51 protein-coding genes and 1 pseudogene are annotated in these 57,381 nt (G+C 70.4%); 30 read left to right on the forward strand and 22 right to left on the reverse strand.

The window, feature by feature from the left end:
- Positions 1-99 precede the first annotated feature (99 nt).
- Genes AB0878_RS44095 through AB0878_RS44115 form a run of 5 tightly spaced genes read right to left on the reverse strand, consistent with a single transcriptional unit; the run spans position 100 to position 5,095 of the window.
- Entirely contained in the window at positions 100-1,482 is a 1,383-nt protein-coding gene (locus AB0878_RS44095) for a GH1 family beta-glucosidase (protein WP_366588312.1), read from the reverse strand.
- A complete protein-coding gene (locus AB0878_RS44100) occupies positions 1,475-2,302 on the reverse strand; it encodes a carbohydrate ABC transporter permease (RefSeq protein WP_366588314.1) in 828 nt (275 codons plus the stop codon). The genes AB0878_RS44095 and AB0878_RS44100 overlap by 8 nt, the downstream gene beginning before the upstream one ends.
- Positions 2,299-3,207: a sugar ABC transporter permease gene (locus AB0878_RS44105; protein ID WP_366588318.1), complete on the reverse strand. Its 909-nt coding sequence runs from the start codon at positions 3,205-3,207 to the stop codon at positions 2,299-2,301. The genes AB0878_RS44100 and AB0878_RS44105 overlap by 4 nt, the downstream gene beginning before the upstream one ends.
- A gap of 8 nt (positions 3,208-3,215) precedes the next feature.
- Entirely contained in the window at positions 3,216-4,487 is a 1,272-nt protein-coding gene (locus AB0878_RS44110) for an extracellular solute-binding protein (RefSeq protein WP_366588320.1), read from the reverse strand.
- Between the two features lie 14 nt (positions 4,488-4,501).
- Positions 4,502-5,095 carry a LuxR C-terminal-related transcriptional regulator gene (locus tag AB0878_RS44115; RefSeq protein ID WP_366588322.1) on the reverse strand — a complete coding sequence of 198 codons (594 nt, stop codon included), beginning with the start codon at positions 5,093-5,095 and terminating at the stop codon, positions 4,502-4,504.
- Between the two features lie 176 nt (positions 5,096-5,271).
- Between AB0878_RS44115 and AB0878_RS44120 the strand changes: the two genes are divergently transcribed.
- Together AB0878_RS44120 and AB0878_RS44125 are read left to right on the forward strand one after the other, a co-directional pair.
- On the forward strand, positions 5,272-6,462 hold the full coding sequence (locus AB0878_RS44120) for a glycoside hydrolase family 3 N-terminal domain-containing protein (RefSeq protein ID WP_366588324.1): 1,191 nt from the start codon (positions 5,272-5,274) through the stop codon (positions 6,460-6,462).
- A gap of 58 nt (positions 6,463-6,520) precedes the next feature.
- A complete protein-coding gene (locus AB0878_RS44125) occupies positions 6,521-7,393 on the forward strand; it encodes an oxidoreductase (protein WP_366588327.1) in 873 nt (290 codons plus the stop codon).
- Positions 7,394-7,396: 3 nt separating this feature from the next.
- Here AB0878_RS44125 and AB0878_RS44130 read toward each other — a convergent pair whose 3' ends face one another.
- From AB0878_RS44130 to AB0878_RS44150, 5 genes are all read right to left on the reverse strand, one after another.
- Positions 7,397-8,290 carry a hypothetical protein gene (locus tag AB0878_RS44130; protein WP_366588330.1) on the reverse strand — a complete coding sequence of 298 codons (894 nt, stop codon included), beginning with the start codon at positions 8,288-8,290 and terminating at the stop codon, positions 7,397-7,399.
- Complete coding sequence (locus tag AB0878_RS44135; protein ID WP_366588333.1) at positions 8,290-10,785, reverse strand: Hsp70 family protein; 2,496 nt, start codon at positions 10,783-10,785, stop codon at positions 8,290-8,292. Before AB0878_RS44135 ends, AB0878_RS44130 begins: the two co-directional genes overlap by 1 nt.
- Positions 10,769-11,308 (reverse strand): hypothetical protein, encoded by a 540-nt coding sequence (locus tag AB0878_RS44140; protein ID WP_366588335.1) that lies wholly within the window; start codon positions 11,306-11,308, stop codon positions 10,769-10,771. Before AB0878_RS44140 ends, AB0878_RS44135 begins: the two co-directional genes overlap by 17 nt.
- The gene (locus AB0878_RS44145; protein WP_366588337.1) at positions 11,305-12,837 is read right to left on the reverse strand and encodes a hypothetical protein; all 1,533 of its coding nucleotides are present in this window, start codon (positions 12,835-12,837) and stop codon (positions 11,305-11,307) included. The genes AB0878_RS44140 and AB0878_RS44145 overlap by 4 nt, the downstream gene beginning before the upstream one ends.
- Before the next feature lie 297 nt (positions 12,838-13,134).
- On the reverse strand, positions 13,135-14,163 hold the full coding sequence (locus tag AB0878_RS44150; RefSeq protein ID WP_366588339.1) for a LacI family DNA-binding transcriptional regulator: 1,029 nt from the start codon (positions 14,161-14,163) through the stop codon (positions 13,135-13,137).
- Between the two features lie 171 nt (positions 14,164-14,334).
- Between AB0878_RS44150 and AB0878_RS44155 the strand changes: the two genes are divergently transcribed.
- The 6 genes from AB0878_RS44155 to AB0878_RS44180 all read left to right on the forward strand — a co-directional run bounded on the left by AB0878_RS44155 (position 14,335) and on the right by AB0878_RS44180 (position 20,995).
- Complete coding sequence (locus tag AB0878_RS44155) at positions 14,335-15,645, forward strand: ABC transporter substrate-binding protein (protein WP_366588341.1); 1,311 nt, start codon at positions 14,335-14,337, stop codon at positions 15,643-15,645.
- Entirely contained in the window at positions 15,642-16,634 is a 993-nt protein-coding gene (locus AB0878_RS44160; protein WP_366588343.1) for a sugar ABC transporter permease, read from the forward strand. The genes AB0878_RS44155 and AB0878_RS44160 overlap by 4 nt, the downstream gene beginning before the upstream one ends.
- Positions 16,631-17,476 (forward strand): carbohydrate ABC transporter permease, encoded by an 846-nt coding sequence (locus tag AB0878_RS44165; RefSeq protein ID WP_366588346.1) that lies wholly within the window; start codon positions 16,631-16,633, stop codon positions 17,474-17,476. Before AB0878_RS44160 ends, AB0878_RS44165 begins: the two co-directional genes overlap by 4 nt.
- A 2-nt stretch (positions 17,477-17,478) precedes the next feature.
- The gene (locus AB0878_RS44170) at positions 17,479-18,870 is read left to right on the forward strand and encodes a GH1 family beta-glucosidase (RefSeq protein WP_366588348.1); all 1,392 of its coding nucleotides are present in this window, start codon (positions 17,479-17,481) and stop codon (positions 18,868-18,870) included.
- A gap of 380 nt (positions 18,871-19,250) precedes the next feature.
- The gene (locus AB0878_RS44175) at positions 19,251-20,600 is read left to right on the forward strand and encodes a ricin-type beta-trefoil lectin domain protein (protein ID WP_366588350.1); all 1,350 of its coding nucleotides are present in this window, start codon (positions 19,251-19,253) and stop codon (positions 20,598-20,600) included.
- 167 nt (positions 20,601-20,767) lie between these two features.
- A complete protein-coding gene (locus AB0878_RS44180) occupies positions 20,768-20,995 on the forward strand; it encodes a hypothetical protein (RefSeq protein ID WP_364172339.1) in 228 nt (75 codons plus the stop codon).
- Here the strand turns inward: AB0878_RS44180 and AB0878_RS44185 are convergent.
- Complete coding sequence (locus tag AB0878_RS44185; protein ID WP_366588353.1) at positions 20,961-21,740, reverse strand: hypothetical protein; 780 nt, start codon at positions 21,738-21,740, stop codon at positions 20,961-20,963. The two genes, AB0878_RS44180 and AB0878_RS44185, sit on opposite strands and share 35 nt — an antisense overlap.
- A gap of 113 nt (positions 21,741-21,853) precedes the next feature.
- Here AB0878_RS44185 and AB0878_RS44190 point away from each other — a divergent pair, with 113 nt between their 5' ends.
- The gene (locus AB0878_RS44190; protein ID WP_366588355.1) at positions 21,854-22,381 is read left to right on the forward strand and encodes a molybdenum cofactor biosysynthesis protein; all 528 of its coding nucleotides are present in this window, start codon (positions 21,854-21,856) and stop codon (positions 22,379-22,381) included.
- A complete protein-coding gene (locus AB0878_RS44195) occupies positions 22,378-22,806 on the forward strand; it encodes a cupin domain-containing protein (RefSeq protein WP_366588357.1) in 429 nt (142 codons plus the stop codon). Before AB0878_RS44190 ends, AB0878_RS44195 begins: the two co-directional genes overlap by 4 nt.
- 160 nt (positions 22,807-22,966) lie before the next feature.
- Here the strand turns inward: AB0878_RS44195 and AB0878_RS44200 are convergent, their stop codons facing one another.
- The 3 genes from AB0878_RS44200 to AB0878_RS44210 form a co-directional block, all read right to left on the reverse strand.
- Entirely contained in the window at positions 22,967-23,194 is a 228-nt protein-coding gene (locus AB0878_RS44200; protein WP_285972495.1) for a hypothetical protein, read from the reverse strand.
- Between the two features lie 163 nt (positions 23,195-23,357).
- Positions 23,358-24,227: an ion transporter gene (locus AB0878_RS44205; protein ID WP_366588359.1), complete on the reverse strand. Its 870-nt coding sequence runs from the start codon at positions 24,225-24,227 to the stop codon at positions 23,358-23,360.
- 78 nt (positions 24,228-24,305) lie between these two features.
- Complete coding sequence (locus AB0878_RS44210; RefSeq protein ID WP_366588362.1) at positions 24,306-24,836, reverse strand: DUF4232 domain-containing protein; 531 nt, start codon at positions 24,834-24,836, stop codon at positions 24,306-24,308.
- Between the two features lie 305 nt (positions 24,837-25,141).
- On the opposite strand from AB0878_RS44210, the gene AB0878_RS44215 reads away from it, so the two are divergent.
- Positions 25,142-25,396 carry a hypothetical protein gene (locus AB0878_RS44215; RefSeq protein ID WP_366588365.1) on the forward strand — a complete coding sequence of 85 codons (255 nt, stop codon included), beginning with the start codon at positions 25,142-25,144 and terminating at the stop codon, positions 25,394-25,396.
- Here AB0878_RS44215 and AB0878_RS44220 read toward each other — a convergent pair.
- Both AB0878_RS44220 and AB0878_RS44225 read right to left on the reverse strand, forming a co-directional pair.
- Positions 25,393-25,953 carry a M15 family metallopeptidase gene (locus AB0878_RS44220; RefSeq protein ID WP_366588367.1) on the reverse strand — a complete coding sequence of 187 codons (561 nt, stop codon included), beginning with the start codon at positions 25,951-25,953 and terminating at the stop codon, positions 25,393-25,395. The two genes, AB0878_RS44215 and AB0878_RS44220, sit on opposite strands and share 4 nt — an antisense overlap.
- A 104-nt stretch (positions 25,954-26,057) precedes the next feature.
- Positions 26,058-27,047, reverse strand: coding sequence for an ArsR family transcriptional regulator (locus AB0878_RS44225; protein ID WP_366588370.1), 990 nt, complete (start codon positions 27,045-27,047; stop codon positions 26,058-26,060).
- 68 nt (positions 27,048-27,115) lie between these two features.
- Here AB0878_RS44225 and AB0878_RS44230 point away from each other — a divergent pair, with 68 nt between their 5' ends.
- The 3 genes from AB0878_RS44230 to AB0878_RS44240 all read left to right on the forward strand — a co-directional run bounded on the left by AB0878_RS44230 (position 27,116) and on the right by AB0878_RS44240 (position 29,747).
- Positions 27,116-28,306, forward strand: coding sequence for an MFS transporter (locus tag AB0878_RS44230; RefSeq protein ID WP_366588372.1), 1,191 nt, complete (start codon positions 27,116-27,118; stop codon positions 28,304-28,306).
- Positions 28,303-28,764 (forward strand): MarR family winged helix-turn-helix transcriptional regulator, encoded by a 462-nt coding sequence (locus tag AB0878_RS44235; RefSeq protein ID WP_366588374.1) that lies wholly within the window; start codon positions 28,303-28,305, stop codon positions 28,762-28,764. The genes AB0878_RS44230 and AB0878_RS44235 overlap by 4 nt, the downstream gene beginning before the upstream one ends.
- 65 nt (positions 28,765-28,829) lie before the next feature.
- Complete coding sequence (locus AB0878_RS44240; RefSeq protein WP_366588376.1) at positions 28,830-29,747, forward strand: hypothetical protein; 918 nt, start codon at positions 28,830-28,832, stop codon at positions 29,745-29,747.
- A gap of 58 nt (positions 29,748-29,805) precedes the next feature.
- Here AB0878_RS44240 and AB0878_RS44245 read toward each other — a convergent pair whose 3' ends face one another.
- From AB0878_RS44245 to AB0878_RS44255, 3 genes are all read right to left on the reverse strand, one after another.
- Positions 29,806-30,603: a family 1 encapsulin nanocompartment shell protein gene (locus AB0878_RS44245; protein ID WP_366588378.1), complete on the reverse strand. Its 798-nt coding sequence runs from the start codon at positions 30,601-30,603 to the stop codon at positions 29,806-29,808.
- Positions 30,600-31,640 (reverse strand): Dyp-type peroxidase, encoded by a 1,041-nt coding sequence (locus AB0878_RS44250; RefSeq protein WP_366588380.1) that lies wholly within the window; start codon positions 31,638-31,640, stop codon positions 30,600-30,602. The genes AB0878_RS44245 and AB0878_RS44250 overlap by 4 nt, the downstream gene beginning before the upstream one ends.
- A gap of 126 nt (positions 31,641-31,766) precedes the next feature.
- Complete coding sequence (locus tag AB0878_RS44255; protein WP_366588382.1) at positions 31,767-32,390, reverse strand: TetR/AcrR family transcriptional regulator; 624 nt, start codon at positions 32,388-32,390, stop codon at positions 31,767-31,769.
- Positions 32,391-32,518: 128 nt separating this feature from the next.
- On the opposite strand from AB0878_RS44255, the gene AB0878_RS44260 reads away from it, so the two are divergent.
- The 11 genes and pseudogenes from AB0878_RS44260 to AB0878_RS44310 all read left to right on the forward strand — a co-directional run bounded on the left by AB0878_RS44260 (position 32,519) and on the right by AB0878_RS44310 (position 48,460).
- Positions 32,519-33,322, forward strand: coding sequence for an SDR family NAD(P)-dependent oxidoreductase (locus AB0878_RS44260; RefSeq protein WP_366588384.1), 804 nt, complete (start codon positions 32,519-32,521; stop codon positions 33,320-33,322).
- Between the two features lie 57 nt (positions 33,323-33,379).
- Entirely contained in the window at positions 33,380-34,501 is a 1,122-nt protein-coding gene (locus AB0878_RS44265) for a DUF5938 domain-containing protein (RefSeq protein ID WP_220244188.1), read from the forward strand.
- Positions 34,502-34,517: 16 nt separating this feature from the next.
- Complete coding sequence (locus AB0878_RS44270) at positions 34,518-36,047, forward strand: long-chain fatty acid--CoA ligase (protein ID WP_366588386.1); 1,530 nt, start codon at positions 34,518-34,520, stop codon at positions 36,045-36,047.
- A gap of 257 nt (positions 36,048-36,304) precedes the next feature.
- Positions 36,305-37,786, forward strand: coding sequence for an LCP family protein (locus tag AB0878_RS44275; RefSeq protein ID WP_366588388.1), 1,482 nt, complete (start codon positions 36,305-36,307; stop codon positions 37,784-37,786).
- Between the two features lie 133 nt (positions 37,787-37,919).
- Complete coding sequence (locus tag AB0878_RS44280; RefSeq protein ID WP_366588390.1) at positions 37,920-38,774, forward strand: class I SAM-dependent methyltransferase; 855 nt, start codon at positions 37,920-37,922, stop codon at positions 38,772-38,774.
- Between the two features lie 236 nt (positions 38,775-39,010).
- Positions 39,011-42,505, forward strand: a complete 3,495-nt coding sequence (gene car / locus AB0878_RS44285; RefSeq protein WP_366588392.1) for a carboxylic acid reductase — start codon at positions 39,011-39,013, stop codon at positions 42,503-42,505.
- Positions 42,506-42,703: 198 nt separating this feature from the next.
- Complete coding sequence (locus AB0878_RS44290) at positions 42,704-43,999, forward strand: epoxide hydrolase family protein (protein WP_366588394.1); 1,296 nt, start codon at positions 42,704-42,706, stop codon at positions 43,997-43,999.
- 14 nt (positions 44,000-44,013) lie between these two features.
- Positions 44,014-44,955 (forward strand): aldo/keto reductase, encoded by a 942-nt coding sequence (locus tag AB0878_RS44295; protein WP_366588396.1) that lies wholly within the window; start codon positions 44,014-44,016, stop codon positions 44,953-44,955.
- A 1-nt stretch (position 44,956) separates the two neighbouring features.
- On the forward strand, positions 44,957-47,605 hold the full coding sequence (locus AB0878_RS44300) for an AAA family ATPase (RefSeq protein ID WP_366588398.1): 2,649 nt from the start codon (positions 44,957-44,959) through the stop codon (positions 47,603-47,605).
- A gap of 78 nt (positions 47,606-47,683) precedes the next feature.
- Positions 47,684-48,172 (forward strand): annotated as a pseudogene (locus tag AB0878_RS44305) (alpha/beta fold hydrolase); the annotation flags it as partial.
- A 66-nt stretch (positions 48,173-48,238) separates the two neighbouring features.
- Positions 48,239-48,460, forward strand: a complete 222-nt coding sequence (locus tag AB0878_RS44310) for a hypothetical protein (RefSeq protein ID WP_366588454.1) — start codon at positions 48,239-48,241, stop codon at positions 48,458-48,460.
- A gap of 68 nt (positions 48,461-48,528) precedes the next feature.
- On the opposite strand, the gene AB0878_RS44315 is transcribed toward AB0878_RS44310, so the two are convergent.
- Entirely contained in the window at positions 48,529-49,716 is a 1,188-nt protein-coding gene (locus tag AB0878_RS44315) for a thioester domain-containing protein (protein WP_366588400.1), read from the reverse strand.
- A gap of 290 nt (positions 49,717-50,006) precedes the next feature.
- Between AB0878_RS44315 and AB0878_RS44320 the strand changes: the two genes are divergently transcribed.
- From AB0878_RS44320 to argG, 5 genes are all read left to right on the forward strand, one after another.
- Entirely contained in the window at positions 50,007-50,531 is a 525-nt protein-coding gene (locus AB0878_RS44320; protein WP_366588402.1) for a PadR family transcriptional regulator, read from the forward strand.
- Positions 50,528-51,208: an ABC transporter ATP-binding protein gene (locus AB0878_RS44325; RefSeq protein WP_366588404.1), complete on the forward strand. Its 681-nt coding sequence runs from the start codon at positions 50,528-50,530 to the stop codon at positions 51,206-51,208. Before AB0878_RS44320 ends, AB0878_RS44325 begins: the two co-directional genes overlap by 4 nt.
- On the forward strand, positions 51,205-53,475 hold the full coding sequence (locus AB0878_RS44330) for an FtsX-like permease family protein (RefSeq protein WP_366588406.1): 2,271 nt from the start codon (positions 51,205-51,207) through the stop codon (positions 53,473-53,475). The genes AB0878_RS44325 and AB0878_RS44330 overlap by 4 nt, the downstream gene beginning before the upstream one ends.
- Before the next feature lie 128 nt (positions 53,476-53,603).
- Positions 53,604-54,371 carry an NPP1 family protein gene (locus AB0878_RS44335; RefSeq protein ID WP_366588408.1) on the forward strand — a complete coding sequence of 256 codons (768 nt, stop codon included), beginning with the start codon at positions 53,604-53,606 and terminating at the stop codon, positions 54,369-54,371.
- Between the two features lie 513 nt (positions 54,372-54,884).
- Entirely contained in the window at positions 54,885-56,333 is a 1,449-nt protein-coding gene (gene argG, locus AB0878_RS44340; protein ID WP_366588410.1) for an argininosuccinate synthase, read from the forward strand.
- Positions 56,334-56,451: 118 nt separating this feature from the next.
- Here the strand turns inward: argG and AB0878_RS44345 are convergent, their stop codons facing one another.
- Together AB0878_RS44345 and AB0878_RS44350 are read right to left on the reverse strand one after the other, a co-directional pair.
- Positions 56,452-56,883: a hypothetical protein gene (locus AB0878_RS44345; RefSeq protein WP_366588412.1), complete on the reverse strand. Its 432-nt coding sequence runs from the start codon at positions 56,881-56,883 to the stop codon at positions 56,452-56,454.
- A gap of 82 nt (positions 56,884-56,965) precedes the next feature.
- Positions 56,966-57,271 (reverse strand): helix-turn-helix transcriptional regulator, encoded by a 306-nt coding sequence (locus tag AB0878_RS44350; protein WP_366588414.1) that lies wholly within the window; start codon positions 57,269-57,271, stop codon positions 56,966-56,968.
- Positions 57,272-57,381 lie beyond the last annotated feature (110 nt).

Here is a 57,381-nt window from a genome sequence, read left to right on the forward strand (position 1 = left end):
CCTCTGCCCCAAACGCATCGGCACCATCGTCCAAGCAGCACTCGTCCTCACCCACCACGAACACCACGGCCGCTACTGAGAAAACCTCATTGGGGCGGGTCAGGCAGGGTCAGGCAGGCGGTTGAGTTTCGCCACCTCGCCCAGGAAGCGGCCCGAGTCCTTGATGGTGCGGACCTGCGTGTCGAAGTCGACGTGGACGACGCCGAAGCGCTGGGTGTAGCCCATGCCCCATTCGAAGTTGTCCAGGAGGGACCACGCCAGGTAGCCGCGGACGTCGGCGCCGCGCGCGAGGGCGTCGTGGACGGCGCGGATGTGGGTGTCGAGGTAGGCGACGCGGGCGGGGTCGTGGACGCGGCCGTCGACGACGGTGTCCTCGAAGGAGGCACCGTTCTCGGCGACGACCAGGGGCAGGCCGCCGGTGTGGGAGTTCAGCCACACCAGCAGATCCGTGAGCGACGACGGCGTCTGCTCCCAGCCGAACGACGTCAGCGGGCCGCGGGCGGGCAGGACGTCCATTCCGCGTAAACCGGGCAGCGGGCAGTTGCTGGTCGCGAGCGGGTCGGCCAGCGGCGCGACGCGGGCGGGGGCGTAGTAGTTCACGCCGAGCCAGTCGATGGCCGCGGCGATGAGGTCGGTGTCACCGTCCTGAATGGACGCGGCGAACCGGCCGCCGTGGTGTTCGACGTCGGCCATCACGTCGGCCGGGTAGCCGCGGCCGAGCACCGGGTCGAGGAAGAAGCGGTTGTGGATGCCGTCGAACTTGCGTACGGCTTCGCGGTGGGCATCCGTGTCCCCGTCGGCCAGTGCGGGCGCGAAGTTCAGCGCCAGCGAGAAGTCCTGGCCGGGGCGGGCCTGTTCCGTCAGCGCCCGCATCGCCAGGCCGTGGCCCAGCAGCAGGTGGTGCGCGGCGACCAGCGCGGTGTCGTAATCCTGGATGCCCGGCGCGTGGACGCCGCTGCCGTAGCCGAGGAACGCGGCGCAGAACGGCTCGTTGATGGTCGTCCACTGGGGCACGCGGTCGCCGAGGTAGTCGTGGACCACGGCGGCGTAGTCGGCGAACCGGTAGGCCGTGTCCCGCGCGGGCCAGCCGCCGGCGTCCTCGATGGCCTGCGGGAGGTCCCAGTGGTAGAGCGTGAGCACCGGCAGGATGTCGCGGCTGAGCAGCTCGTCGACGAGCCGGTCGTAGAACGCGAGGCCCTCGGCGTTGCGGGTGCGGCCGTCGGGCATCACGCGCGGCCACGCCACGGAGAACCGGTACACCGGCAAGCCCAGCTCGGACAGCAGCGCGGCGTCCGTGCCGTAGCGGTGGTAGTGGTCGCACGCGACGGCACCCGTGTCGCCGTTGAGGACCTTGCCCGGCGTCCCGCTGTAGGTGTCCCAGATGGACGGTCCGCGGCCGCCCTCGGTCACCCCGCCTTCGATCTGGTACGACGCGGTCGCCGCGCCCCACCAGAAGCCGGACGGGAACTCGAGCTCAGCCATGGACAGCACCTTTCAGGATCCCCCGCACGATGTAGCGGCCCAGAACCAGGAACAGCGCGATCACCGGCAGCACGCCGAGGGTCGCGCCCGTGAGCATCAGCGCGTAGTCGGTGTAGTACCCGCTGGCCAGCTGCGAGAGCACCACCTGCACGGTCGGCGTCTCGTTGGGGTCGAGCACCACCAGCGGCCAGAAGTAGTCGTTCCACGTGGCCATGAACGTGAGCATCGCCAGCACCGCGGCCTGCGGCCGGATCGCGGGCACCGCCACGTGCCAGAACGTGCGCACCACCGAGGCTCCGTCCACAGTGGCCGCGTCCACGAGCTCGCTGGCCACCGCGCCCTCGCACGCCTGACGAATCCAGAACACGCTGAACGCGCTCACCAGCGCCGGCACGATCACCGCCTCCAGCTTCCCGTACCAGCCGAAGTCGCCGACCACGAGGTACAGCGGGATCACGCCGAGCTGCGCCGGCACCATCGCCGAGCCGACCACGAACAGGAAAAGACTGTTGCGGCCCGGAAACCTCAGTCGCGCGAACGCGAACCCGGCCAAGCTCGCGAGGACCACATTGGACACCATCACCGTCACGGAAACGATCAGCGAGTTGCCGATCGCGAGCCAGAAGTCGACCGTGTCGAACACGCGCCGGATGTTCTCGAACAGGTGCCCGCCCGGCAGCAGCAGCGGCGAGGTCTCCCCGATCGCCGAGTTGTCCCGGGTGGAGATCACGAACGACCAGTACAGCGGGAACAGCGAGGCGCCGACCACGCCGACCAGCACCACGTACACCCACGCGCCCGCGCGCCGCCGCGGCATCACGGCGCGCTCACGAACCGGCGGACCAGCCGGTAGTTGAAGAACGCGAACAGCACGCAGAACACGAACATCACCCACGACAGCGCCGACGCGTAACCCGCGTCGAACTTGCCGAACCCCTTTTCGTACAGGTACATCGTGAGCGTCTGGAACTGCCGGTCGTTGCCGCCCGTGCCGCTGGAGCCCGTCGCGTCGAACAGCTGCGGCTCGGCGAACAGCTGCAGCCCGTTGACCGTCCCCGCCACGGCCGTGAACGCGATGGTCGGCCTGATACCCGGCACCGTCACCGACCAGAACGACCGCCAGCGCGAAGCCCCGTCGAGCGCCGCCGCCTCGTACAGGTCCTGCGGCACGGCCTGCATCGCGGCCAGGTAGATCAGCGAGTTGTAGCCGGTCCAGCGCCACATCACCATCGTCGCGATGGCCAGGTGCGAGGACCACTTGCGGGCCTGGAACGAGATCGGGTCGATCCCGAACCAGCCGAGCACCTCGTTGACCACGCCGTAGTCGCGGCTGTAGAGCTGCGCGAACACCAGCCCCACGGCCACGACCGACACCACGTTGGGCAGCAGCACGCCGGTGCGCCACCACGTCGCCCCGCGCAGCGGCCGGTTCAGCAGCGCCGCGATCCCGAGCGCCAGGAAGAATTCGGGGATCGCGGCGAGCAGGAAGATGCTCGTGGTGTTGAACAGCGCGTTGTAGAACCGGCCGTCGGTGAACAGCTCGGCGTAGTTCGCGAGCCCGAACCCGCCCCGGTCACCGGCGAGCAGGTCCCAGTCGTGCAGGGAGACCCAGGCGGTGTAGACGAGCGGGAACGCGCCGAACACCACGAACACGGCGAAGAACGGGGCGATGAAGAGGAACGGCGAGACCTTGCGGTCCCAACGCGCCGACAGGGAGCCGCGCATGCGGGGCCTTACTTGATGGCCTCGCGGCCGAGCTTCACGGCGTCCGCCCAGGCCGCGTCGACCTTTTCGGACCCGTCCTCGATCCGCCCGAGCGCCCGGCCGAACTCCGGCCGGACGTCGGCGTCGTGCAGGCCGCGGTAGTTGGGACGAAGGGTGTCGGCGGACGCGGCGTAGATCTGGCCGATCGGCGCGCCGGAGAAGTACGGGTCGGTGTGGTTCACGACCTGCGGGTCCTTGTAGACGCTGGGCTCGCTCGGCAGGATGCCGTCGGAGAGGAAGAGCTTCTTCTCCTGCTCGGGCGCCGTGAGCCACTTCGCGAGGTCGTAGGCTTCCTTCGGGTGCTCGCTCTGCTTCGGGATCGAGAGGAACGAGCCGCCCTGGTTGCCGCTGGCGCCGGGGACGGTCGTCACGTCCCACTTACCGGTATTGCCGTCGCCGCCGGCTTCCTTGATCTGCGTGAGCATCCAGGCCGGGCACGCGATCGTGGCGAAGGTGCCCTGCTTGATCGCGACATTCCAGGCCTGCGTGTACGTGGTCGCGCCGGCCGTCTGGCCCTTCTGCGCGAGGGTGCCGGCGAGCATGAAGGCGTTGCGCACGGCGGGGTTCTTGTCCGCGATGTAGGAATCGTCGCGGGATGAGAAGTAGTTCTCCGGCGACTGGTTCAGCATCGCCGTGAAAACGGTTCCAGCCGAGTCGGCGAACTTCACCTTCGGCAGCTTGTCGGTGAAGCGCTGCGACAGCTGGGCGTACGCCTCCCAGGTCGGCATGAGCGCCGCGACGGCCTTGCGGTCGGTCGGCAGGCCGGCCTGCTGGAAGAGGTCGCGGCGGTAGCACATGGCGAGGCTGCCCATGTCGGTGCCGAGGCCGAGCACGTCGCCGTCCTTCGTGCCCTGGGCCCACTTCCACGGCGCCCACTGGTTCTGCAGCTGGTCGGCGCCGTAGTCCGCGAGGTTCACGAACTTGTCCTTCACCCCGAAGTACTTGGGGATCTGCTGCTCCTCGATGGCGACGACGTCGGCCGCGCCGTGGCCCGCCGCGAGCTGCGTGGCGAGCGTCTTGAAGTGCGTGTCGAAGTCGGTGACCCGGCTCTGGATCTCGATGTTCGGATGATCCTTCTCGTACTGGGCGAAGAGCGGGGCGTAACCGAACTCACCGAAGGTGGCCACGGTCAGCTTGATCTTCCCGCCTTCGGCGGCCGAGCCGCCGCTGCAAGCGGTCACCAGCAGGAGGAGCGCGGTCGTCAGGACGGCGACGGCCGGGCGCCGGGTCAGCTTTCGCACGGGGTGAGCTTCCCTCAGATAACACCTGCGCGCAGGGCGTAGGCGACGGCATGCGGTCGGTTGCGCAGCTTCAGCCTATTGGTCATCCCGTAGATGACGTTCTTCACGGTCCGTTCCGAGTAGCAGAGCTTCCCGGCGATCTCCGCGGTGTCCCAGCCCTCGGCCATCAGCCGCAGCACGTCGACCTCGCGCGGCGACAGCGCGGCACCCCCGGCGGTGTGCTGCAGGCTCTCGGCCTGGCCCAGCAGGTCGCGCAGCGAGGTCTCCTTGCCCGACGCGGCGGCGGTGATGCTGCGCACGAGCCGGTCGCCCGCGATGGCCTCGCGCGGCAGCACGGCCACGACGTGGCAGGCGGCCAGTTCCGGCAGCTCTTCGGCGTCGACGTACCCGGCGACGAGGACGATCGCGGCCGGCGTCTCCGAGGCGGCCGCGCGCAGGGCGGCCTTGAGCTCCGGCGTCACGCGGCCGGCGGCGAACACGAGCACCGCCGCTTCCCCGCGCCGCGGGCCGGGCAGCACCTGCACCTCGGGCCGCGCCCGCAGGTGGTCGATGAGCCCCGCGAGCGCGATGGGATCCGAAGCCCACGCCGCCACCCTGACCTGATCCATCGCTGCTACCTCCCTGAAGAAACACTCATCCCGTGTCTGCCAGTCTGGAGACAGCGGCTTCACGAATTCTCTAGCCGCGATGAAGTCATTCTTCACGACGTGAAGTTGGGCTCCCACCAGGGGTTCCACCAGCGTCGCGAGTACACCGGGACCGAACATGTAAGGAATTCATGAAGATGCCCGTACGGAAGCGGCTACCTGCGGCGATCGGCGGCGCCGTGCTGGTCGCCGGCACCCTCGCCGGATGTGCTTCCACCCACACGGTTTCCGGTACCGCGCTGGCCGAACCGGGTGCTCAGCCGAGCACGAGCGCCGCCCCGACGGTGTCGTCGGAGCCGGCACAGCCGCCGTCTTCACGGCCGGCTTCACCGTCTTCATGCGACTCGCTGATCTCTTCACTCGACGTGCGCGCGCGGGTGGCTCAGCTGGTGGTCCCGGGGGTCGACGCCGCGAATCCCGCGGCGGTGACAAAACTTGTCCAGCAGCAGCAGATCGGCGGGTTCTTCGTGGGAGGCAATAAAACCACGCTGTTGCAGAACCACGCGCTCGACGCCGTGCAGCAGGCCGCGAAGATCCCCGTGTCCGTTTCGGTCGACGAAGAGGGCGGGCGCGTGCAGCGCATCGACGACCTCGACGGCTCGATGCCGAGCGCGCGCGAGCTGGCCGCCACGAAGACGCCCGCCGAAGTCCGCGCGCTGGGCGTGCAGCGGGGCAAGCAGCTGCACGCGCGCGGGATCACCGTCGACTACGCGCCCGACGCCGACGTGAGCGACGAACCGGACGACGCGGTGATCGGAGACCGTTCGTACAGCTCGGATCCCGCCAAGGTCCGGCAGTACGCGATGGCGTTCGCCGAAGGCCTGCGCCAGGGCGGTGTGACACCGGTGCTCAAGCACTTCCCCGGCCACGGCCACGGATCCGGCGACTCGCACAAGGGCACGGTCACCACACCGCCGCTCGACCAGCTGCGCAAGGTGGACCTCAAGCCGTACGAGAACATCGCCGACTACGGCGCCGTCGAAGTGATGGTCGGGCACCTCGACGTGCCGGGGCTCACGAACGGTGTGCCCGCGTCCATCTCCCCCGCCGCATATCAGCTGCTGCGCGGCGACTACCACTTCACCGGCCCGATCATCACCGACGACCTCGGCGGCATGAAGGCGATCACCGACCAGTACCCGCTGCCCGACGCCGTGCTGAAGGCGTTGCAGGCGGGCGCCGACGAGGCGTTGTTCTCCTCGGGCAACGGCGACGTCGGCGCGGTGCTCGACCGGCTCGTGAAGGCGGTGTCGAGCGGCGAGCTGCCCGCGGGCCGCGTGGCCGCGTCGGTGAAGCGGGTGCTGAAGTCGAAGCACGCGTGCACCTGATCGCAGTCCACTCCGGACTAGGCTGACGGCCGGATCACCGTCCCGGGAGGAGCACCACATGACGACGGACGCCACGGCGGCCGGCACCCTGCAGCTCGGCGAGCTGACCGTGAACCGGATGGGCTTCGGCGCGATGCGCCTGGCCGGTCCCGGGGTCTGGGGGCCGCCGCAGGACCTCGCCGAGGCGTCGGCGGTGCTGCGCGAGACGCTCGCGCTGGGCATCACGCACATCGACACGTCGGACTACTACGGCCCGCACACCGTCAACGAGCTGATCCGGACCAACCTCGCGCCCTACCCGGACGAGCTGGTGCTGGTGACCAAGGTGGGCGCGCGCCGCAGCGCCGACCGCGGCTGGCCGCCCGCGCTCACGCGCGACGAGCTGATCTCCGCCGTCCACGACAACCTGCGCAACCTGGCCGTCGAGGCGCTCGACGTGGTGAACCTGCGCCTGGGCGACGAAACGGGCGGCTACCCCGTGGACGTGTCGATCGTGGAACCGTTTTCAGTGCTGGCCGAGCTGCGGGAACAGGGTCTGATCCGCCACCTCGGCGTGAGCCACGTGACGGGCGCGCAGCTCGACGTCGCGCGCGAGATCGCGCCGGTGGTGTGCGTGCAGAACGCCTACAACCTCGCGCACCGCGAGAACGACGACCTCGTGGACAAGTGCGCCGCGCTCGGCATCGCGTTCGTCCCGTACTTCCCGCTGGGCGGGTTCAGCCCGCTGCAGTCCTCGGCGCTCGACGCGTGCGCCGCGCGGCTCGGCGCGAAGCCGATGCAGGTCGCGCTGGCGTGGCTGCTGCAGCGCTCGCCCGCGATCGCCGTGATCCCGGGCACGTCGTCGATGGGGCACCTGCGGGAGAACGTCGCGGCCGCCGCGCTCGAGCTGCCGGCCGACGTTGTGGCCGAGCTCGACGCGATCGGCGCCTGAGACCTAGCGCGGCGCCACCTCCAGCGTCACCGTGCGGTTCGCGGCCGCGTCCGTGCCCCCGTGCACGGGCGTGGCCTGGTCGGCGCTGGTGATCGCGAACGTCGTGAGCGGCAGGCCGCTCGCCGTCGCCAGCACGCGCGCCGCCGAAGCCGCGCGGGCCAGCGCGGTCGACGAGCCGCCGGTCGCCGGGCCACCCGGCACGGCGACACCGTGGCCGATCACCGTGACTCGCACGTCCTGTCCCTTGAGGACGGCGCCCCAGCGTTCCAGCGCACGCCGGCCGTCGGCGCTGGGGCTGATCGCGTTGGGGCCGAAGAGCCCTTCGTCGAAGGTGATGGTGACGGCCGAGCCGGTGGTGACCTGCACGCCGTCGCCGCCGAGGTGCGCCGCCAGCGCGGTGAGCTTCTGCTGCCGGCTCTGCTCCGCCTCGGCCGCCTGCGATTGCGACGCGTGCAACCGGTCCAGCTCGGCCTGCACAGCGGGGCTGGTCGTCGCGACGGGTGCGGCCGTCGGCGCCGGCTCCGGAGCGGACCACGGCAGCGTCGCCACGATCACCGCCACCCCGGCCACGACCACCACCGCCGCACCGGCGGCCGCGAGCCGCCGGCCGATCGGGCGCTTGCGCAGCCGCCCCGACCGGATCTTCGCGATCAGCCGCCGTCCGGCCAGCGCGGACGCCGACTCCGGCGCCAGCTCCAGCACCCGGGCCCACGCCGCGTCGGCCTGCTCCAGATCACCGGCCTGCGCGTGGACGCGGGCCAGCAGGTCCAGCCGCGTCACGTCGTCGGTGGCTTCGCGCTGCAACAGATCCGCGGCGGCCGCGTAGTCGCCGAGGCGGGCCAGGTCGGCCGCCTCCGCGAGCGTCAGCTCCTCGGAAAGCCCGCTGAACACGGTCATCACGAACGCTCCTGACGCAGGATGCCGGGCCCGGGCTCACCCCGGGGGTCGGGCGGCAGCAGCGCTCGCAGCCGGCGGTTCACGTCCGTCAGGGCGGGCCAGTTGCGCGTGGCGAGGGCGTGCTCGCCTTCGCGGATGAGCTCTCGGGCACGGGCCGGATCGGTCATCCGGTCCTGTGCCGCGCACAGGGCGCGGAAGATCTCCTCGTCGAGCGAGCCGTCGCGGCGCAGCAGCAGCACCTGGAGGTCCGTGGCGCGGTCGGAGACCCGTTCGGCGGCCGCGGCGTCGCGGCTGTCGCGCGCGGTCTCGTAGCGGCGTTCGATTTCCGCCAGCTCGGTGCGGTCCTCGTCGGAGCCAACGCGGTCGACGAGCTCCCTGCAGTGCTCGATCTGGTCGCGCAGCCGGGCCATCACGTCGGGGATGCGCAGTTCTTCCTCGATGTCGTCGAGCTCCGCCTGGACTTCCCGCATCCGCTGCTCGGCCGCGACCGCCGCGCCCTCGTCGGTCGCGCTCGACGTGACCTCCTCGCGGACCGCCGCGACCGTGCCCCGCTCGTCGAGCCGCATCAGCAGGCCGCGGGCGCGGTCCGACCGTGCGTTCTCGGCCTCGGAGCGCAACTGCTCGTGGCGGGCTTCGAGCTCGTTGAGCTGACGGCGCAGTGCCGGCGCCTCGGGGACCGTGGTTTTGCCCAGTTCGACAACGGCCTCGAACTCCGAGTCGAGCAACGGAACGAAGGCGGTGACCTCGACCAGGCGCGACTCGTCCATCTTGAAGGTCATCTCGATCTCACTGCCGCGCGGCAGGTCGCGGCGGACGTCCTGGGCCTTGATCTCGATCAGCCCGACCTGCTTGTTGCGCTCTCCGCGACGGAACTCCCCTTCGGCGATGGGGATGCGGATGACCGAGGCCGTGTCGGCGCGGTGCACGCCGGCGGTGGTGTAGAACCGCTGCGTGATCTGCGCCGGCAGCGGGCGGTTCTTCATCAGCATCGGGGTGAACGTGCCGTCGGCCTCGGTCAGGCCGACGCTGTTGACCACGGTCTGGCCCTGCATCTCGTTCGTCCAGTGGGTGACCGTGAACCCCGGCGGGTTCACCGGCACCCGCGCGCCCGTGGACTCGATCAGCTCGACCTCGAACCGGTTGGAGACCAGCTCCTTGAGCAGCACGTCGAGGGTGAACGTGCCGTCCGGGGACAGCGCGACCTCCGCGCTGCGGTACTGCGGCTGCCGGTGCGAATCGCTCAGGACCACGCGGAAGCTGCTCCAGTCGGCGCCACCCGGCGTCTCGAACCGGCCGGAGACCGGGACGGACAGCAGGCTCGTGGTCTTCGGGTACGACAAGGTCGCGGAGAACTCACCGCGCTTCGGCACGACCTTGGCGCGCGGCAACGCCACCGTGCCGGCGTAGATCGCGGCCCCGCGAGCCACGACCGTGCTCGGGTCCTGGCTGTGGTCGAGCTCGATGCCGAGGCCGTCGGCCGGATCGGCGAGCAGCTCGCGCAGGCCGGGCGCCAACGTCGGGCCACCCACGAGCAACAGCCGGTCGATGTCCGACGGCCGCAGGTTCGCCTGCGCCAGCGCTTCGCGGCACAGGTGCACCGCGCGCAGGTAGAACGGCGACGCGAGCCGGTCGACGTCCTCCCGCCGCAGGGTGTGCTCGAACGTGTCGAACACCCCGTCGCCGCGGTCCAGCTCCGTCATGATCTGCGCCTCGTCGGTCGACGACAACGCGATCTTGGCCGACTCCGCGGCCGCGCGGAGGATCGCGAAGTTGTTGATCCAGCGCGGGTTCTCGACGGTGAAGCCGGTCAGCCCGAAGGCCTTCGCGGCAGCCGGAGCGAGCAGGCTGCTCACGATGGCGGCGTCGATGTTCTTGCCGCCGAGCCCGAGGTCGCCCGCGTGGTGGAGCACCGACAGCTCGCCGTCGACCGTGCTGACCACGGCCGAGTCGAACGTGCCGCCGCCGAAGTCGAACACCATCCAGTGGGCACCACGGGTCTCGTTCTGGAAGCCGTAGGCGAACGCGGCCGCCGTCGGCTCCTGCACCAGCGGGCACGGCGCCGTGAAGCCGGCGAGCTTCGCCGCCTCACTCGTCGCTTCGGTCTGGTTGAGCGCGAAGGCCGCGGGCACGGTGATCACCGCGGCCGCCGGCGGTTCGCCGAAGCGGCGGGCGGCGTCGCCGCGCAGCGACTTGAGCACCTCGGCCGACAGCTCGACCGGCGTCATCGACACCCCGGCGCGCGCGAAGGTGCGCCGGGCGTCGGCGAAGCCCATCGCCTGCTTGAACTCGACCTGGACGTTGTCCGAGTCGCGTTCCCGGCGGCTCTTCGCCGCCGCACCGACCTGGATCAGGCCGGGCTTGGGCATCCACACGGCCGAGGGCGTGTAGTCGCCCTGCACGTTGTTCTTGACCACCGAGACCTGGCCGCCGTCCAGCACGGCGAGCGCGCTGTTCGTCGTGCCGAGGTCGATGCCGAAATCAATGGTGTCCCGCATCAGCTTCCTCCGCCGTCGTGCCGGGGGCGACCGGGCACCCCACGATGACCTGCCCCATCTGGATCCGCCGCCCCGCCAGGTAGACCGAAGGCCGCACCGTCTCCACCACGCGCTCCGACGTGAGGCCCGGTTCGTCCTGGAACACCAGCGGTTCCAGCGCGAGCCCGGAGTCGAACGGGTCCCCGTCGTGGTCTTGGATCAGCACCCCTGCCGCGTCGAGCGCGTCCTGGCTCGCCGACAGGTACCGCCCGGCCTGTTTCGCCACCCGGTCCTGCGCGCCGGTGAGCTTCTTGCGGGCCCGCCACAACGCCGTCGCCGCAACAGCCAGGTCCGATTCGGACAGCCGGGGCCCCGCCGGTTCTCCGGGTGAGCTCTTCGTGGGCCCTTCCGCGACCGCGAGCAGGGCCGAGACCTGGGCGGCGAGCTCCCGCAGCCGCGCTCGTTCTTCCGCTCCCCACAACGGTTCTTCGATGCGGAACTCCCGGTGGTGCCGGCGCTGGCGCCGGTCTTCGGTGTTCGTCACGCCCTTGTCCTCTCCGTGCGCATGCGTACGGTCCCCACCACGAGCAGCAGCACCGCGGTCACCACGGTGATCCACGCGGGGATCGGCGTGCCGGTCGAATCCACCAGCCACAGCACGAGCCCGGCCACGGCATCGGTCACGAGCAGGGCGGGCAGCCGCCCGCGGGCGACGGATGCGTCGGTAGCCAGGCCGAGCGCCCCGACCAGGCCGGGCACGCCGATGAGGAACACCGGCAGCAACGGCGAGGTCAGCAGCGTGGCGAGCAGGGTGACACCGAAGGCCACGTGCAGCAGCGCCAGGAACACCCGAGGCGCGGAGACGTGGCGCCGTGGTGGTCCGCCGTCCTCCAGCTGTCGCATTTGGACGATCATCCGGCGCGCCTGTTCCCGATCTTCGGAGCGGGGCGCGATCTCGATGATCGTGGTCAGCACGCGGGTCGCGTCGCTGTACCGGCCGCGCTTGATGTGGCCGGTCACGGTGTTCCAGAGCTGCCCGATGTCGACGGGGGCGTTGCCCCGGCCGGCGCCGAGCGCGCCCTGCTGGTTGCGCTTGACGGTGGCGAGCGTGTCCTGGTCCGTGGTGTATCGCGTCGCCAGGGCGAAGACGTCCTTCACCAGCCCGTGGGGTGCTCCGACGGAATCGGCGAGCGCGACGCCGATGTTGTTCAGCGAGACCGCCGCGAGTTCGGTGACACTCGCCGTACGGCGGAAGTCCTTGCGCGGCACCAGGTCTTCGAGCCGGTCGAGGGACGCGGGGAGCTCCGCGAGCGCGCGTTCGGCCGCAGTGCGCGCCTTGCCCTCGTCGAGGAGCTTGCGCAGCTCCTTCAGCAGGCTCTCCAGCCGCGCGTACGTGGGTTCGGCGGCTTCGCTGCGGGCGTCGGCCACGGTGTGCTTGTCGCCGCCGAAGAGCGGCAGGTACCGCACGAGCCGGTGCGGCTCGCTCGACTCGGCCGTGAGGACCACGAGCGGGGCGACGAGCGCGCCGGGAAGGGCGCTGCGTACACCGTCCACAGTGGACTCGTCGAGCCGCGGATCGCCCAGGCTCTCCACGCGGTGGGTGAGGTGACTCCAGAACGCCTCGCTGCTGAGCGTGACGGCCCAGCTGCGCGCGGCCTCGTCCCACAGCGGCGCCGGGTGGTCCTCGGTGTGCTCGGTCTCGGCCTCGAGCGCGGCCGAGTGGGCCGCGACGGCGAGGTCGTGCTTGTGGTGCAGCTGCGGCGGGCACCCGCAGTCCTCGGGCGTGCCCCAGGTCCAGAACAGCTCGTCGACGAACCGGTGCTCGATGTTGCCGAGCGCGTCGAACGCCGCGCGGATCTCCTCCGGCGTCGCGTCGGCGGGCACCCCGGGCGGGCGCGCGCCGCCGACTTCGAGCACGCCGAGCACCCGCAGCCGCTGCTCGCGCACGGCCCGCCGGGACACCGTCGCGTTGAGTCCCGTGACCCGGAACGGGTTGCGCCGGTACAACTGCGGCGTCGCGATCGCCCGCAACCGCCCGGCCGCGGCCCGCCCGCGGCTCTCGTTCGCACCCATGGCGCAGAAGTTAGGCCGGGACCGCCGGGAGGGGTCCCGATCGTCCTGGTGCTGCCACGGCCGCGGACGTGACCCAGGTCACCGAAAGTCGGTGGAATCCCCCGACCGTCAACGCGCATTACCCGGCGTGAGCACCGGAAAGAGCCTGGCCGGTCGCCGCCGGAGGTGGCCGCTCGGGGTGGCCGCTGGTCCTGGCGGCGGTCGTCGTGGCCGGGGTCGCGGAGACTCCGGCGTCGGCCGCCCCCGAACCGACTCTGGCGCCTGGCTCGGCTCCGCCGACTGTTCCCCTGACGGACCTCAGCTCGACTCGCGGACGGTGAGCGACACCGGCAGGATCTGCCGACGCGGCTTGGGTTCCTGCCCGTCGAGCAGATTCATCAGCGTCTGCACCATCGCGTGCACCTGTTCGCGCGGATCCTGGTGCACGGACGTCAGCGGCGGCGTCATCTCGGGCGCCAGCGTGGCGTTGTCGTCGAAGCTGACCACGGCGACGTCGTCCGGGATGGCTCGTCCGGCCGACGAAAGGGTGCGCAGGGCACCGACGGCCATCATGTCGCTGGCCACGAACACGGCGTCGAGGTCGGGGACGCGGTCGAGCAGGGCGGCCATCGCGCGGGCGCCGCCGGCGAGGGTGAAGTCGGCTTCCTCCGCGAGGTCGGCCGGGTCGAGGCCGGCGTCGACGAGGGTTTTGCGCCAGCCCGCGAGCCGGTCGATGGGCGCGCCCTGGTCCTGCGGCCCGGCGATGGTCGCGATGCGGCGGCGCCCGGCCGACACGAGGTGCTGCACGGCGAGCCGCGCGCCGCCTTCGTTGTCGAAGTCGACCACGTGCACACCGCGGCGCAGGTCGGCGGCCTGGCCACCGAAAACGACGGGCACGCGCAGCAGCCGCAACGCCCGGGGCAGCGGATCGGCGCGGTGCGGCGCGAACACGAGCACCCCGTCGACGTGCCCGCCTTCGAGGAAACGCACCGTGCGCGTGAGGTCTTCGCGCGTGTCGCTGAAGATCAGGACCATCTGGCAGCCGACGTCGGCCAGCTCGCGGTAGCCCGCGCGCATCACGGCCGTGCGGTACGGGTCGTCGAGCAGCCGCGCCTCGGGCTCCGACAGCACCACGGCGATCGCACCCGTTCGCCGCGTGACCAGCGACCGCGCGGCCTGGTTCGGCGAGTAACCGAGATCGCGGGCCGCGGCCAAGACCTTCTCTCGTGACCGCGCGCTGACGTAGGTGTCGTCGTTCAACGCCCGCGAAGCGGTGGAGCGCGACACACCGGCGAACGCCGCGACGTCTTCCAGCGTCGGGCGCTCGTCCTCGGACCGAGGCGCCACTGCACCACCCCTCCACTCGTGATCGTCGGACAGCTTAGCTGCACGATTCAGGGAGCGCTCCCGGAAGGGCACGCTCCGATAACCACCCTTGACATGGAACTCCAGCCGACCCAGACTCGTCAACCGTCTGGGAGCGCTCCCAGAAACTGAACCTTCAAGGGGTTGACGACGGTGACAACGTTCCGGAAGGGCCTGGCGACGGCGCTGGGCATCACGATGACGGCGCTCGCCGTGGCGGCGTGCGGTGGCGGCGGTGGCGACAGCAGCGGCGACATCCCGGCGGCGGCCGGGCCCAACGAGCACATCGAGCTCACGCTGGCCACGTTCACGGAGTTCGGCTACGAAGCGCTGATCCCGGAGTACGAGCGGCTGCACCCGAACATCAAGATCACTCACCGCAAGACGGGCCAGGGCGGCCCGTACGCGCAGGACATGATGACCAAGCTCGCGGCGGGCTCCGGTCTCGCCGACGTGCAGGCCGTCGAGGAGGGCCACCTCTCCGACATTCTCAGCAAGTCGTCGAAGTTCTACGACCTCACCCAGATCGGCCCGGCCGACGCGAGCCCGGACCGCTGGCTGTCGTGGAAGTACGAAGCCGGCAAGGACAAGAACGGCAAGCTCATCGGCTACGGCACGGACATCGGGCCCGACGCGATGTGCTACCGCAAGGACCTGCTCCAGCAGGCCGGGCTGCCGACGGACGACGCGTCGGTGAAGGCCATGTTCGCCAGCTGGGACAGCTACTTCGCGGCCGGCGCGCAGTACGCGCAGAAGACCGGCAAGGCGTGGTTCGACTCGGCCGCGCAGAACTTCAACGCCATGGTCAACCAGCTGCCCGTCGGCTACCTCGACAAGAGCGACAAGCTCACCGTCGAGTCCAACCAGGGCATCAAGGACGCGTGGGCGAAGGTGACCGACGCCGTCGGCAAGGGCGAGTCGGCCAAGCTCACCGCGTTCAGCAACGAGTGGAACTCGGGTTTCCGGCAGAGCGCGTTCGCGACGAAGGTCTGTCCCGCGTGGATGCTCGGCGTGGTCAAGGAGCAGGCCGGGCCGGAGAACGCGGGCAAGTGGGCGGTCACCGACGCGTTCCCCGGTGGCGGCGGCAACTGGGGCGGTTCGTACCTGACCGTGCCGACGCAGAGCAAGCACCCGCGTGAGGCCGCGGCGCTGGCCGCGTGGCTGACGGCCCCGGAGCAGCAGCTCAAGGCGTTCCAGGCGAAGGGCACCTTCCCGAGCCAGGTCAAGGCACTGGAGAGCCCCGAGCTGCTGAACCAGACCGACGCCTACTTCGGCGGCGCGAAGATCGGCGAGCTGTTCGTGGCGCAGGCCAAGAAGGTCAAGCAGGCGCAGTACAAGGGCCCGAACGACGGCCAGATCCAGGAGAACGTGACGGCGCCCGCGCTACAGGCCGTGGAACAGGGCAAGTCGCCGGCCGACGGCTGGCAGCAGCTCGTGGACGGCGCGAAGAAGCTCGCGCGGTGACGACCACCGTCACGCGCGAGGGCTCGCAGGCCGGGGTGCGGCGTCCCGCACCCCGGCCGGGGCTGCGCGACCGGCTGTCCCGCTGGGACGTGAAGGCGTCGCCTTACCTTTACGTGGCGCCGTTCTTCATCGTCTTCGGCATCGTGGGGCTGTTCCCCCTGCTCTACACCGCGTACGTGTCGCTGTTCCACTGGGACGCCGGCGACGACAACCCCGATTTCATCGGCCTCGACAACTTCAAGGAGCTCTTCGCCGACGCCCAGTTCTGGCACTCGTTGGAGAACACGGTGAGCATCTTCCTGCTCTCCAGCGTGCCGCAGCTGATCATCGCCGTGCTCCTGGCCGCGTTGCTCTCGACACGGGTGCGCGGCGCGACCGGCTGGCGCGTCGGGATCCTGCTGCCGTACGCGGCGAGCCTGGTGGCGCTCGGGATCATCTTCGCGAACCTGTTCGGCCCCAAGTACGGCCTCGTCAACGGTCTCCTGCAGACGATCGGTCTGTCCCCTGTGGACTGGCAGGCCAACCGGTTCGCGAGCCACGTGGCCATCGCCATCATGGTCAACTGGCGCTGGACCGGCTACAACGCGCTGATCGTGCTGGCCGCGATGCAGGCCATCCCCAAGGAGCTGCACGAGGCGGCGCTGATCGACGGCGCGGGCACCGTGCGGCGGTTCCGGCACGTGACGCTGCCGCTGCTGAAGCCGACGCTGATCTTCGTCACCATCACCTCGACGATCGGCGGGCTGCAGATCTTCACCGAGCCCAAGCTGTTCGACGCCATGCCCGGCTCGAACAACGGCGGCTCGACCCACCAGTTCCAGACCGTGACGCTGTACCTGTACCAGACGGCGTTCGAGAACTTCGACCTCGGTTACGCGTCGGCGATCGCGTGGGTGCTGTTCCTCATCATCGTCGTCATCGCCGGGCTGAACTACCTGCTCACCGGCCGGATCGCCCGCACTCCGAGAAAGGCAGGGCGGAAGGGATGACCACGCTGACCACCCGGGTGAGCCGGCTGGGCAAACCGCGCAAGGCCACCTACTGGGTGCTGGCCGTGTTCGTGCTCGGCTCGCTGTTCCCGTTCTACTGGTCGTTCCTCGTCGCCAGCCGCGGCAACGGCATGCTCACCGAACGCGTGCCGCCGCTGCTGCCGGGCGGGAACTTCTTCGCCAACGCGGCGCGGGTGTTCGACACCGTGCCGTTCTGGAAGGCACTGGCCAACAGCGTGATCGTGTCGGGCACGGTCACGCTCACCACGGTGCTGTTCTCGTCGCTGGCCGGGTTCGCCTTCGCCAAGCTGCGCTTCCGCGGCCGCAACGCGCTGTTCGTGTTCATCGTGGTGACGCTCGCGGTGCCGACGCAGCTGGGCATCATCCCGCTGTTCATCGCGATGTCGAAGCTCGGCTGGGCCGGCGGGCTGCAGGCGGTGATCGTGCCGAACCTGGTGACCGCGTTCGGCGTCTTCTGGATGCGTCAGTACACAGTGGACGCCGTGCCGTACGAGCTGATCGAGGCCGCGCGCGTGGACGGCTGCAGCATGATCCGGATCTTCTGGAACGTGTGCCTGCCGGCCGTGCGCCCGGCGGCGGCGATCCTCGCGATGTTCACGTTCATGATGTCCTGGAACGACTTCCTGTGGCCGCTCGTGGTGCTCGACGTGGGCAACCCGACCGTGCAGGTGGCACTGGAGAAGCTGCAGAGCGGCTACTACGTCGACTACTCGCTCGTGCTCGCCGGCACCACGCTCGCGACGATCCCGATCCTCATCGTCTTCCTCCTGCTCGGCCGCCAGATCGTGGCCGGGATCATGCAAGGTGCCGTGAAAGGGTGACCATGTCCGTCGATTCACAGGCCACCGGAACCGGGCTCACGTTCCCGCCCGGGTTCGTCTGGGGCGCCGCCACGGCGGCGTTCCAGATCGAAGGTTCGACCACTGTGGACGGGCGCGAGCCGTCCGTGTGGGACACCTTCGCCACCCGGCCCGGCGCGATCCGCGGCGGCGACACGGGCGAGCCGGCGGCCGACCACTACCGGCGCGCCGGCGAGGACGTGGAGCTGATGCGCTCGCTGGGCCTCGGCGCGTACCGGTTCTCCCTGGCGTGGCCCCGGATCCGGCCCGGCGGCGTGCCGAACGTGCGGGGGATCGCCTTCTACGACCGGCTGGTCGACTCGCTGCTGGCGGCGGGGATCGAGCCGTGGGCGACGCTGTACCACTGGGATCTGCCGCAACGGCTGGAAGACCTCGGCGGCTGGACCTCCCGCGACACGGCGTACCGCTTCGCCGAGTACGCGGAGACGATCGTGAGCGTGCTCGGCGACCGGGTGGCGAGCTGGTCCACGCTCAACGAACCGTGGTGCGCGGCGATGCTCGGGTACGCGAAGGGCATTCACGCGCCGGGCCGGGTTTCGGCCACTGCCGCGGCCGCCGCGACCCACCACCTGCTGCTCGGCCACGGGCTCGCGATGGACGTGCTGCGCCGCGATGCCCCGCGCGTGCCGGCCGGGATCACGCTCAACCTGTACCCGGTCACGGCGGACTCGGCCGCACCCGAAGACGCTGAAGCGGCGCGGCGGATCGACGGGCAGCAGAACCGGCTGTTCCTCGACCCCGTGCTGCGCGGGGGCTATCCGGCCGACGTGGTGGCGGACCTCGCGCCGTTCGGGTTCGCCGACGTGGTGCGCGAGGGCGACGAGGCCGTGATCGCCGCGCCGGTCGACTGGCTCGGCGTGAACTACTACCGCGGCTACCGCATCGCCGGCGCTCCTCGGCCCGGCAGCTCACCGGCCGGCTCGGAATGGCTCGGTGCGGCCGACGTGCACTTCGTCCCCGACCCGGCGGCGCCGCTCACGGACTCGGGCTGGGAGGTGCAACCGGCCGGGCTCACCGCGTCGCTGCTGCAGGTGCACCGCGACTACCGGCCGGTGCCGCTGTACGTGACGGAGAACGGCGCCTCCTACCCCGACGAGCTGCACAACGGCGAGATCGCCGACACCGATCGCGTCGCGTTCCTCGACGCGCACCTGCGCGCGGCGCACGACGCGCTGGCCCAGGGCGTGGACCTGCGCGGCTACTTCTACTGGTCCCTGCTGGACAACTTCGAGTGGGCCGAGGGGTACGCCAAGCGCTTCGGGCTGGTGCACGTGGATTACGCGACGCAGCGGCGGACGCCGAAGCGCAGCGCGCAGTGGTACTCGGAAGTGATCGCGCGCGGCGCGCTGCACTGAATTGACCCGGCGGGAATGCGTTTCACCCGGAAAGCGCAAAGCCTCATTCACCGGAACAACCAAAGAGACCAATGCGACAAACAGGACGCCCGGTGTTCACCCTTGTGGACACCGGGCGCACCACTGGCCCGGTCTGGTCTGAACCTGTCGGACAGGATGCGGCCATGACCTGCTGTGATCGCTTCGCAACCCGTTGCCAAGGGCTGGGACGACCGGTATAACTTTCTTCACAACACGCACGAAGTGGTTGGCAATTCGGTCCCCCACCGTTTCTCCGGAATTGCCCGCCCGTGCTCGGTCCTGCCGTTTTCGCAGAATTCGGCCGGACGCGGGTAATCGTGCGCGCAATTCTCCCTCCCCGTCCCCCTGGAGTTCACGGAATGCGCATTTCGAAACTCAGAACGCTTGTTGCCGCGGCTCTGCCCGTGCTGGCCGGCGTCGCCATGGCCACCGTCAGTCCGGCCGTGAGCGAGGCCGCCCCGGCGGCCGGCGCGGCTTTCCCCGCCCACTACTCGGCCCCGTACCTGCAGGTCAGCGACGGCGACATCGGTCAGATGGCCGCCGACATGAACGCGACCGGCACGAAGTTCTACACCCTGGCGTTCCTCACGCCCTCCTCCGGCTGCAACCAGCTGTGGGAGGCCAACGGCACGGGCGTGGGCTCGTTCAAGTCGCAGATCAGCTCGCTGCAGGCGGCGGGCGGCAACGTGATCCCGTCGTTCGGCGGCGCCGCCGGCGGTGAGATCGCGCAGACCTGCACGAACACCTCGAGCCTCACGGCGGCCTACGCCAACGTGGTCAACACCTACGGCACGCCCCGTCTGGACTTCGACATCGAAGAAGACACCATCAAGGACACCGCGGCGAACGCGCGCCGCAACTCCGCGCTCGCGGCGCTGCAGCAGCAGAACCCGAGCGTGCAGGTGGACTACACCCTCGCCGTCGACCCGAGCGGCCTCGGCTCCACGCAGATGGACATCCTGCGCGACGCCAAGAACAAGGGCCTCAACGTCAGCGTCGTGAACCTGATGGTGATGGACTTCTACGACGGCCAGCCGGTGCTGGGCGACGCGCTCGCGTCGGCGCGCGCGGCCGCGAGCCAGCTCGCGAGCCTGTACGGCATCTCGACGTCGGCGGCCTACGCCAAGATGGGCCTCACGCCGATCGCCGGCCGCAACGACGACGGCGCGCAGTTCAGCCAGTCGGACGCGCAGCAGCTGGAGACGTTCGCGGCGCAGAACGGCGTGCAGGAGCTGTCGTTCTGGGAGGTCCAGGACTACGACCGGGCGACCGGGTACGCGTACTCGCGGATCTTCAACGCCATCACCGGCGGTGGCGGCACCACTCCGCCGCCGACCGGCGGCAAGCAGATCACGGGCTACGGCGGCAAGTGCGTGGACGTCGCGGGCGCCAACTCCGCCAACGGCACCAAGGTCGACCTCTACACCTGCAACGGCACCAACGCGCAGCAGTGGACCTCCACCGGCGGCACGCTGCAGGCGCTGGGCAAGTGCATGGACGTCGCCTCGGCCGGCACCACCAACGGCGCGAAGGTGCAGCTCTACGACTGCAACGGCACCGCCGCGCAGCAGTGGACGCATTCGGGCAACCAGCTCGTGAACACCGGCTCCGGCAAGTGCCTCGACGCGACCGGGCCCAGCTCGGCCGACGGCACGCAGCTGCAGATCTGGAGCTGCACGGGAGCCGCGAACCAGTCGTGGTCGCTCTGAGTCGGTGATTTTCCGTCTGCCTGACACGGCCGGTGGGGAGCGTTTTCCTTGCTCCCCACCGGTTTTTCTTGTTCCGAAGAACTTCTCGTGTTTTGCCGTCATGGCTCGCCGGGCCGGTCGTCGGATCCACGTCGGGGCCAGCCCACGAGCAGAAGCGAGGCAAAACGATGACCGTTCAGTGCCACGACGCAGTCGAAGAGGTCGGCGTCTGGTTGACCGGCGAGTTTTCGGGACGAGTGCCCGCCACGACGGTGGCGGACGTGGTGCGCGCGACGCGGCGGGACCTCGAAGGCCGCATCGCGACGGAGGAGCTCGGCGAGATGCTGCACCGCATGGCTCGCGCGCGGCTGCAGCGGATGCTCAGTGCGGACGGCCGGATTCCGCGTTCCCGCTGACGGGTTTCTCCTCCAGGTCCGGGGTCGGTGTTCCGCCGAAGAGGTCCAGCAGGCGGTTGTGGCGCGCGGTGTAGCGGGCGCCGAACCGCCGGCGCGACCGGTCGAGCTTGCGCCCGGTGTAGCGGCGCCGGGCCCACGCCGAGTCGGGTTTCGCCAGCCGCAGCGCGCCGACCAGCGCGATCAGCGGCACGACGACGCCCAGCACACCCGTGGCGAGCTTGCCCTTGACCAGGCAGATCAGTGCCGTGACCAGGTGCACGGCGATGCCCAGCAGGTACGACCACATCGCCGACTCCCCGCGCGTCTCGCCGATCGGCGACGCTTCGAGCAGCAACAGGACGCCCAGCGAACCGCCGATGAGCACGGCGTCGATCGACTTGCGGCCGTTTTCGGCCCAGTAGACGTCGTCTAGGTAGAACCAGAGCGCGAACTCGTCGAGCACGAGGGCGGCGCCCACCCCGAACAGCGCGGCCAGGACCTCACGCCACGGCGCGTCGGGTGAGAACCGGAACTCGAGCGCGCCGACGACCAGCACGAGCAGGATGCCCCACACCTGGTGGTGCACGTGGACGCCGCCGATGTGGATGTCGCCGAGCATCCCGCGTTTCGCCTTCGGCTTGCGGTGTTTCGCGCGGATCCGGCGCGTGATGCCGCGGACGACGACGAACGTGACGAGGAACCCGACCACCGCCCACATCGCGGCGGTGCGGCCGGTGTCGACGAAAACGCGGTCGTACCAGTTCACGGCAGTCTCCCCCGTGTTTGGTGGCGGAAGACGCTACCACCGTTTGATCCCGGTTGTCCTTTTCCCTGATGCGCTCGGAGGGCGTGTGATCCTGGCGCGGGTAGGGTCGAGGTGTGGAAAGCACGCCGGTGGAGATCGTTTCGCTGCTGACCTCGCCGGTGCACGCGTTCGAGGGGCGCCCGGCCGACGGCCCGCGGCCCGACCCCGGGCCGGTGTCGCGCTCGTGCGTGGAGGTGCGCGCGGGCTTGGGCTTGGTCGGCGACCGCTACTTCAACCACGCCGCGCACCGCGACGCCGCGGTGACGGTGTTCGACGTGGCGGCGCTCGGACCGTTCGGCCCGGTGGACCCGCTGCTGACCCGCCGCAACATCGTGCTGCGCGGCTTCCGCGTCGACGACCTCGCCGCCACGCGCGCCCGTCCGGGAGCCGTGTTCAGCCTCGACAGCGGCGACGGTCCCGTCCGGTTTCAAGCCCGCCGCCCGGCGAACCCGTGCGCCTGGATGAACGTCGCCGTGGCACCCGGCGCCTTCCGCGGCCTGCGCGGCCGCGGCGGCGTGCGCTGCGTCCCGCTGGACGACGGCGTGCTGCGGGTGGGGCCGGCTCGTCTTGTCGTGATGGAACTTGCTGTGGAGGCCCGATGACCGACCAGTGGCACCAACCGCTGCGCCACATCCGCGGCGGCTCGTTGACCGGCGACACCAACCAGACCACCGGGATGCGCCGGCTCGAGGCCATCTCGGGCAAGACGGTGGGCTCGCAGAAGGTCTGGATGGGCGAAACGCACGTCACGCCCCACACCAACTCCGGCGACCACCACCACGGCGAGGCCGAGACCGCCATCTACGTGCAGTCGGGCCACCCGGTGTTCGTCTTCGCGGACGGCCCCTCGGAGATCCGCCTGGAAACCTCACCGGGCGACTACGTGTTCGTCCCGCCCTACGTGCCGCACCGCGAGGAAAACCCCACGGGCGAGGACGCCGTGGTGATCATCGCACGCAGCAGCCAGGAGGGGATCGTCGTGAACCTGCCCAGCCTGTGGGCCGAGGTGGAGATCCCCGGCGACTGATCCGCCGTCGAGATTCCTGCTGATCCCTGGCTGAGGTGGAGATCCCCGACTGCAAGGGCTGTTCCTCTGCCGCGGTCTCCTGTGATCCCCGGCCGAGGTGAAGATCCCCGCTCGCCAGGGCTGTTCCCCTGCCGAGGTCTCCGGTGATCCCCGGCCGAGGTCAGGACCCCGGCAGCACCCGGCTGCTCAACGGCAACGCCTGCCGTTCCGGCGGCCACCACACCTGCGCGGGCGGCGGCGGCACGTCGTCGTCGGGGAGTTCGAGGGCGTCCAGGCCACGCTGCCACCGGCTCCAGTGCGCGGCGCACAGCCCGCGCCACAGCGAGTCCTCCGAGCACTCCTGCCGTCGGCACGGCTGCACCTGCTGCCCGCTATCCACCACGTTCACGTCTCCAACCCGCGACTCGGCTCCCGACGCTTCCCAGCTTGCCTCGGAAACGATCGGAACACCCCGTGTGCGCGCCAACACAACCCTTGTGCAGCAACGACAACGAAGGACTCCAGCGTACTCCCGCCCGTCCGCCCACCGGGCCCGGGCGTGCAGCACTCGTTCAGCGGTTGACGGCACCGTCGCCGCGGGGATGGCTGAGGTCGTACTCCCGTGCCGCAGTGCGCTGGGGACGGGTGCGGAGCAGGCCTTCGTCCGGGGAGTCGTCCACCTCGTTCAGACCGAGGGAAACCGCGCGGCGGATCTGTTCGCGGTTTTCCCTCACCACGGCGGAGAAGAAGTCGTCGATGCGGGGGTCCAGGAGGACCTCCAGCAGGACGCGGAAGGACGCGTCGACGGCGGCGCGGACGATCTCGTCGTGGAAGGGGAGGCGGCGGAGGCGGCCGAGCTGGGGGTCGGCGGCGAGTTTTTCCGTGATGATGGCCCGGAGTTCCACCTTGTTCTCGCTGAGGGACTTCGCGAGGTTCTCCGGGTAGTTGCCCGTCTCGAGGACCTTGACGACCTCGTCCAGCACGGCGATCGTCACGGGTTTCTTGATGGCGCGGACGATCGGGTCGGAAAGTTTCTCCACCAGGCGGTAGAAGAACTGCTCGCCGACCGCGCGGTCGGCCGCGCGGCCGATGCGGATGAGGAGCAGCAGGCCGGTGATCACGTGGTGCTGCGCGACGAACGGCGGGTACGCGACCGGGATCATCGCGAAGACCTCGTACCAGTTGCGCGTCAGGAAGGCCATGCGCCAGGCGACCTTGCGCCACCGCCAGAGGAAGTGGAGCAGGAAGATGCCGCAGACGACGCAGTCGACGGTGAAGAACCACGCGTCGAGGTCCGCCGGAGGCGGGGGCCCGAGCAGCAGGTAGCCCAGGCCCCCGACGGAGACGACCGCGAGCAGGAACATCACCCAGTCGTCCACGTGCACGTTGCCGGGGAGGATCCCGCTGTTGAGCTCGGCCTCCCGCCGGCCGGTGGTGGTCATGCCATCTCCAGGAGTCGACGCCGCGTGGCCCGATCATGGCACGTCAGCACCCCTCGGGCCGCGCGACGAGCCCCGGCGTCAGGCGGCGACGACCGGTCCCACCGTGACGTTGTGGGCCTCGGCGGACGCGTCCAGCGGCGACTGGTCCCACGGCAGCGTGATCCGCGGGTCACTGGAGTCGCCGCGTGGAGTCGTGGTGCCGGGGGCCGTGATGGTGACGGCGGTGGGCTGGACCTGGTGTTCGGGCGCCTCGATGCCGCTCCAGTGCAGGAGCATGGTGGCCTGCTGCCCGTTCGCGATCGTCACCAGCGGCGCGTCCGACGAGCCGGCCTCGGGGGTGACGGTGACGCCGTCGGCGCCGGTGAAAGAGACCGGCAGCGCGCCCTGGAAGTTGCAGGACTCGCCGGGCTTCGCGGTGAACACGACGTTCGCGTAGCGCTGCCCGGCACCCGGGTCGCCGGCGACGATCGTGGTGTCGACCTGAGCCGCGGTGCAGCGGAAGTCGGTGGGCATGGCCGAGGCCGTACCCGCACCGAGGAACGCGACGGACGCGGCGGCCGCGCCGGCCAGCGCGGTGACGGCGGCGGCCCGGCGAAGAGTGCTGGTCATGGAGTGGCTCCCTCCCTGTCCGCGAGCGGACGATCCGCCGCGGAGCGCGGCCGCCGGTGATTCATTCACCGGTCTGGCCTGCTCACTCGAAATATGCCCACGCCACGGACGGATTACCGCCCGAAGTGGGATTGACCCCACGAAAGCAACCTTGAGTGATCGCAGGCGTCCACCAGGTAGTGAACGTCGCGGGAGGGCGACTGCGCGCCGAAGACCTGACCGAAGTATTACCCCATGCGTAACCTGTTTGACCGGTGACGAATTCGCGTGCCAAGCTCGGTGTCACGAACCGGAGGAGGAAGCGGATGAGGACCATCGGCAAGGGGGTCGCGGCACTGGCCGTGATCGGCGGATCGCTGGCGTTCGAGGCGGTGCCGGCCACGGCGTCGGCCACCGGCACGGGCTTCACCACCCAGAACGGCCGCGTCGTCACCCCACCAGGACCCGGCTTCGGCACCCCGGAACGCGGCGGCGACCCGGTCGCGTGCTTCCTGATCGACACGTTTCGCCGCCGCACCGGCGAAAACCACACCGGCGAAAACCGCACCCGGGAACGCTAACCCGCCGCATTCGGCAACGGCGCCGGGCACGTGCCACCCGGCGTCGTGAGCAGCTCGAAATGCCACAGCTCGTTGGAATACGCCTGGCAGAGGCCGTAGTCGTCGCCGTGGCGGATGAGCCAGTCGTCGGCGTCGGTCGGGCCGATGTCCACGGCCTTGCCGGAAACGTGCGTCGATTTCTCCGGCGTGTTCACGTATTGACGCGCGCTTTCGAGGCTCCCGTACTTCTGGATCCCCTCTTCGAGCAGCCGCTGCTGGTACGCCTTGCTCCGCCAGCCCGAAGTCACCTTGAACTCGATCCCCCGCCCCCGCGCGTCCGTAGCCGCCTGCTGCACTGCCTTCAGCAGCCGAGGATCCAGCTTCGACACGGCCGGGTAGCTCGTGTCGAACGGCGTGAGCTCCTTGCCCGACGGAATCCCGCCCTGCGCCGGATCGGTGTCGGGGTCGGAAGAGCCCGAGGCGACGCCCGTCGGCCACTCCGCCGCCGCCGTCGAACACCCCGCGACGAGCACCGCGGGCAGCAGCAACAGCACGAACTTGGCACGGATTTCAGGCATTCCCACTCCCGGACGACCCCACGACGATCACCCGCACCACGGTGCGACGCGCGTGTCCCCGGACCGTCAGGCGAATGTCCGCGCCGCGTAACAGCTGCGCAGGATCACGTAACAGCGCGCCGGCCGAGCAGCGCCTCGCCGAGCGGGGTCGTCAGGTACAGCACCGAACGCCCGGACCGTTGCCCCGCGACCAGGCCGTTCTCCCGCAGCACGCGCAGGTGCTGCGACACCGCGCTCGGCGATACCCCGAGCGACGACGCCAGGTCCGTGGTCGTCGCCGGCGACCGCAAGGCCTCCAGCAGCTCGGCCCGCGCCCGGCCCAGCAGGCGGACCAGGGCGTCGCCGGCCGGCGCGGCGCCGACCGTCCACAGTGCACCGACGCCGCGCGCCGGATACCGCACGGTGGTCTGCGTGGCGGTGTTGCGCTTGATCAGCACGTCGGGCGAACCGAGCACGACCGGCATCAGCACCAGGCCCCCCGGCCCCCGGTTGACGACCACGTCGCGGCCCGTCCCGGACAGGCGCAACCACCCGGCCGACCAGCTCAGCTCGGGATGCAGATCGGCGAACAGCCGTTCCGCGCCACCGGCGGTCAGCTGCCGCGCCCGGTGGACGACGTCGGCGTCCAGCACGGCCCGGATCCGCGGCCAGAACGGCGCCACCAGCCGTTCGAACGCCACACGCAGCTCGTCCGCGAGCACCCGCAACCCCGCCGCCGGACGCGCCGCGAGCTCCGCGACGACCGGTGGCGGATCGTCTCCGAAAACGCGCGAGATGCTCGCCCGCACCTGCCGCGCCGTGGTGCGCCGGAGCAGGGCGAGATCGTCGTCGATCGTGCTGGCCGCGTTCGCCGGGGCGGGGACGAGGAAGTTCGGCCAGCCCAGCCCCTTGGCGGTCAGCAAGGCCCAGGCCAGCGGCACGTCGAGCGGCTCGCGCGCGAGCTCGTCGGCGACCCACCGCAACCACGGCTGGTTCAGCGGCGCCCGGGTGCGTCCCATGACCTGCAGCAACGCCGCCACGGTCTCCGACAACGGCGACACGGCGAACCGCGTCGCCGCCAGCTCGGCGACGCCCACCTCGACGAGATCCGCCACGTCACCGAGTATGTAGCACTCGGCTAAATCATGTCGCCACCGGCGGCAAAGCCGCCAGGATCCCGGTCGTGACGAAACTGCCGCCGGGGTACCGGAAGCTGTGGTGGGCCAACGGGATCGACAACGTCGGCAACGGCGCCTTCGTCACGGCCATGCCCCTGGTGGCCGTCAGCGTCACGCGTGATCCGCGGCTGGTTTCGCTCGTGGCCGCCGCCGAGTACGTGCCGTGGTTGCTGCTCACGTTGCCCGCGGGTGCCTGGGCCGACCGGCACGACCGCGTCCGGCTCATGACGCGCGCCCAGCTCGCGCAGGCCGCGGTCGCGGGTGCCGTCGCGCTGCTCGTCGCCGGCCACCAGGCGACGGTCGCGCTGCTGGTCGTCACGGCCGTCGCCCTCGGCGCCGGCGACGTCGTGTTCGGCACGGCTGCACAGGCCTTCCTGCCCGACGTCGTCCCGAAACCGTTGCTGCACAAGGCCAACGGTTCCCTCCAGGTCGTGAAGACGGTGGGCGTCCAGTTCGCCGGTCCGCCGCTGGGCAGCGCGTTGTTCGCCGTCGCGGCCGCGCTCCCGTTCGGGCTCGACGCGGTGTCCTTCGCCGCGTCCGCCGCGCTCGTCGCGAAGCTGCCTCGCCGCACGCACCAAGCCACGCGGAAAGCCCCGATCGTCGAAGGCCTTCGTTGGCTCGCGCACCACCGGCTGCTGCGGACGCTCGCGATCCTCCTGGGCGTCAACACCTTCTGCGGCCAGCTCGCCACGGCGACCCTCGTCCTGCTCGCCACCGAAACCCTCCACGTCAGCCCCGGCGGCTACGGCGTGCTGCTCGCGGCCGCGGCCGTCGGGAGCGTCGCCGGTGGCCTGGTCAACGCCCGGGTCGTCGCGAAAATCGGCCCGCACCGCGCCCTCATCACCAGCCTCGCCGCGAACGCCGCGGTCTTCGGCGCCATCGGCCTCAGCCCGAACGCCGTGGTCCTCGGCGGTTTCCTGGCCCTCAACGGTTTCGTCACCACGCTCTGGAACGTCGTCACCGTCAGCCTGCGCCAGGACCTCGTGCCGGCGCCGCTGCTCGGGCGCGTCACCAGCGTCTACAAACTCCTCGGCTGGGGCCTCATCCCGCTCGGCACGCTGACCGGCGGTTTCCTCGCCGCGACCTTCGGGCTGCGCGCCCCCTACCCCGTCGCCGGCGTGGTGCGCGGCCTCGCATTGCTGGCCGCGTTGCCCGCGCTGACGCGAAACCGGCCCCGGTACGATCGCCCCTCATGACAGAACCGCGCTGGCTCGGCGACGGCGAGCAGCGTGCCTGGCGCGCTTTCCTCGAGATGAGCCGGCGCCTCGACCACGCGCTCACCCGCCACCTGCAGGACGAGTTCGGCCTCTCCGGCGCCGACTTCACGATCCTGGTCACCCTGTCGGAAGCCCCGGACGAGCGGATGCGCGCGTACGAGCTCGTCGAGTCCACCGAATGGGAGAAAAGCCGGCTCTCCCACCACCTCAAGCGCATGGAGCGTCGCGGCCTCGTCTGCCGCGAGGCGACGGACAACGCGCGCTCCCCCGAGTTCTGCCTCACGCCCGCGGGGCACCAGGCCATCGTCGACGCCGCCCCCGCCCATGTGGCGCAGGTCCGCAAGCTTTTCTTCGACGTCGTCTCGCCCACCGAAGCCGCCCGCTTCACCGCGACGTGCGAGAAGGTCCTCGACGCCCTCGACGGCACCCCGGGCTAGTACGACCGGGCAATTCACCGGACCGGGTCGGAACCGCCCGCGCCCCCGGCCGTCTCCTGGTCATGATGATCTTGACGATCCGCCGCGCCCTGGTGACCCTCGCGGCCGTGGTGGCCGCGTCCGCCACAGCGACCACCGCCGCCTCGGCCGCCGGTGAGAACGACGTGACCGCCTTCAGCCCCGCCGATCGAGCGGCCGCGCTCGCGTACTGGACGCCCGAGAAGATGAAGGCCGCCGGGGCCGACACGATCGATCGCGTGGAACAGGTGGCGAAGCGCTGGTCCGGGCCGGGGCCGCAGGGCGTCGGACGGCTGTTCTTCACCGAGGTCCCGCCCGGCGAGGCGCCGCAGGACAGCTGGTGCACCGCCACCGCCGTGCCGAGCACGAGCGGCGACGTCCTCGTGACGGCCGGGCACTGCGCGTACGCCGGGCTGAACCGCGAAGACCAGGTGATCCCGATCAAGAACTCCGTGTTCGTCCCCGGCTACGACCAGGGCCGCCGCCCGCACGGGGTGTTCGCGACGCGCGCGCTCGCCTTCCGCCACTCGTACACCACCGGCAGCGAACCCGACGTCGCCATGGTCGTGCTCGACCAGCAGCAGGGGCGGCACGTCGCCCAGGTCGCGGGCACGCAGCGGATTTCCTTCGACCACCAGGGAACCACGCAGGCCGCGATCGTCGGCTACCCCGGTTCGAAGGCGTACTTCGGGGAAGCGCTGATGTGGTGCGACCTGCCCACGCACCAGGACCCGGCCGAGTTCGACCACTGGATGTCCACGTGCGACATGGCCGGCGGTTCCAGCGGCGGCCCGTGGCTCGACGGCTTCAACCGCTGGACCGGCAGCGGCGAGATCTTCTCGGTCACCAGCCGCGGCGAGCTCGACTACGACGAGACCACCGGCGAGTCCAAGACCCTCAGCCTCGAAGGCGCCCCGCTCGGCGCGGACGCGAAGAACCTGTACGAAGCGGCCGAAAAGCTCTGAACCAAGCTTTGGAGCAATCGGGGAAGCCGCCCGGACAAGGCGGCTTCCCCGGTCGAACTCAAGCAGTCAGGCCGACCGCGGCTTCGGCCGTGTTGACCAGGAACGTCAGCGTCTCGCGGAAGTACAGCTGCACGCTGTCGGCGTCGTGGCTCGTGTAGCCGATCGACAGGTCCTGCCCGAAGTGCAGCTCGTAGTCGCCGCCGCGGGTCGTGAGCACACACGCGCCCTCGATCGCCGGCGTCAGGATCAGGTCGCCGTCCACGATCTGCTTCAGGTGCTCCAGCACGGGGTAACCGTGGTCGGCCGCCTCGATCGCGGCGGTGTAGGCGGCGTTGCTCAGCAGCACCGAGTACGGCCCCGCGACGCCGGCCGAACGCAGCTTCGCCAGCGCGTCGCCGATCGCCTTCGGGTACGCGCTCGCCTCACCGGGCAGCGCGACCGGGCTCAGCGAGGACGCGGGCCGGATGCCCGCGATGCCGGCGCCGGCGAAGCCGTCGAACACGATGCGGTCCTCGGCGTACGCGATCGCCTGCGCGGCGTCCTTCACCGGCTGCCAGTCCGGGTCCTTCGCGCCCCACTCCACGGAGTCGACGGCCTCGCGCGAGACCGTGAAGGGCACCTTCAGGTCCACGATCCGCTGCGCCGTGCGAAGCCGCGTGGTCACGCCGGCCAGCGGGCTCTCGACACCCTCGACGTGCCCGGTGCCCACGGCCGAGAGCGTCGCGTCGTCGGCCACGACCACGTCGACCACCTTGCGCGCCGACGCGAACTCGGCGAACGTGCGCCGGGCCTCGTCCTCGAGGTCCGACCAGGCGACGTCGGAGATCGGGGCGAGTTCGCGATGCAGGTTGTTCATGACCGGGGACTCCTTCGCAGGCTGCCGATGCCCAGCGAGGTACCGGGCTTGAGTGACGGGGGCTGGGGCTCGGGCTCGTCCGACGCTTCGCTCGCGACGGTCGGGTCTTCCAGAAACTCCGCCACGGGCACGTAGAACAACGCACCCGTCAGCGGCGTCGAAAAGTCGAGGATGCGGTCGGTGTTGCCCGGCGGCGAGCCGACGAACATGTTCTCCAGCATCGTCTCGATGATCGACGGCGTCTTGGCGTAGCCGATGAAGTACGTGCCGAACTCGCCGTACGCGGGGCGCCCGAAGGGCATGTTGTCGCGCAGGATCTCGAGCTCGTTGCCGTCTTCGTCTTCGATCACGTTGAGCGCGATGTGCGAGTCGGCGGGCTTCTCGTCGTCCGAGAGCTCCACATCGGACAGTTTGCGCCGGCCGATCACCAGCTCCTGCTGCTCGGTGGTGAGCTTGTTCCACGCCGCCATGTCGTGCAGGTATTTCTGCACGACCACGTAGCTGCCGCCGTTGAACGCCTCGTCGTCGTCGACCAGCACGGCCTCGACGGCGCCGCGGCCGGTCGGGTTCTCGGTGCCGTCGACGAACCCGAGCACGTCACGCGCGTCGAAGTAGCGGAAGCCCTGCACCTCGTCGACGACCGTGACCACGCCCTCGAGCCGCGCCATGATCAGCGACTCGAGCTCGAAGCACAGGTCCATGCGCTCGGCCCGCAGGTGGAACAGCAGGTCGGCCTTCGTCGTCACGCTCGTGTGCTTGTCGCCCGCGAACACGGGCAGGTCGTGCAGCTCGGCCGGCTTCGGCGAGCCGTAGATCCGGTCCCACGCCGACGAGCTGATGCCGGCCACGCACGTGAGCCCGCCGTCCAGCGACCGGAACCCGACGGAACGCTGCAGCCCGGCCAGATCGGCCAGCAGATCCCTCGCCGCGGACTCCCCGCCGGGGTTCACGCGGACCACGAGGAAGATCGCCGCGCGCGTGAGCGGGCCGACCACTTCCTGGGGCTCCGGAGGCAACTCAGCCGAGGACGCCGTCACCGAGCACCCCCTGCGCAGCGCGCTTTCTCGACCACTGGCCCTCCTGCCTGCCGACCGAACGTCGGAATCCTAACCTGATGCTGTGGAATCGCCCGGCACACTCACACGGCCGGGCAGCACACGACGTCAGGCCGTGCAGAACAGTTGCTTGACCACCCGCGGCACGGCTTCGCCCAGCTCGGCGGCCGCCGTCTCCCGCCCGGCCAGGTGCCGGAGCAGGAACTGCTGGAAGAGGCCGTCGAACGTGGCATACGCGACCGCCTCGGACACCTGCGGCACGGCGCCGGCCAGCTCGGCGTAGCGCTCGACGACGCGCCAGATCATGGCCTGCCTGCGGTCGTCGATCTCCAGCACGTCGGCGCGGAAGGACTCCTCGAACAGGCTCTGGTTGCGCAGGTCGTACCAGAGGCGGTGCATCACGGCGTCGGTGCGCAGCGTGGCCGCCATGGCCGCGCCGAAGCCGCGTTCGAGCTCCTCGGCGGTGTTCGCCTCAGCCACGACGTCGTCGTAGCGCGTCACGCAGACCTCTTCGAACTTGCGCACCGCGTAGGTGAGCAGCTCGACCTTGTCGGCGAAGTAGTAGTGCAGCACGCCGTGGGAGAAATCGGACTTCTGGGCGATCTCGCGCAGGCTCGTGCGGGCGTAGCCCAGCTCGGCGAGCGCCTGCAGCGCGGATTCCGCCAGCTGCTCGCGCCGCTGGGCGAACTTGTCCACGCCCCGGCGCGAGATGCGCTCCTTTGCCTGCGTCACGCCGGGAGTCTAGCGCGGCCCGGCTCTCGGCGCGGAAATCTCTTGACGACTGTCCAAGAAAATCTTGACGACTGTCCAAAGTTGGCTACGGTGTGACCTACGCCGCATGTCTCAAGGAGGAGATGTCGATGGTTTCGTACGACCTCAGCGGGCGAACCGCGCTGGTGACGGGTGGGGCACAGGGCCTGGGGGCCGGGATGGCCGGGGCGCTCGCGAAGGCCGGGGCCACCGTGGTCATCGCCGACGTGCAGGAGGAACTGGGCCGCGCGACGGCCGACTCCATCAAGCAGACCGGCGCCACGGCCGGGTTCGTCCGCCTGGACGTGACCGACGACGCGGGCTGGGAGCAGCCCGTGAGCGCGGTCGTCGGCGAATACGGCGGCCTCGACGTGCTGGTGAACAACGCCGGCGTGGAGATCACCGGCCTCGTCGCCGACCTCGACCCCGCCCACGTGCGCAAGATGCTCGAGGTCAACGTGCTGGGCACCGCGCTCGGCGTGAAGCACGCGTTCCGCGCGATGCGTCCCGGCGGCGCGGCCGGCAACGGCGGGGCGGTCGTGAACATCTCCTCGGTGGCCGCCACCATCGCGTTCCCCGGGATCGCGGGCTACTCCGCCACGAAGTCGGCCGTCGACCGGCTCACGCGGGTGGCCGCGATGGAGGCCGGGAAGCTCGGTTACGGCGTGCGCGTGAACTGCGTGTACCCGGGCCTCGTGCCCACGCAGATGGGCAACCAGCTGGCCAACGACGTCGTCGACGTGGGGTTGTTCCCGAGCGTCGAGGAAGCGATCGGCGCCGTGGTCTCGCAGACGCCCGCGGGACGGCTCGGCGAGGTGGCCGACATGGCCGACGCCGTGGTGTTCCTCGCCTCCGACGCCGCCCGCTTCATCACCGGCGCGGGGCTGCCGGTCGACGGCGGCATGGGCATGTGACCGGAAATCCGAGCCGACCCCACTGACTTCAGCGACCTCTGCGAAAGGACAACCGTCGTGAGCAAGCCCGTCGTCGTCTACGGCGCTTCCGGCTACACCGGACGCCTGATCTGCGAATACCTGCGCGAGTACAACGTGCCCTTCGTCGCCGCGGGGCGCGACAAGGCGCGGCTTCAGGAGTCGCTCGACCACATCCCCGGCCTCGACACCGTCGACCACGAGGTGGTGGAGGTGGCCCACGAGGTCGGCCCGCTCACCGAGCTGTTCGCGGGCGCGTCGGTGGTGTGCAACACCGTCGGCCCGTTCAGCGAGTACGGCCACGAGGTCGTGCAGGCCTGTCTCGCGTCGGGGGCGCACTACCTCGACACGACCGGTGAGCAGGACTGGCTGATCTCGGCCGAGGAACGCTACGGCGCCGACATGGCGGCCCAAGGGCTGCTGCTGTCGCCGGGCATCGCGCAGATGTACACGACCGGCGAGATCGCCGCGAACATCTGCCTGGAGACGCCGGGCCTGGACACCCTCGACATCCTGGTGTTCTGGAAGGGCTACCCGACCGTCGCGTCGACCCGCACGATCCTCGTCAACGCGGCGCTCTCGTCGGCGTACTACCTGGAGCAGAACGAGTACCAGGAGTGGCCGGCCGACGGTGGGCTGCACGACGTCGTCGTGCCCGGTCACCACGAAACCGGCCTCGCGCTGCCGTGGGGCGGGACCTCGCACCCGGTGTGGTTCAAGCGCGACCCGCGCGTGGCCAACGTGAAGGCCATCGGCGGCGTGTTCGACCGCGCGCTGATGCAGGGCGTGCCGATGATCGTGGCCGCCGTGCTGGAGCAGGTGAAGGACCTGCCGGAGGCGGAGAAGCTGAAGGTGCTGCACGAGCAGGCCGCCGCCGTGCGCGACGAGATGCCGCCGCGGGAGAACCAGCGGCTGAACACGTCGCTGGACTCGGTGCACGCGTCCGGTCCGCTGGGCCGCGCCCACTGCGTGATCCACGGGACCTGCAACTACAAGCAGACGGGCCTGTTGCAGGCGTATGCCGCGTACTCGCTGTTGCAGCAGCCGCCGCGGCGCGCCGGGTTCGCGTCGGCGTGCCAGGCGTTCGGGCACCGGGAGCTGCTCGGGGTGCTGCGGTCGTTCGGGCTCGTGTCCAACCCCGTGCTGACCGTGCACGCGTGAGCCGGGGAGACGAGCGGTGCGGTTGATCGACTACCTCGACAAGGGCGCCTCGCTGGGCGTTTCGGCGCCGTGCTTGACGAAGAACGGCGTCTCACTGAGCTACGGCGAGGTCCAGGAACTGTCCTGGCGGGTCGCGCGGGCGCTGGCGCGCTCGGGCGTGCGGCCGGGCGACAAGGTCGCGATCCTCTCGGGGAACGATCCGGTTTCGTTCGGTTGCGTCTTCGGCATCAGCCGCGCAGGGGCGGTCTGGTGCCCGGTCAACCCGCGCAACGAGGCGGCCGAGAACAGGGAGCTGCTGGACCTGTTCGACTGCACATGCGTGCTGGTGCAGTCTTCGTTCGCACCGCTCGTCTCCCGCATCCTGCCGGACCTGCCGGCCGTGAAAACGGTGGTGTGCCTCGACGGGTCGATTGCCGGCGCGGTGTCGTTGCCGGAATGGCTCGACGGGCTCGAGGCAACCCCGTTCGACGTGCCGCCGCCCGACGACGTGGCCATGCTCGTCGGCACGGGCGGCACCACCGGCCGGCCGAAGGGCGTGGTGCTGACCGGGCACAACGTCGAGACGATGTCGGCGTTGACGCTCATGAGCTACCCGTTCTCGCCGCGGCCCCGGTACCTCGCGCTGGCGCCGCTGACGCACGCGGCGGGCGTGCTGTGCTTCCCGGTGCTGACGCTGGGCGGCGAGATCGTCGTGATGCCGAAACCCGACCTGGGCGAGTTCCTGGCCCTGGTGCAACGCCATCGCATCACGCACACGTTCCTGCCGCCGACGTTGATCTACTTGCTCCTGGACCACCCCGATCTGTCCACAACGGACTTCGGCTCGCTGGAATGCCTGTGGTACGGCGCGGCTCCGATGTCGGCGGCGCGGCTCGAAGAGGCGATCACGCGCATCGGCCCGGTGCTGGGCCAGCTCTTCGGCCAGAGCGAAGCACCCATGATGATCTCGACCCTGGCGCCGGCCGAGCACTTCCACGCCGACGGTTCCCTCGCCCGCGAACGCTTCACCTCGGCGGGCCGGCCCACGCCGCTCACGCGCGTGGCCATCATGTCCGACAACGGATCCCTGCTGCCACCCGGCGCGCGCGGCGAGATCGTGGTGCGCGGGCCGCTCGTGATGCCGGGCTACTACAAGAACTCCGCCGCGACCGAGGACGTCAGCCGCTACGGCTGGCACCACACCGGCGACATCGGCTACCTCGACGACGAGGGGTACCTCCACATCGTCGACCGCGCCAAGGACATGATCATCACGGGCGGGTTCAACGTGTACTCCGCGGAGGTCGAGCAGGCCCTGATGACGCACCCGGCCGTGCAGGACTGCGCCGTGGTGGGCCTGCCGCACGAGAAGTGGGGCGAACAGGTCACCGCGGTCGTCCAGCTCCACAATGGACGGTCGGTTTCCGAGGACGAACTGCGCGCCGTCGTGAAGGAGCTCCTCGGCAGCGTCAAAACCCCGAAGGTCGTGCAGATCTGGCCCGACCTCCCGCGGTCGAAGGTGGGCAAAGTGCTGAAGACGGACGTCAAGGCTCAGTTGCTCCGCTGAGCGGAACCCGTCGGACAATCGCCGCCGCGCCGGACCCAGCGTCCCCGCGGCGGCGATTTCGCGTGTCCGCGTGAGCACTCTGCGCCAACCCCGAATAATCACCGGTACAGACCTTTGTCCGGTCTTGTCCACTGCCGTTACGACATCGAAAACGCCCCCCGGCTGAAGCCGGAAACGGGGCCGCTACCGTTGGCATTTCGAGCACCGGACGGCGTCGGGCCCCGGTATGCCGGAGAACCTGCAGAAGAGGAGCCCTGATGCGTCGCACCAAGGCCTCCGGTCCGCTGCGCGCGGCCCAAGTCGTGGTCGTGATCGTGTCCCTGCTCGTGCTGGGCGGCACCGGTTACGCGTATTCGACCCTGCAGTCGCTCACCGACGGCCTGACCAGGGCCGATGTGATCACCGGCACAGACCAGCCGCCGCTGGGCGAGCAGAACATCCTCATGGTCGGCCTCGACACGCGCACCGACGCGCAGGGCAATCCGCTGCCCGCCGACGTGCTCTCACAGCTGCACGCGGGCGGCGCCGACGACGGTGGCGACACGACCGACACCATGATCGTCATCCACATCCCCGCGGGTGGCGGCCAGGCGACCGCGATCTCCATCCCGCGTGACTCCTACGTGAAGATCGCCGGCGACTACGGCAAGCACAAGATCAACTCCGCGTACACCTACGGCCTCGTCGCGGAGAAGAACAAGCTGGTCGCGCAGGGTGTCTCCGGGGCACAGCTGGAGACGGACTCCGCGCAGGCCGGCGCCAAGACGGCGATCGACACCGTGCAGCAGTTCACCGGCCTCACCATCACGCACTACGCGGCGGTGAACCTCGCGGGCTTCTACTACCTGAGCGAGGCCGTCGGCGGCGTGCCGGTGTGCCTGAGCAAGGCCGTGCACGACTCGTACTCGGGCGCGAACTTCGCGGCCGGCCCGCAGAGCGTCGGCGGGGCGAAGGCGCTGCAGTTCGTGCGTCAGCGCCACGGGCTGCCCAACGGCGACCTCGACCGCATCAAGCGCCAGCAGGTGTTCATGGCGAGCATGGCCAAGACGATCCTGTCGGCCGGCACGCTCGCCGACCCGGGCAAGCTGGACAACCTGATCACGGCCGTGAAGAAGGCCGTGGTGGTCGACTCCGGCTGGGACATCGTCGGCTTCGCGCAGCAGCTGCACGGCATGAGCGCGGGCGCGCTGAAGTTCGTCACCGTGCCGGTCGTGAACATCTCGCTCAAGACGCCGTCGGACGGCGACGCGGTGGAGGTGGACCCGCAGCAGGTGCAGCAGTTCGTGCGCCAGCAGCTGGGCACGCCGGCGACCCCTTCGTCGAACGCGCCCGCCGCGCCGGGTGACTCGAGCCTGAGCCAGTACACCGTGGACGTGCGCAACGCGTCGGACACCAGCGGCCTGGCCGCGAGCGTGGCCGACAAGCTCACCGCCGCCGGGTACACCAAGGGCACGGTGGCCAACGCGACCACGCGAAAGATGTCGATCGTCTTCTACGGCCACAGCCAGAAGACCGAGGCGACGCAGATCGCGAAGACGCTCGGCGGCATCGCCGTGAGCCCCGACTCCTCGCTGGACAAGGACCACTTCCGCGTGTTCCTGGGCAAGGACTACGAGGACTCCAGCGGCTCGTCGAGCACCGGTGGCGCGCCGCAGGTGCACCCGGCGGCGTACGTGAGCCCCGCGCCCGCGCAGACCCCGCCGCCGATCACCGGCGACGGCGTCCCCTGCGTGAACTGAGTCCCTTTCGTCCCGTAAATCGTTTTTGGGCATTCTGGGAATTCGTTTTGATTTCGGGCACTTCGGTAACGCTCACCGGGCGGTTTCGGACTGAGCGAGTGAACCGAAACGACGGCGAAAAGGGTTTCCCGCCATGTCCGAGAGACAGAAACCGGCCAACTTCCGGAACCTGCTGAACCACGTTTCCGTGGCCAACGCGAAACGGGTGGCGGCGAGTGCCGAAGAGCTCGCACAGCGTGTGCTCGCGACCGTCGGCGCCCGCCAGCCGGAGTCGCGGATCTCCGCCGACTCGCAGACGTATTGGCGCCGGCCGAGCGGGGATCGCTGGCAGGCCAACGCACATTGGCGCGACGCGTCCGTGTTCCAGGGCAGCGACCTGTGGTCGCGCCTCGGCCGCGAGCACCTCGACCTGTTCGACGCGGGCGCCCGGATGGCGGGCTTCACCGGCCCGTGGCACCGCGTTCTGGAATGGGGCTGCGGTGGTGGCGCGAACGCGATCCACTTCGCTCCCCGCGCGGAAGAATTCATCGGCGTCGACATCGCGGCGGAAACGTTGCAGGAATGCGAACGCCAAGTGAAAGCCGCTTGTGACACGCCGTTTTTGCCGGTCGCGATCGACGTCGCGAATCCCGAAGAAGCACTCGATGCCGTCGGCGGATCGGTCGACGTCTTCTTCTCCTGCTACGTCTTCGAGCTCATCCCCACCCCGGAGTACGGCGAACGCCTGCTGCGCATCGCCCGGCAGCTGCTGGCTCCCGACGGCCTGGCGATGATCCAGATCAAGTACGACCCCGGTTCGTGGCGCACCGGGCCCCGGCGCCGCGCCTACCGCACGGGGCTGGCCGAGATGACCACGTACGGCATCGACGCGTTCTGGCAGACCGCCACCCGCTGCGGCCTGCAGCCGCTCGCCGTCCACCTCGTCCCGAAGAACGAGCTGGACGAGCGCTACGCGTACTTCTTCCTGCGCAACGGAAGCCCTTCCTGATCCCGTTTGCGAGGTTCAGCCGCGTCAGAGAATCTCGGGGTACGTGTTACTGCTGTTGCCCATTGACCGTTTCCGTACCAGGAGTGATCGAAGCAGCACAACGCGTTCATGATCACCATCACAAGCCACTGCTCGGCCGACCACGATCAGTAAACTTAGGGTACGCAAACAACTAGCCCAAAAGGAGCCGACGGCGCCTCCCGCTGGACGAACGCCGACCCAGGGAGGGCTGAGCATTGGCGACCCCGCCGACCGAGATCACCAGTACCGAGCACCGCGTCGAGGAACTACTGGCCGCTGAGCCGCAGCTGCGGGGCGCCGCCCCCGACACCCGGGTCGACGAGGCGATCCGACGACCGGGGCTGTCGCTGGTCGAGCTGATCGAAACGGTGATGACGGGGTACGCCGAGCGCGCCGCCTTCGCCGAACGGGCCACGGAGGCGGTGACCGACCCGGCGACCGGCCGCACCACCCGCCGGCTGCTGCCGCGGTTCGACACCGTGACCTATCGCGAAGCCTGGCAGCGCGCGGGCGCCGTCGCGGGCGAGTGGGCCCAGCACGCCGAAATCCCTGTGGCCATCGGCGACTTCGTGGCCACGCTCGGCTTCACGAGCACCGAGTACGCGATCATCGACCTCGCCTGCGTCCGCGCCGGCGTGGTGTCGGTGCCGCTGCAGGCCGGCGCGACGGCGGGCACGCTCAAGCCGATCCTCGCCGAGACCGGGCCGAAGCTCCTGGCGTCCAACGTGGACAACCTCGAGACCGCCGTCGACCTCGTGCTCGACAGCGCGACCGTGCGCCGCCTGGTGGTGTTCGACTACCACTCCGACGTCGACGCCGAGCGCGAGAAGTTCGAGGCCGCCCAGGCACGGCTCGCCTCGGCCGACAGCCCGATCGTCATCGAGCCGCTGAGTGCGGTGCTCGAACGCGGCGCCGCCGCGCCGCCGGCGTTGGACGCGGACCCGGATCGCCTGTCGCTGCTCATCTACACCTCGGGCAGCACCGGCACGCCCAAGGGGGCGATGTACACCGACCGGCTCATCGCCAACCTGTGGCACGGGCTCTTCCGCGAACGGCCTTCGTTCCCGTTGGTGGACCTCAACTTCATGCCGCTCAGCCACGTGATGGGCCGCGCCTTGCTGGTGGATATCCTGGCCAAGGGCGGTACGGTCCACTTTGCCGCGAAGAGTGACCTGTCCACGTTGTTCGAGGACATCGCGCTGACGCGCCCCACCCAGACGGTGATGGTGCCGCGCATCTGCGACATGATCTTCCACCACTACCAGAGTGAGCTCGACCGCCGCGCGCTGGGCGCCGGCTACTCGGCCGAGCTGGAAGCCGAGGTCAAGCTCGACCTGCGCACGAGCTTCCTGGGCGGGCGGATGGTGTGGGCCGGCTCCGGTTCCGCGCCGCTGTCGGCCGAGATGCAGGCCTTCATCGAGTCGGTGCTCGGCCTCGAACTGCACGACGGTTACGGATCGACCGAGACCGGCATCGTGCTGTTCGACCACAAGCCGACCCGCCCGGCGGTGCTCGACTACAAGCTCGACGACGTGCCGGAGCTCGGTTACTTCTCCACGGACTCCCCGCACCCGCGCGGGGAACTGCTGGTCAAGGCGACGAGCCTGGTGCCCGGCTACTACAAGCGCCCCGACGCCACGGCGGAGGTGTTCGACGAGGACGGCTACTACCGCACAGGCGACATCATGGTCGAGACCGCCCCGGAAACGCTGTTCTACATCGACCGGCGCAAGAACGTGCTGAAGCTGTCGCAGGGCGAGTTCGTGGCCGTGTCGCGTTTGGAGGCCGAATTCGCGGCCGCGCCGGCGATCCGCCAGATCTACCTCTACGGCAGCAGCGAGCGCGCGTACCTGCTCGCGGTGATCGTGCCGACGGCGGAGGCGCTGGAAGCGTTTGGCGACGAGGAAAAGCTCAAGGTGCAGCTGAGCGAATCGCTGCAGAGCATCGCGAAGAAGTCCGACCTCAACTCGTACGAGATCCCGCGGGACTTCCTCGTGGAGACCGAGCCGTTCAGTCCCGAAAACGGGCTGCTCACCGGAATCCGCAAGCTGTCGCGGCCGAAGCTCAAGGAGCACTACGGCGAGCGGCTCGAACGGCTCTACCGCGAGATCGCCGAGCGCGAGTCGAGCGAGCTGCGCGAACTGCGGCAGGCCGGGCGTTCGCAGCCGGTGTTCGACACGGTCGTGCGGGCGGCGCAGGCGCTGCTCGGCGCGTCTTCGGGCGAGTTGAGGCCTGAGGCACACTTCGTGGAGCTGGGCGGCGACTCACTGTCGGCGCTTACGTTCTCCAACCTGCTGCGGGAGATCTTCGACGTCGAGGTGCCGGTCGGGGTCGTGATCAGCCCGGCGACGGACCTGCGCAAGCTCGCTTCGTACATCGAGGACGCGCGCGCGTCGGGTGCCAAGCGGCCCACCTTCGCCAACGTGCACGGCGCGGGCAGCACCGAGGCCCGCGCCGACGCGCTCACGCTCGACAAGTTCCTCGACGCGGCCACGCTCGAGGGCGCGTCGACGCTGGCGCGCCCCACCGGCACCGTCGGCACGGTGCTGCTGACCGGCGCCAACGGTTACCTCGGCCGGTTCCTGTGCCTGGAGTGGCTGGAACGCCTGGCCGAATCGGGCGGCCGGCTCGTCTGCATCGTCCGCGGCCGCTCCGCCGAAGCGGCGCGCAAGCGGCTCGAGGACGCGTTCGACAGCGGCGACATCAAGCTGCTGCGCCACTTCCGCGACCTGGCCGCCGACCACCTGGAGGTGCTGGCGGGCGACATCGGTGAGCCGGACCTCGGCCTCGACGAGACGACCTGGCGGCGGCTGGCCGACACCGTCGACCTCATCGTGCACCCGGCCGCGCTGGTGAACCACGTGCTGCCCTACGACCAGCTGTTCGGCCCCAACGTGGTGGGCACCGCGGAGCTGATCCGGATGGCGTTGACGGCGCGGATGAAGCCGATCACGTATCTGTCCACAGTGGCCGTGATCTCCGACCAGGCGTCCTCGGCCGACGAGGTGTCGGACATCCGCGAGACGAGCCCCGTGCGCGTGCTCGACGACGGTTACGCCAACGGCTACGCCACCAGCAAGTGGGCCGGTGAGGTGCTGCTGCGCGAGGCCAACGACGCCTTCGGCCTGCCCGTCGCCACGTTCCGCTCCGACATGATCCTCGCGCACAGCCGATACTCCGGCCAGCTCAACGTGCCGGACATGTTCACGCGGCTGCTGCTCAGCCTCATCGTCACGGGCATCGCGCCGGGTTCCTTCTACTCTTCGCCGGCACCCGCCCACTACGACGGCCTGCCCGCCGACTTCACCGCCGAGGCCATCACCACCCTCGGCACCCAGGCGACCGAGGGCTACCGCACCTACAACGTCCTCAACCCCCACGAGGACGGCGTTTCGCTCGACACATATGTCGACTGGCTCGTGGCGGCCGGGTATCCGATCAAGCGCATCGACGACTACGCCGAATGGTTCGCCCGCTTCGAGACGGCCATCCGCGGGTTGCCGGAAAAGCAGAAGCAGCACTCGTTGCTGCCGCTGCTGCACGCGTTCTCCGCTCCGGCCGAACCGGTCGACGGCGCCGGCATCCCGACCGAGCGCTTCCGCTCGGCGGTGCAGGACGCCGGCATCGGCGCGGACAAGGACATCCCGCACGTGACGGCGGAGCTGATCCGGAAGTACGCGGCGGATCTGGCGCAGCTCGGCCTGATCTGAGATTCTCTTGCCCGGCGCCGGGGAGACTCGGTGCCGGGCAAGAACTCCGTAATATCCACCCACGGATAACGCCAGAAAAACAACGGAACTCGCCATCTTTCCTCGGCGGGATGCGGGCGCTGGCCGCGATGATCAAGAACGGCTAGCGTCGGAAACGGCCGTCCGGGCCGCATTCTTTCCCGTCGAGGAGAAACAGTGATGTCCGAGAACACGTCCGAGCATTCGCGGCGTCGGTTCCTCGCCACGTCGGCGGGGGCGCTGGCCGTCGCGGCCAGTGCGTCGACGCTGCTGTCCGCGCCCGCGAACGCGGTGACCACCACCGCTGCGCCCAGCGCCATCCGCCGCTTCCGCATCAACGTGCCGCAACGCGACCTCACCGATCTCCGCAACCGGCTGCACGCCACGCGATGGCCGACACGGGAGACTGTCGCCGACGATTCGCAGGGCTTGCAGCTCCAACGCGTCCAGGATCTCGTGAAGTACTGGACCACCCGTTACGATTGGCGCAAGGTCGAGGCGAAGCTCAATTCACTCCCCCAGTTCATCACGGAAATCGACGGCCTCGACATCCACTTCCTGCACATCCGCTCGAAGCACGAGAACGCGCTGCCCATCGTCATCACCCACGGCTGGCCGGGCTCGGTCCTCGAAATGCTCAAGGTCATCGGGCCTCTCACCGACCCGACGCGCCACGGCGGCAGTGCGGCCGACGCGTTCCACGTCGTCATCCCCTCGATGCCTGGCTACGGTTTCTCGGGCAAGCCGACCGCCACCGGCTGGGGCCCGGCACGGATCGCACGGGCGTGGGATGTCCTGATGAAACGCCTGGGCTACCGCGAGTACGTCTCGCAAGGCGGCGACTGGGGTTCGGTCGTCTCCGACGTGCTCGCGGCGCAGAAGCCCGCCGGGCTGCTCGGCATCCACGTGAACATGCCGGCGACCGTGCCGCCCGAGATCGCGAAGATCCTCACCGACGGTGGCCCCGCGCCGTCGGGTCTGTCCACTGAGGAGCGTGCCGCGTTCGACTCCCTCAACGCCCTCTACACGCGCGGCTCCGGCTACTCCGCGATGATGGTCACGCGCCCGGAGACCGTGGGCTTCGGACTGGCCGACTCGCCCGCGGGCCTCGCCTCGTGGATGTACGACAAGTTCGCCGCCTGGACGTACAGTGCTGATGTGCCCGAGAAGGTGCTCACCCGCGACGAGATGCTCGACGACATCACCCTCTACTGGGTCACCAACACCGCCGTGTCGTCTGCGCAGCTCTACTGGGAGAACAACGCGAACAACTTCAACGCCGTCGACGTCTCGATCCCGGCCGCGATCACCGTGTTCCCCGGCGAGCTCTACCGCGCGCCGCGCAGCTGGGCCGAGCGCGCCTACCACGACCTGCGCTACTACAACCAGGTCGACAACGGCGGCCACTTCGCCGCGTGGGAGCAGCCGGAGCTGTTCTCGAAAGAACTTCGGGCGGCGTTCCGGTTCCTCCGCTGATTACACTCGCGCGGGTGGACACGATCACCGCCCCCGCGCCCCCGGCGTGGTACGGCTGCATGGGTCTCGGCGGCAGCTGGGACCCGGCGCCGTACGCGCCCGCCGACGTCGATGCCGCCGAGGCGGCGATCACCGCCGCGCTGGACATCGGCGTGACCGCCTTCGACCACGCGGACATCTACCGCCACGGCAAGGCGGAGGCCGTGTTCGGGGAGGTGCTCGCGCGCACGCCGGGGCTGCGGGAGCGGATCGTGCTCCAGACCAAGTGCGGGATCCGGCTCGACGGCGGCTTCTACGACCTGCGCGGCGCCGGCATCGTCGCCCGCCTGGAGCAGAGCCTCGAACGGCTGCGCACCGAATACGTCGACGTGCTGCTCCTGCACCGGCCCGACCCGCTGGCGGATCTCGGCGAGGTCGCCGAGGCGTTGCACCGCCTGCGTGAGGACGGGCTGGTCCGGCACTTCGGCGTGTCCAACATGAGCGCCGCGCAGATCGCCGCGTTGCGGTCGCGGGTGGACTTTCCCTTGGTGGCCAACCAGCTGGAGATGAGCCTCGCACGCCGGGATTGGGTCGAGTCGGGTGTGCTCGTGAACACCTCGGCGGCCGCTGCCAACGGCTTTCCCCACGGCACCCTCGAATACTGCGTGGAGCACGGGATCCAGCTCCAGTCCTGGGGTTCCCTGGCTCAGGGTGTCTACACGGGACGCCAGGCCACTCCGGTCGAGGAGGCGACGGCCCAGCTGGTGAAGGAACTGGCTGCCCACCACGACACCACGCCGGAGACCATCGTCCTCTGGTGGCTGATGCGACACCCGGCGCGGATCGCCCCGGTGCTCGGCAGTACCCGGCCCGAACGCATCCGCGCCTGCGGTGACGCGGTGAACCGCGAACCGGCGCTCACGCACGAAGAGTGGTACCGCCTGTGGATCACCGCCCGCGACGAGCCGTTGCCCTGACGTGGCCGAGGAGAGGAGTTCAGTCCTGTTCGGACGGGAGCTGGAGCAGAAACGCCTGGCGGAGCTGGTCGACGGCGTCGGCGAGCGCGGCGGGGCGTTGCTGGTGCGGGGCGAGCCGGGTGTCGGCAAGTCCGCTCTGGTCGCCACCGTCCGCCGGCAGCTCGGCCCCTCGCGCACGACGATCCTGACCGCGACCGGCGCCGAGCCCGAGCAGCACCTCCCCTACGCGGGCCTCAACCAGCTCCTCTACCCCCGCCGCGACGCCACCACCGAGCTGCCCGCCACCCAGCGCACGGCTCTGCGCACCGCCCTCGGCCTCGTCGACGGCGCTGCGCCGGAGAGCTACATGGTCGGCCTCGCCGTGCTCAACCTGCTCAGCGAAGCAGCCGCCGCCACCCCGTTGGTCCTGCTGCTGGACGACGTCCACTGGCTCGACCGCGCGACCCAGGACGTGCTCGCCTTCGTCGCCCGCCGGGTCGAGTCCGAGCCCGTCGTCCTGATCGCGACGGCCCGCGACGACGAACCCACCCGCCTCGACGACCTTCCCTCCCTCACACTGCGCCCCTTGCCGCCGGACGACGCCGAGGAGCTCCTCGACCACGTCGCCCCGGACCTCGCCCCGGACGCCCGCGCGCGGATACTCCGGGAAGCCGCCGGCAACCCCCTCGCGCTCAGCGAACTGCCCGCCGCCCGGACCGACCCGCTGGACCACGCCTTCGCCGCCCGCGTCGCCGAGCTGCCGGAGGCGACGCGCACGAGCCTCCTCGTCGCCGCCCTCAACGACAGCACCTCCCTCGCCGAGACCCTCAAGGCCACCGGCGCCGACGCGCTCGGGCCGGCCGCTGGGCTGGTCGAGGTGGCCGCGACAACCGTCACGTTCCGGCACGCGCTGACCCGCGCCGCCATCGTCCGCTCGGCGACACCCGCCGCTCGTCGCGCCGCGCACCACGCGTTGGCCGCGACGTTGACCGAGCCTGGACGGCGAGCCTGGCACCGGGCGGCGGCGGCGACCGGGACGGACGAGACCGTCGCGGCCGAGCTGGAAGCGGCGGCGGGTGACGCCCGGCGCCGGGGTGGCGTCGCGGCCGCGATCTCGGCACTGGAGGAGGCCGCCCGCCTCAGCGAGACCGACGCGCGGCGCGCCGATCGGCTGCTCCGAGCCGCCGACCTCGCCGTCGAATCCGGCCGGCGTGACGTGGTCGACCGGCTGCTGGCGGAAGCGTCCACAATGGACCTCACCCCGCGGCAACGGGCCCTCGTGACCTGGCTGCCGACCGGGTTCGACGACGGTGTGCGCGAAGGCGCCGCCGGTGCGTCCGAGCTGGCGGCGCTGGCGGGCGCCGTGGCGCGCGACGGCGATCTCGACCTCGCCATGCGGATCTTCTGGAGCACGGCCATGCGGTGCTTCTGGGTCGAACCCGGCGCCGCGGCGCGCGAACGCATCACCGCGATCGCCGGCGAACTCCCCGTCGACCCGGCCGACCCGCGGATGGTGGCGATCGCGGCCTACGTGACGCCGCTGGCGCGCGGGGCCGAGGTGGTGGCGGCGTTGCGGGAGCTGGCGGACCGAACCACCGACCCGACCGTGATCCGGTTCCTCGGCAGCGCGGCGTTGCAGGTGGGGGCGTTCGACCTCGCGGCCCGGTTCTCCCTGGCGGCGCAGCCGGGTCTCCGCGCCGAAGGCCGCCTCGGCCTGCTGAGCCGCGCGCTGGCCGTGCAGGCCTGGAGCCACGCCCGCCTCGGCGATCTGGCGGCCGCGTTGCCCGCGGCGGAAGAGGCCGGCCGGCTGGCCCACGAGACGCGCCAGCCGTACATGGTCGGCCTGGCCCGGGCCGTGCAGGCGGAGATCGCGGCGTTGCGCGGGGACCACTCACTGGCGGAGAAGCTGGCCGCAGAGGCCGAACGTGTGGGCCTCGCGGCGGGCGCCCGGCCCGTGCTCACAACGGTGCAGCTCGCCCGCGGTCTCGCCGCTCTCGGCGCGGGCCGGCACGCCGACGCCGTGGCCGCACTCCTGCGCGTCTTCGACCCGGCCGACCCCGCGTACCAGCTGGCGCTGCGCTGTTACGTCCTGCCGGAGCTGGCCGACGCGGCCGTCCACTGCGATCGCGCCGACGTGGTGCGGTGCCTGATCACCGCGCTCGGCCAAGCCCCGACGACGTCCCCCGCGCTGCACCACGGCCTGCGCTACGCCCGAGCCGTCCTCGCCTCCGATGAAGAAGCCGAGGACCTGTTCCGCGTGGCCCTGCAAGCCGACCTCACGGGCTGGCCGCTCGAACGCGGACGGCTGCAGCTCGCGTTCGGCGAGTGGCTGCGCCGGCGCCGCCGGGCGGCGGAGTCGCGACCGGTGCTGCGGGCGGCGAGGGAAACGTTCGACGCACTCGGCGTCACCGCGTGGAGCGAACGGGCCGCTCGCGAGCTGCGCGCCGCGGGCGAAGCGACGCCGGACCGCGAGCCGGACGCGCTGGGTGACCTCACGGCGCACGAGCTGAACATCGCGCAGCTGGCCGCGGAGGGCCTGACGAACCGGGAGATCGGGCAGCGGCTGTACCTGTCGCACCGGACCGTGAGCACGCACCTGCACCGGATCTTCCCGAAGCTCGGCATCAGCGCCCGCGGCGAGCTGGGTGCTGCGCTGCGCCGCGAGGGATGACGTACATGCACGGCGTCACCTGACGGGCGCGAAGCCACTCCGCCACTGCCCACCGTCGGCCCCGCGAACGGACCGGTCGTGCTCCTGCTGCACGGGTGGCCGTACGACATCCGCAGCTACGTCGACGTCGCGCCCTCGCTGGCGGCTCGGGGTTACCGCGTGATCGTGCCGTACCTGCGCGGCTACGGGACCACGACGTTCCGCTCGGGTCCGACGTTCCGCAATGCCCAGCAGTCCGCTGTCGCCGCCGACGTCATCGCGCTGATGGACGCGCTGGAGATCGCCCGCGCCGTGATCGGCGGCTTCGACTGGGGCTCGCGCACGGCCGGCGCGGTGGCTGCGCTGTGGCCGCGGCGGTGCAAGGCGCCGGTGCTCGTGAGCGGGTACCTCATCACCAACTTGAAGACGCAGAGGCGAAGCTCCAGCAGAGCCCCGCCATCGCCCTGCCCACCATCACCCTCGCGGGCGACTTCGACGGCACCGCCGCCCGCGGCTCGGCCTACCGCAAGCAGTTCACGGGCCCCTACGCCCACCGCGTCCTGCCCGGCATCGGCCACAGCGTCCCGCAGGAAGCGGCTGCGGACTTCACAAAAGCGATCGTGGACGCGGACCACCTCTGAGTACCGTGGCTCCATGGGCCACAAGGGCATCCGCGACGGCGGACCACCGCGCGATCCGGCGTTCCGCCCCGAAGACGTGGTCGGGACGCCGATCCGCAAAGCCGTGATCGAGCTGACCCGCCACGGCTACGTCATCGACACCCCCACTCCCCACGACCGCGCCGCGATCAAGATTCACCGCCGCGTGCGCCTGGTGGCCGAGGAAGGCGTGATCACCGGCGTGGTCGTCGGCTGATCCAGGCAAAACGAAAGCGGGGCCGGTCCACAATGGACCAGCCCCGCTTCTTCGGTCAGCTACAACAATCAGGCGTTGCTACGACGACGGCGCACCAGCACCAGCATCGCGCCGCCGGCCAGGACGAGGGCCGCGCCGATGCCGATGGGCAGGGAGGCGTCCACGCCGGTGTTGGCCAGGGGCGCCGAGCCGCCGGCCGGGGCCGCCGGGGTGGCCGGGGCCGCCGGGGCCGCCGGGGTGGTCGGCGGGGTGACGCCGGCTTCGGCCCAGGTGGCGGTGGCCGAGGTGTCGACCGTGGTCTTCTGCGACTCCGCGACGATCAGCGACTGCGCCGGGTGCTTGGCGTAGTTCTCGCCCACGAACAGGCGGCCGGTGTCGAGGTGGCCAACGGCCTTGAGCGCCAGCTCGGCGGTGCCGGCCTTCGCGTCCTTGGGCACGTCCAGGTACAGCTTGGTGCCGTCCTTGACCTCGCCCTCCGTCACGGCCTTGCCGTCGGCGTCGGTCAGCTTGACGCCGTCGGGCAGCTGCGTGGTGAGGTCGGTGATGTCACCGGTGGTGGCGATGGTGAACGGGCCGATCTTCGTGCCGGCTTCGCCCTTGGCCGAGGCCGGGGTGATGCTCAGCGTCGGCTTCGGCTGCTGGCCGATGCCGACGTTGTCGCTGCCCGTGAGGTAGTCGTACAGGGCGAGCACGTCGGCGCCGTTGTCCGCGTTGCCGTACTGGACGGGCTTGTCGCGGTCGAGCTCCTTGCCGTCGCTGAAGTGCCAGACGGCGGCCTGCGTGGCGGCGATCGCCTCGGCCTGCGAAAGGCCGTCGTGCAGCGTGACGCCCTTCAGCTCGGCCTCGATGCCCTTGAGGTCCTCGGTCGGGAAGCCGTGGTGCAGGACCCAGTTGATCTTCGCGTTGTTCTGGTTGAACGGCGAGTCCGGGTTCGGGTACTTGTCCCACGGCGTCTCGAGCATGTCCTGCTGCTCGTCGATGTTCGTCTCGATCTCGACGCAGTACAGCTTCAGCGTGCTGCCGTCGGAGAGCTTGAGGCCGAACAGGACCGTGTCGTAGTAGTGGTCCTTGCCGTTTTCGTTCAGGTTGACACCGAAACCGTTGGTGAACGCGCCGGGGACGAGGCGCCCGCGGGCCGCGCCGTCTTCAGCCTTCGCGCCGGTGTCCGCGGTGGCGCCCTGAGCGGCCGCCATCAGCGCGACGGCCGCGGCGGCAGCCGCGATCCCGCCTCGCACCAGACCTGACCTGACCTGCATCTGTTCTCCCATCCAAGCCCGAACCAGAAAGTCGGAGCCGCGTGAGAAAACACACCCCGATCACGACGGCCACCAATCAGGTGAGAATCCACCCAGTCAAGCGATGCGGAAGCATACACACAGCTCACATGGCCACTCACGGTGGTCCCCACCACCACGAAGGTCGTCCACCTGGGCGTCACCAAGCCGTTCACGCACCGCCACTGAGCAAATCGGACACACCCCGATCACCTGCGTATACACGCGATGTATATTCTCGATGTATAGCGATCGTCCGAAGGGGACCAGACATGTCAGTGGGGACCACCCTGCTCGCCTTGCTCGAGCCAGGACCGCGGCACGGGTACGACCTGAAACGCGCGTATGACGAACAGTTCGGCCAGGACCGGCCGCTCGCCTACGGGCAGGTCTACGCCACGCTCTCGCGACTGCTCAAGAACGGCCTCGTGGAGGTCGCGGGCGTCGAAGCCGGCGACGGGCCGGAGCGCAAGCGCTACACGATCACCGACGCCGGCATCACCGACGTCGAGCACTGGCTCGCGACGCCGGAGAACCCCGAGCCGTACCTGCAGAACACGCTCTACACCAAGGTCGTGCTCGCGCTGCTGTCCGGACGCAGCGCCACGACCGTGCTCGACGCGCAGCGCGCCAAGCACCTCGACGTGATGCGCGAGCTCACCCGCCGCAAGCGCGACGGCGACCTCGCGACGCAGCTGATCTGCGACCACGCGCTGTTCCACCTCGAAGCCGACCTGCGCTGGCTCGAGCTCACGGCCGCGCGCCTCGACGAGCTGGCGAGCGAGGTGCGGTCATGACGGAACCCCTGCTCGTCGCCGACGGTGTGGAGAAGGCGTTCGGCCCGACGCAGGCGCTGCGCGGCGCCGGCGTGTCCGTCGCGGCCGGCGAGGTGCTCGCGATCATGGGCCCGTCGGGCTCGGGCAAGTCGACGCTGCTGCACTGCCTCGCCGGCATCGTCCGCCCCGACGCCGGCACCATCACCTACGGCGGCCGCGACCTCGTCGCCATGAGCGACCGCGAGCGCAGTGCGTTGCGGCGCACGGAGTTCGGCTTCGTGTTCCAGTTCGGGCAGCTCGTGCCGGAGCTGACGTGCCTGGAGAACGTCGCGCTGCCACTGCGCCTGGCAAAGGTCGGGCGGCGCAAGGCCGAGGGCGTCGCGCGCGAGTGGCTGGAGCGGCTGCAGGTGTCCGACGTCGCGGACAAGCGCCCGGGCGACGTCTCGGGCGGACAGGGCCAGCGCATCGCCGTGGCCCGCGCGCTCGTGACCCGGCCGAAGGTGGTGTTCGCCGACGAGCCGACGGGCGCGCTCGACTCGCTCAACGGCGAGAAGGTCATGCGCATGTTCACCGAGGCCGCGCGGCAGACCAACGCGGCCGTCGTGCTTGTGACGCACGAAGCGCGCGTCGCCGCGTACTCGGACCACGAGATCGTGGTGCGCGACGGGCGCGTGGCGGATCCGGAGTTCGCGCAGTGATCGCGAACCTTCTTCTCGGCCTCCGGCTGGCCGTCGGGGGCGGCCGGATGTCGGGACAGGCGCTGCTGCGCCTCACGATGACGACGGTGGGCATCGGGCTCGTGGTGGCCGTGCTGCTGCCGGCGGCTTCGGTGAGCTCGGTCGTCGGCGCGCGGGAGGACCGCGCGGCCGCGACCGCGGAGATCACGCAGCCGAAGCCGGGCGTCGACCCGCTGTACGTGGTCGAGTGGTCGGCGATCCGGGGCAACCAGTTCGTGGACCTGCGCTCGGTCGCGGCCGGCGGACCGCAGGCGCCGGTGCCGCCCGGGCTGAGCGCGGTGCCGAAACCGGGTGAGCTCATCGTGTCGCCCGAGCTCGCGCGCCTGCTCGCCGGGCCGGACGGCGCCGGACTGCGGGCCCGCCTCCCCGCGGCGCCGGCGGGCACGATCAGCAAGCCCGGGCTCGTCGACGCCGGCGAGATCACGGCCTGGTACGGCACCACGGTCGCCGACGCGAAGGCGAATCCGGACGTGCGGACGGTCTACGGCTTCGGCGGCGGGCAACCGCCGCGGCTGGCCGTGGCGACGTCGCTGCTCGTCGCGGTGCTGCCGGTGGTGATCGCGCTGCTGCTGCCGTTGCTGATCTTCGTGACGACGGCGTCGCGCATGGGGGCGGCGCAGCGCGACCAGCGGCTGGCCGCGCTGCGGCTGCTGGGCGTGGACGCGCGGCAGATCCGCTGGGTCGCGGCCGGGGAGTCGTTGCTGGGCGCGACGATCGGCCTGCTGCTCGGCGTGGCGCTGTTCCTGGCGGTGCGCCCGACGCTCGGGTCGCTCGACCTGTTCGGCTACCGCGTGTTCGGCGAGGACTTCGTGCCGTCGTGGCCGCTCGCGGTGCTGGTGGTCGTGCTCGTGCCGGCGCTGGCCGTCGGCGCGGCACTGTTCGGGCTGCGGCGGACGATCGTGGAGCCGCTCGGCGTCGTGCGCCAGGGCAAGCCCGTGCGACGGCGGATGTGGTGGCGCTGGCTGATCACCGGCGTGGGCGTGCTGCTCGTCGGCACGGCGTACGCGACCGAGCCGGGCCAGGGCAGCGACAGCGTGTTGATCGCGCTCACCGGGGGTTGCGCGTTCCTGCTGGTGGGCGTGACCGTATTGCTGCCGTGGATCGTCGAGGGGATCGCGGGCCGGCTGCGCGGCGGGTCGCCCGCGTGGCAGCTCGCGGTGCGGCGGCTGCAGCTCGACAGCGGCACGCCGAGCCGGGTCGTTTCGGGGCTGGTCGTGGTGGTGGCCGGCAGCATCCTGCTGCAGGTCGTGCTCAACTCCCTGCTCGCGGCGGACGCGGCGGAGGCCAAGGCGGACCACTCGTGGGCGGGCGCGGCGCACGTGAGCGTGAACGCGGACCAGGCGACGGCCGCCGAGGTGCAGCGGCGCGTGTCCGGCCTGGCCGGGCTGCAGGTGGGCACGCTCCGGCAAACGTCCGCCGTCGCCGGTGACCAGTACGCCGCGCTGGAGATCGGGTCGTGCGCCGCGTTGGCCCTGCGGGCCGATCTGCCGTCCTGTGTGGACGGTTCGGTGTTCGCGGTGGGTGACGCGACGGTGCCGACGGGGGCGGTGCGGCTCACCTCGTCCGGTTCGGACGCTGGCGGTCCGATGTGGACTGTCCCGGCCGGGGTGGTGCGGCTGCCGGTGAGCTCGGCCGCGCGCAACCTGGAGGGCATGGTGCTCGTGACCGACGGCGCGCTCGCCGGCGTCCAGGTGCCGGTGCGGGCGCCCACGGTGTACGTCAAGGGCCCCGGGAACACCGCGGCACTGGCCGACCGCGTGGCGGCCACCGTCGCGAACCTGACCTGGCACGTCGAGGTGGACACCGACGAGCCCACGAGCGCGCCGATCGGGGTGCTGGGCACGATCCGGGCGGTGCTGCTCACGGCGTCGCTGTTCGTGCTCGCGGTGGCGGCGCTGAGCCTGCTGATGCTGGCCGTCGAGCAGATCACCGAGCGGCGCCGGGCGTTGGCCGCGCTGGCCGCTTCGGGTGTTCCGCTGGGCGTGCTGGCGCGCAGCTCGTTTGCGCAGACCGCGCTGCCCGTGGTGATCGGGGTGGTGCTGGCGGTTCTCACCGGGACCGGGCTGACGTTGCCGATCCTGCGCGCGGCGGACATCCCGTTGAAGCTCGACGGCGGGCTGATCGCGAGCATGGCGGGCGCGGCCGTCGCGGCGGTGTTCGTCGTGACCGCATGCACGATTCCGCTGCTGCGCCAGGTCACAAAGGTGGAATCTCTGCGCGCGGAGTGAGAGTTCACCGGCTCGAAAGGCCCGCGACCCACCTTCGTCGCGGGCTTTTCGGGTCCAACTCCTTCTCCGCGGGGGCCGGGTACGCCAGCATGATCAACGCCCTGTCCCCATTCGGAAGGTCGACCTTTATGCGAACCTTCAAACGGCTAGGTGCGGTGCTCGGCGCAACCGTGCTGGCGCTGGTGATCCCGGCGGCCGCGGCGTACGCCGATCCCCCGCACAACCTCCCCCAGAACGCCGGCGGCTACGACCAGTCGTTCTCGCCCGCGTACGACTACGACGGCGACGGCTGCTACGCCACCCCCGCCATCGGCCCGGACGGCACCCTCGCCCCCGGCCTCAACACCACCGGCGCGGTCAACGGCAGCTGCCGCGACCAGTCCGACCTCGACAACTCCCAGACCTACTCCCGCTCGAAGTGCAACAACGGCTGGTGCGCAGTGGTCTACGCCAGCTACTTCGAGAAGGACCAGGCCGTCGCCGGCAGCGGCCTCGGCGGCCACCGCCACGACTGGGAGCACGTGATCTCCTGGATCAACCAGGCGAGCAACCAGGTCGAGTTCGTGACCACCACGCAGCACAGCAGCCAGGTCACGTACCCCCGCTCGCAAGTGCGGTTCGACGGCAGCCACCCGAAGGTCGTCTACCACAAGGACGGCCTGGGCACGCACTTCTTCCGCCTGGCCAACAACAACGACGAGCCGCCGGAGAACCACTACCACAACTGGCGCTACCCCCCGCTCGTCGGCTACGACGGCTACCCCTCCACCGCCCTGCGCGACAAGCTGATGTCCGCCGACTTCGGCGCGGCCACCATCAAGATCAACGACGCGCGCTACAACGACCTCCTGGCGGCCTCCCTGCCTGCCGGCATCCCGTTCGACCCGCGAGGCTGACGTCTGCGGCTTCACGTTGACGACGGGTGTCATCCTCTTCGTGGGGATGGCACCCGCCTTCGTTCTCATGGTCGACACCAAACCTCGAATGAGCGGCAGTTCAGACGCGGGAGCCGACGTGTCGGTCCACCCTGATGGAGGTCACCTCCCGGCTCGAGGAATGGCACCCGTCCGAGTTCGGAACACAAGGACTGGCGAGTCGTCGTACGCGGCCGGGTCGTCGTCGTGCCCGCACCCGACCTCGAATGCCTTCTGGCGGTCCCGCAGGCCCGGCACAACCCCGACGGGAGTCGACTTGCCGATCAGTCCACTCGGCGGAGCGCTTACCACCCTGGGCGATCCGCAGACGTGACGTCTGCGAGTTTGTCGTGACCGCGGGTGTCATCCTCTTCATGGGGATGGCACCCGTCTTCGCGTGTCGGGCCTGGTCCGCGCGGCCGGCCGGAGCGATCTGCGTCACGACTTGCCGCCCCGGCTATGCACAGTCATACATCCTGATGCATAATCATACCCATGTCCAAGGTGCTCACTTCCCTTCCCGTCGGCGAGCGGGTCGGCATCGCGTTCTCCGGTGGCCTCGACACGTCCGTTGCGGTGGCGTGGATGCGTGACAAAGGCGCCGTGCCGTGCACCTACACGGCCGACATCGGGCAGTACGACGAGCCCGACATCGAGTCGGTGCCGGGGCGGGCGACGACGTACGGCGCGGAGCTCGGGCGGCTGGTCGACTGCAAGGAGGCGCTGGTCGAGGAGGGGCTCGCGGCGCTGACGTGCGGCGCGTTCCACATCCGCTCCGGCGGCCGCAGCTACTTCAACACCACGCCGCTCGGCCGGGCGGTCACCGGCACGCTGCTGGTGCGCGCGATGCTCGAAGACGACGTCCAGATCTGGGGCGACGGCTCCACCTACAAGGGCAACGACATCGAGCGGTTCTACCGCTACGGCCTGCTGGCCAACCCCGCCCTGCGCATCTACAAGCCGTGGCTCGACGCGGACTTCGTGACGGAGCTCGGCGGCCGCAAGGAGATGTCCGAGTGGCTGGTGGCCCACGGGCTGCCCTACCGCGACAGCACCGAGAAGGCCTACTCGACCGACGCCAACATCTGGGGCGCCACCCACGAGGCCAAGTCGCTGGAGCACCTCGACACCGGCATCGAGATCGTCGAGCCGATCATGGGCGTGCGGTTCTGGGACGCGAGCGTCGAGATCGAGCCGGAAGACGTCACCATCGGCTTCGAGCTGGGCCGTCCGGTGTCGATCAACGGCAAGCAGTTCGCGACGTCCGTCGACCTCGTGCTGGAAGCCAACGCGATCGGCGGCCGGCACGGGCTCGGCATGTCCGACCAGATCGAGAACCGCATCATCGAGGCCAAGAGCCGCGGCATCTACGAGGCGCCGGGCATGGCGCTGCTGCACGCAGCGTACGAGCGGCTCGTCAACGCGGTCCACAACGAGGACACCGTCGCCAGCTACCACAACGAGGGCCGCCGCCTCGGCCGGCTCATGTACGAGGGCCGCTGGCTCGACCCGCAGGCCATGATGCTGCGCGAGTCGCTGCAGCGCTGGGTCGGCACGGCCATCACGGGCGAGGTCACGCTCCGCCTGCGCCGCGGCGAGGACTACTCGATCCTCGACACGTCCGGGCCGGCGTTCAGCTACCACCCGGACAAGCTGTCGATGGAACGCACCGAGGACAGTGCGTTCGGCCCGGTCGACCGCATCGGCCAGCTGACCATGCGCAACCTCGACATCGCCGACTCCCGCGCGAAGCTCGAGCAGTACGCCGGCCTCGGCATGGTCGGCAGCGGCTCCCACCCGGCCCTGATCGGCGCCGCCCAGGCCGCCTCCACCGGCCTCATCGGCGCCATGCCCGAGGGCGGCGCCGAAGCCATCGCCTCCCGCGGCAAGACCGACGACGTCTCGCTCCTGGACAACGCGGCCATGGAGTCGGGCACGGACTGACCCGGCCGACACCTCCGGCACCGCGAACGCGCCCCGACCGCCCACAAGCGGCCGGGGCGCGTTCATGTTCGAGCCGCCACCGGCACGGCGCTTCGCCCACCCAGCGGCCGGCGACCCGTCAAAGCTGCTGCGCCCCGATCACCGACAGCAGTTGCAGCTTCTCGTGGCTTTCCGTGCCCGGCAGGGCCGTGAAGATCAGCAAAGCCTGGTACTGGTCGGGATCCAGCAGGGTCTGGCCGTGGACCTCGATGGCGCCGACCTCCGGGTGCAGCAGCCGCTTCGGCTCGCAGTACGGGCCGAGCACGGGGTGCTCAGCCCACAAAGCCGCGAACTCCGGGCTGCGCGCAGTCAACTCGGCGACCAAAACACCCGCCGGGGAGGAGCGGCCCGTCTCGGCGAACACCTCGGCCAAGCGCGTGACCAGGGTGCGGCTGTGGTGGGGATGATCCTCGACCGGCAACCGCTCACGGGCCGAAGCCGACGTGAACCAGCGGAACACCCGAGCGCGCGAAAGCCCGGTGTACGAAGTCTCGTCACCCAGCAACGCCACCGCGAGCGGCGTCTGGCGCAGGGTCTCCCCAGCACGTTCTCGATCTGCGCCGGCGTGTCCTGCAGACGGTCGAACACACGCATCAGGCCGGCGTTGACGTGGTCGCCGCGGACGGCGCGCGGGGGCGCGCCGTGGCCCGCGAGGCGGAAAGGTGGTCACGTTCCGCCAGCGTGAGGTGCAGGCCGTGCGCGATCGCGGCCAGGATCTGCTCCGACGGCACCGGGCCGCGCTGCTGTTCGATGCGGCTGTAGTAGTCGCTGGAGACGCCGCTCAACGCGGCCACTTCCTCCCGCCGCAGGCCGCTGGTGCGGCGGCGCGGGCCGACGTCCTCGGGCTGCAGCGCCTCTCGCCGCTCGCGCAGGAATTTCGCCAGTTCGGGCCGGTCCATGCCCGCCGTTCGAACACCACGCTCAGCCATAGACGCCCCGATCATGGCTAACGCTCCGCGACTGCCGGCACTCGTCGAGACCGTGAGCACTGAATCAACGGTGCAACCAT

This window comes from Amycolatopsis sp. NPDC047767 (assembly GCF_040704195.1).
In the GTDB taxonomy this organism is placed as follows: Bacteria; Actinomycetota; Actinomycetes; order Mycobacteriales; family Pseudonocardiaceae; genus Amycolatopsis.

Excerpts from the sequence above, each read along its gene's own strand:
- AB0878_RS44095 (WP_366588312.1), bottom strand. The coding sequence starts at position 1,482 with ATGGCTGAGCTCGAGTTCCCGTCCGGCTTCTGGTGGGGCGCGGCGACC.
- AB0878_RS44105 (WP_366588318.1), bottom strand. The coding sequence starts at position 3,207 with ATGCGCGGCTCCCTGTCGGCGCGTTGGGACCGCAAGGTCTCGCCGTTC.
- AB0878_RS44115 (WP_366588322.1), bottom strand. The coding sequence starts at position 5,095 with ATGGATCAGGTCAGGGTGGCGGCGTGGGCTTCGGATCCCATCGCGCTC.
- AB0878_RS44120 (WP_366588324.1), top strand. The coding sequence starts at position 5,272 with ATGCCCGTACGGAAGCGGCTACCTGCGGCGATCGGCGGCGCCGTGCTG.
- AB0878_RS44125 (WP_366588327.1), top strand. The coding sequence starts at position 6,521 with ATGACGACGGACGCCACGGCGGCCGGCACCCTGCAGCTCGGCGAGCTG.
- AB0878_RS44130 (WP_366588330.1), bottom strand. The coding sequence starts at position 8,290 with ATGACCGTGTTCAGCGGGCTTTCCGAGGAGCTGACGCTCGCGGAGGCG.
- AB0878_RS44135 (WP_366588333.1), bottom strand. The coding sequence starts at position 10,785 with ATGCGGGACACCATTGATTTCGGCATCGACCTCGGCACGACGAACAGC.
- AB0878_RS44145 (WP_366588337.1), bottom strand. The coding sequence starts at position 12,837 with ATGGGTGCGAACGAGAGCCGCGGGCGGGCCGCGGCCGGGCGGTTGCGG.
- AB0878_RS44165 (WP_366588346.1), top strand. The coding sequence starts at position 16,631 with ATGACCACGCTGACCACCCGGGTGAGCCGGCTGGGCAAACCGCGCAAG.
- AB0878_RS44170 (WP_366588348.1), top strand. The coding sequence starts at position 17,479 with ATGTCCGTCGATTCACAGGCCACCGGAACCGGGCTCACGTTCCCGCCC.
- AB0878_RS44175 (WP_366588350.1), top strand. The coding sequence starts at position 19,251 with ATGCGCATTTCGAAACTCAGAACGCTTGTTGCCGCGGCTCTGCCCGTG.
- AB0878_RS44180 (WP_364172339.1), top strand. The coding sequence starts at position 20,768 with ATGACCGTTCAGTGCCACGACGCAGTCGAAGAGGTCGGCGTCTGGTTG.
- AB0878_RS44195 (WP_366588357.1), top strand. The coding sequence starts at position 22,378 with ATGACCGACCAGTGGCACCAACCGCTGCGCCACATCCGCGGCGGCTCG.
- AB0878_RS44205 (WP_366588359.1), bottom strand. The coding sequence starts at position 24,227 with ATGACCACCACCGGCCGGCGGGAGGCCGAGCTCAACAGCGGGATCCTC.
- AB0878_RS44210 (WP_366588362.1), bottom strand. The coding sequence starts at position 24,836 with ATGACCAGCACTCTTCGCCGGGCCGCCGCCGTCACCGCGCTGGCCGGC.
- AB0878_RS44215 (WP_366588365.1), top strand. The coding sequence starts at position 25,142 with ATGAGGACCATCGGCAAGGGGGTCGCGGCACTGGCCGTGATCGGCGGA.
- AB0878_RS44220 (WP_366588367.1), bottom strand. The coding sequence starts at position 25,953 with ATGCCTGAAATCCGTGCCAAGTTCGTGCTGTTGCTGCTGCCCGCGGTG.
- AB0878_RS44235 (WP_366588374.1), top strand. The coding sequence starts at position 28,303 with ATGACAGAACCGCGCTGGCTCGGCGACGGCGAGCAGCGTGCCTGGCGC.
- AB0878_RS44240 (WP_366588376.1), top strand. The coding sequence starts at position 28,830 with ATGATCTTGACGATCCGCCGCGCCCTGGTGACCCTCGCGGCCGTGGTG.
- AB0878_RS44245 (WP_366588378.1), bottom strand. The coding sequence starts at position 30,603 with ATGAACAACCTGCATCGCGAACTCGCCCCGATCTCCGACGTCGCCTGG.
- AB0878_RS44260 (WP_366588384.1), top strand. The coding sequence starts at position 32,519 with ATGGTTTCGTACGACCTCAGCGGGCGAACCGCGCTGGTGACGGGTGGG.
- AB0878_RS44275 (WP_366588388.1), top strand. The coding sequence starts at position 36,305 with ATGCGTCGCACCAAGGCCTCCGGTCCGCTGCGCGCGGCCCAAGTCGTG.
- AB0878_RS44280 (WP_366588390.1), top strand. The coding sequence starts at position 37,920 with ATGTCCGAGAGACAGAAACCGGCCAACTTCCGGAACCTGCTGAACCAC.
- AB0878_RS44290 (WP_366588394.1), top strand. The coding sequence starts at position 42,704 with ATGTCCGAGAACACGTCCGAGCATTCGCGGCGTCGGTTCCTCGCCACG.
- AB0878_RS44310 (WP_366588454.1), top strand. The coding sequence starts at position 48,239 with ATGGGCCACAAGGGCATCCGCGACGGCGGACCACCGCGCGATCCGGCG.
- AB0878_RS44315 (WP_366588400.1), bottom strand. The coding sequence starts at position 49,716 with ATGCAGGTCAGGTCAGGTCTGGTGCGAGGCGGGATCGCGGCTGCCGCC.
- AB0878_RS44320 (WP_366588402.1), top strand. The coding sequence starts at position 50,007 with ATGTCAGTGGGGACCACCCTGCTCGCCTTGCTCGAGCCAGGACCGCGG.
- AB0878_RS44325 (WP_366588404.1), top strand. The coding sequence starts at position 50,528 with ATGACGGAACCCCTGCTCGTCGCCGACGGTGTGGAGAAGGCGTTCGGC.
- AB0878_RS44335 (WP_366588408.1), top strand. The coding sequence starts at position 53,604 with ATGCGAACCTTCAAACGGCTAGGTGCGGTGCTCGGCGCAACCGTGCTG.
- argG (WP_366588410.1), top strand. The coding sequence starts at position 54,885 with ATGTCCAAGGTGCTCACTTCCCTTCCCGTCGGCGAGCGGGTCGGCATC.
- AB0878_RS44350 (WP_366588414.1), bottom strand. The coding sequence starts at position 57,271 with ATGGACCGGCCCGAACTGGCGAAATTCCTGCGCGAGCGGCGAGAGGCG.